Raw genomic sequence first — 57,671 nt, 5'->3', positions numbered from 1 at the left:
TGATTACGATAAGGCCATACAAAAATGGCAAGTGTTATACCAAAAACAAGCAACCAACGATACTATAAATTACTTTTTGGGTCTTGCCTATATGAGCCATGACAAAATAGAAGCAGCTAAGCCTTTTTTACAAAAAGTAACAGAAACCAAAAAGCCCTTTCCCTTTTTAAGTGAAGCCTATTATTATTTAGGATTGGCCTATTTAAAAGAAGGGCAAATAGAATTAGCAAAAGAAAACCTTGGTTTAAGTAATACAGAGCAAAGCCAAAAGTTGTTAAATGAATTAAAAAATTAATACTTTGATAAAATGCTCAGATCCCAGTTGTTTTACAATTGTATTATTAGCATCCTTTTATTTTGCTCCCTAAAAACAACTGCCCAAACAGAAAAACAATTCTCCATAGATGCCATTAATAATCTAATAGCAAAAGATTCTACTAGCAAAGCTTTAGGTGCTATTAACACAGCCATCAATCAATTAAAAAAGAATAAAAATTTTGATAGCTTACCCTTCTACATATATCCTTTAGGAAAAACATTCATTCTTAAGAATGATCTAGAAAAGGCGAAAACTACTAGTAGAGATTTGCTGACTTTTGTTGAAAATTCTAATCCCATTTCTAAAACTCGTTATCTTGCCAATATAGAATACTCAAAACTATGTTTAGATTTAGGCAATCTCCCAGAAGCTCTAAAACATGCCTCATTAGCAAAAACACTTGCCTACAAATTAAATGATGAAACCTTAAAATTAGAAAGTGAGTATTATATAGCCGATTATGGTATGAAAATGGGACAAATTGACGTCCTGGATAACCATATAAGAAAAGCCAAAAACATATTAAAAAACAACCCAAAAACCTCATTTAAAATATCGGCTAGAGTATATAACCTGCTGGGCTCTTTAATGTATTATCATTCTAAACAAGACAGTGCTGTTTACTATTTTGAAAAAGCCTTGAAAAATATTCCTTCTTTAGATGATAATGCTGAAAACAAAATGTACCTACCTGCCATACTAAAAGGCAATTTGGCTTTAATAAAAGTAAATCAGGCAAAGCTTCAAGAAGCTAAAACGCTTTTAGAAGCCTCTATAAAATTCAACAAAGCATTTCTAGATAAAGAAAAAAACCATCCATTAACAGCTCGTGTGAAACGAAATTTCCTAATAGGATATTCCACCTTAAATGGGATTTACTTCGATTTAGGAGACTTTAAAAAATCGGATGTTATTACAAATATGGCCCTAGATTATGCCTCCAAAAACTTTCCTGAAAATACACAAGAATATTTCATAGCAGCTCTAGGTGTTGCGCAGGTTAAGGCCGAAAAAAAAGAATTTGACAACGCACTTTTTTACTTAGACAAAGCGAAAAAAAGTTTAGAAGGTATTGAGGGAGAAAACTATCAGCTAAACGCTTTTTTATTTGACAATTATGCTAATGTTTACTATAACCTGAACAAACAAAAAGAAGCTATTAGCTATTGGGAAAAAAGTCATGAAAACTATAAAAAATCTAATCCAAATGCTTTCGATGTTAACAGCCTTTATTCTGATATGAATTTGGCCATCGCTTATTCTAAAGCTGATGAAGCAAATAAAGCCATTAGTACCATTGAAGCCCCTTATGAATATTTTTCAAAAACTGAAGGAGAGAAAAGCTTCCTAACAAAAGCTATCATGCTCACTTACTCCAACGTTTTTCTAAACTTAAAACGGTATGAAGAAAGCCTTGAGTGGAGCAATAAATGTTTAAATCTTTATTTTGAAAATGATACTATAAATGGGCTAAATAAAATTTACTTTGATGATAATAAAGCCGATATATATATTGTAAACGCCAAAGCCAAATACTACAATCAAAAAACAAAAGATAGTACTTTTTTAAAAAGCCTGCTACCTAACATCAATAAAGCCATACGTGCCATTGAACAGAGAAAAACGTCTTTATCTTCTGTAAAAGACATCAACACACTTATTGAAAACAACAATCAAATTTTTGAATTTGCAAAAAAAATAAACCTAGAACTCTACAATAAAACCAAAAACCCTAGTTATCTCGAAAAAACAATTAGCCTTCACGAGTCTGCACTTTATAACAGAATTAGAGCTCGCCTAAATTCAAAACCCATTTCTTTTTCAAACATCCCAACGGAAATAACCAATAGAGAAAACCAGTTAAAAAATGCGTTAAACGAAGAAGATAATATTGAATTGATCATAGCAAACAACAAAGCTTGGAATACCTTTTTAGACACACTAAAAAACAATTATCCTAAGTATTACAAAATGCGTTATGCTACCATTGAGCAGCCTTTAAAAAACATGTACAATAAAATACCCAGCAAAACTTCTGTTGTAAGATATTTATATATAGACGATGGTTTGTATGCTTTTATTAGTTCAAAAAGTAAAAAAAACATATATAAACTAGACTCTAAAAATATTTTAAATTATATCAACCAATTAGGAGATAACCGTTTGGGTTTAGAGGATACTTCATTAGGACTCTATCAATTATACACAAATCTTTGGAAACCTTTTGAAAGTGAAATAGCTACGGAAAATGTTATTATCATTCCAGATAGAGAATTATTCAATTTAAGTTTTGAAAGCTTAACACCAAAAAAAATAAAATCATTTAAAGAGCTTGCCACAAATAGCCTTCTTGCAAAATATAATATAGCATACAACTACAGTTTATTTCTAATAGATAACAATAAGAATAACATCCATTTTAAAAGCGATTTCATTGCTTTTGCACCAGAGTTTAACGACAAAATGAAAAAAGATTATAAGATTGCTTTTACAGACTCGCTTTCCGTTGATAAAACCTATCTCAATCTTTTGCCACAACCATTTAGCGTAGATTTGGCAAAAAAATATTCAAAACTTTTTAATGGTTCATCATTTATCAATGAAAAAGCCTCAAAACAAATTTTTGAAAAAGAGGCCAAAGAACATAAAATTATACATATTGGTACACATGCTGAATCTAATAATATTACTCCAGAATTATCACGCCTAATTTTCGCAAAAGACAGTTCAACCAAAGATAATTCACTATATACTTTTGAAATATATAATGAAAACCTAAACTCTAACTTGGCTATTTTAACAGCCTGTGAAACGGGGAAACCAACCTATCAAGCAGGAGAAGGCATGATATCTCTAGCCCATGCATTTAATTATGCTGGCAGCGAAAGTATTTTAACAAGCTTATGGAAAATTGATGAAAAATCGAGTGCAAAACTTATAGAGCTGTTTTATGAGAACATTAAAAAAGGATTACCCAAGGACAAAGCGCTGAAAGAGGCCAAATTACAATATATCTTAGAAGCACAAGACAGAACTGTGTCACCACAATATTGGGCTGGCTTAGTGCTTATTGGAAATACAAATCCTATTGTATTCACAGATTCTTCTTACACTTTAACATATATCATAATCTCTGGAATAATACTGATTCTTGTTTTGATTTATGTATTCAAAATTAAAAATATCAAATTTTGAAAAATTACATATCTAACAAAATTGGTTCGACTTACTTAATAATGTTAAAAATGTTTAACTTTAAAATCGTTAAATAACTTAATAAGTACATGCCAAAACATCCTGCTTCCAAAAAAATAAGCCTTTTCTTAGGACCTCTTTTATTTATTCTTTTTCAATGTTTACCTTTTGAAATGCTTTCTGAAAAAGCAGATACTGTCATTTCCATTGGGATATGGATGGTTATTTGGTGGATTACAGAGGCGGTTTCTATTTCTGTAACATCTTTGTTGCCCTTATTACTATTTCCATTATTTAAAGTTATGAATATGGATGCGGTTGGTGCTAATTATGGTAGCCCAATTGTCTTCTTGTTTTTTGGAGGTTTTGTACTTGCTTTAGCCATCGAAAAAGTGAATTTACATAGACGCATCGCCTTAACCATTATAAAAAAAACGGGAACAACACCAAATAAAGTCATTCTTGGTTTTATGATGGCTACTGGATTTATGAGCATGTGGATTAGTAATACAGCTTGCACGGTCGTTATGTTGCCCATAGCCCTTTCGGTCATATCATTATTAACGAATGATTCTGATGGACTTACAAAGCAGGATCAAAATTTTGCGCTTAGCGTTATGTTAGGCATTGCATTTTCTGCAAATGCAGGTGGTATTGCAACCGTCATTGGAACGCCACCAAATTCTGTATTAATAGGTTTATTGGAAAATCAATACCACATTGAAGTATCCTTCTTTAAATGGATGCTAGTAGGCTTACCTGTTTCAATCATCCTAATTACTATTATTTATGTTGTCATGGTAAAATGGATGTTTCCAAATAAAGGTCTTGTTTTTAATGCATCAAAAGATGTTATTAATAAAGAGTTACTAAAACTGGGAAACACATCGCCCAAAGAAAAACAAGTACTTGTTATCTTTAGTATTATGGTTTTTTTATGGATTTTTAGGGTTCCTATTAATTCTTTGATTCCAGGATTGGGACTTTCTGACACCATGATAAGTATATTTGGTGCCCTAGCATTATTCACGATCCCATTCAACTTAAAAAAAGGAGATTTTATTTTACATTGGAACGATACACAAAAACTATCTTGGGGCATTTTAATATTATTTGGAGGTGGTTTGGCTTTGGCAAATGGGATGTCTGAAAGTGGCATCATAGAAATAATTGCTGTATCAATTTCTAAAAGCCATATCAGTATACTGTTAATGGCTGCACTACTTATAACATTAATGTTATTCATGACCGAATTGATGAGTAATGTCGCTTTAACTGCTGTATTAGCCCCAGTAATAGCAGGTATAGCTATTGGTTTAAATATGCCGTTGCTTTATTTATTAATCCCTGTAACCATTGCCAGCAGTTGTGCTTTTATGCTGCCCATGGCAACACCACCCAATGCCATCGTTTTTGCTAGTGGTTATATAAAAGTGAGTCAAATGGCAAGCGTAGGGTTGGTTCTTAATTTAATTTCGGTTCTATTATTAGTATTAGTGTTTAAATTCTTAGTGCCATTGGTGTTCTAATAAATTATAGTTTTTGGATTAATCATTTTTTTTTTCTAATTTAGAAAATACAAACTTCCAAATTATGAAAACTCCAGTCCGTTTAGAACAAGCCATCCAAAAACTATATGTAGCATTTCATAATAATACATTACACCCTGAATGCTGTAAACAATGTGCTGTAGGCAATATTTTAGATAATAGAGAAGATTGGAAGCATCTTACAGACAGTCATGGTTCCATAGAGTTAAATTATATTGGTAAAGTTCATGAAGTTCTTGGCCGTAAATTTAATGGTTATTCCCCTTTAGAATTACTAAAAATTGAAGCTATATTTTTAGAAGCTTGTGGGTATAGATTGCCACTTCATCACAAAAATAAAAATCCTGAAAACCCAACAGATAAGGACGTTTTATTTAATGGCTTATGCGCTGTCGTAACTTTTCTTTGTGGGATAGACAATGTGCCGAATGTTATGGATTATTCTAAATTATTTGAATATGAAAATGATAAGCCAAAACATAAACTAGGAATTTTAATTTAAGTTAACACCTTATAAAAAGTAAAAACCCAGCTTAATAATTAAGTTGGGTTTTTATTCTTTATAGGTTTAGAGATTATCCTCCAAAATCGTCAAATCTGATGTGCTCATCTGGGATTCCAAAATCTTCTCCCATTTTTTGAACTGCTTTGTTCATTAATGGTGGTCCACAGAAATACAATTCAATATCTTCTGGTGCTTCGTGTTTACTTAGATAATTATCAATCACACAATTGTGGATAAATCCAACAAAACCATCTCCAGGCGAATTAATATCTTCTTTTACTTTCCAGTTATCTTCAGGTAAAGGTTCAGAAAGTGCTAAGTAGAATTTAAAATTAGGAAAATCTTTTTCCAATGCTCTAAAATGTTCTAAATAAAATAACTCACGTTTAGAACGTCCACCATACCAATAGGTTACTTTTCTATTTGTTTTTAAGGTTTTGAATAAGTGATATAAGTGAGAACGCATAGGAGCCATACCAGCACCACCACCAACATACAACATTTCAGAATCAGAATCATTGATAAAGAACTCCCCGTAAGGCCCAGAAATAACTACTTTATCGCCTTTTTTCTGATTGAAAATATATGAGGATGCTATTCCTGGATTGACATCCATCCAGCCATTCTTATTTCTATCCCATGGTGGTGTAGCAATACGAACGTTTAACATAATTTCACGTCCTTCTGCTGGATAAGACGCCATAGAATAGGCTCTTTCAACAGTTTCGTTATTTTTCATAACCAAGGACCATAGACCAAATTTATCCCACTCCGCTTGAAATTTATCAGGAGTTTCATGCTCTTCAGGATGTGCTGTAATATCTATATCAGAATACTTTACTTCACATTGTGGAATTTCAATTTGAATATACCCACCTGCTTTGTAGCCCATATCTTCTGGAATTTCAACTACAAATTCCTTAATAAAAGATGCTACATTATAATTACGCACCACGGTTGCTTCCCATTTTTTAATACCAAACACCTCTTCTGGAATGGTAATATTCATATCCTGTTTTACTTTAACCTGACATGCTAAACGAGCACCGTGTTGTAATTCTTTACGGGTGAAATGAGGTGTTTCTGTTGGAAGTGCTTCACCGCCTCCTGAATTCACATGGCATTCACATTGAATACAGGTTCCACCACCACCACAAGCTGATGGCAAAAATATTTTTTGATTGCCTAACGTTGAAAGCAATGAACCTCCAGAACTTACTTCAATCTCTCTCTCTCCATTAATGGTGATTTTTACGGGTCCTGATGGAGACAATTTTTGTTTAACGACTAATAATAAGGTTACTAATAATATAGTAATTATCAAAAATACAGTTACCGTCGCTATAACTGTTCCTAATGTGCCTACTGCTAAAATCGTCATATTACTTAATTATTTCAGTGTTATTAGCTAACTGCTTTTTTACTTTGTCTTTATTAGCTGGTTCTTCAACCTTTACTGTTTTGGTTTCTTTCTTTGCATCATCTCCTCCAGTTAACATACCTCCAAAACTCATAAACCCAATAGCCATTAACCCTGTAATGATAAATGTAATACCAAGACCTCTTAAAGCTGGTGGTACATTAGAATATCTGATTTTTTCCCGGATAGCTGCAATAGCTAGAATAGCCAAAAACCAACCAATACCTGAAGAAACTCCATACACTGTAGCAAGTCCTAATGTAGGTATTTCACGCGATTGCATGAATAAAGAACCACCTAAAATAGCACAGTTAACAGCTATAAGCGGTAAAAAAATTCCTAGTGAATTATATAATGATGGTGAAAATTTTTCAACTACGATTTCTACCAATTGTACCATGGTCGCAATGGTTGCAATAAACATGATGAATGATAAAAAACTTAAATCATAATCGGCATAATCTTGACCCAACCAAACTAAGGCTCCTGGTTGTAAAAGATAATGATCTAATAACCAGTTTAACGGCACCGTAATAAGCATTACAAAAATAACGGCAGCTCCTAAACCTACTGCTGTAGCTACTTTTTTAGATACGGCTAAGAAAGAACACATCCCTAAGAACGTGGCAAAAACCATGTTATCTATAAATATTGATTTGAAAAATAATTCGATATATTCCATAATTTTTTAATATTAAGTGTTTAGTCACTCTTACTGCGACTGTCAACTGAATTACTAATTAATGATCTTCAATTAAAGCTTTATTTCTACTACGTTGGATCCAAATAATAATTCCTAAAACAATTAATGCCATGGGCGACAATAACATAAATCCATTATTCTCGTATCCAATGGCATAAAGTCCTGTTTTTTCAATAGGATCTCCTAAAACTTTGAAACCCAATAAAGTTCCTGAGCCTAAAAGTTCTCTAAAAAACCCAACTATTATAAGTATTAAACCATATCCAGCACCGTTACCAATTCCATCTAAAAAAGAACGCCATGGCCCATTTGCTAATGCAAACGCCTCAAAACGCCCCATAATAATACAGTTTGTAATAATCAACCCCACAAAAACCGATAATGTTTTACTTAATTCATAAGAAAACGCTTTTAAAACCAAATCTACTACAATAACCAAGGCTGCAACCACAACTAATTGGACAATAATCCTAATTTTAGAAGGAATGATGTTTCTCATTAATGAGATGATTAAATTCCCAATAGCTACAACAGCTGTTACAGAAATTGCCATTACAATAGATGCTTTCAACTGAGCTGTAATCGCTAACGCTGAACAAATACCAAGTACTTGAATCGTAATTGGATTATTATCTGTTAGTGGATCTAATATTAATTTGCCGTCTTTTTTTGATAAAAGTCCCATAAATTAATTGTTTTTTAAATTTTTAAAATAAGATTCGTATAGCTTTAAATCACTTTTTAGCATGGCTGTTACACCATTGCCTGTAATCGTTGCACCAGCTATAGCATCAACCTCATTATCCGTTTTGTCTTCATTTTTAGGATCTGCATTGCCTTTTGCCACCGTAATTCCTTTAAAATCTCCTGATCCATCTAACAAATGTTCACCTGTAAAATCATCCATAAAGAAACGTTCTTTGATATTAGCACCAAGTCCCGGTGTTTCTCCTTTATGATCAAAATAAACACCTTGCACAACCATATTTTCATCTAAGGCAACATAGCCCCAAATAGCATCCCAAAGTCCTTTACCATAAACAGGGATAACATAAAATGTTTTTCCATCTTTTTCCCCTATAAATAATGGTAATTTTCTAACACCACCAGCTCTAGCTTTTGCTTGTTCCTTTTTAACATCAATCAAATAAGCTTCATGATCTTCTGTGACTTTATCACCTTCTATTACTATTTGATTTTTAATATATTTTTCAAATTCTGAAGCTACTTTATCCGTAGATATGAAAACAGCACTACCTTCTACATTTTGGTTAACTCCCATAGCATACAAAATATTTTGCTGCTTCTCTAAACGTTTATTTTCATCAATCTTTGGTTTTAGTGATTGGGCGGCGTATGCTAACACTGCTCCCACCACAAATACCATAATGATGGCAAAAATAATAGTATATGAATTTTTATCTGTTCTATTTTCCATCGTTATGCAACTTTAGCTTTTAAACGTTTCATTCTTTTCTTAACATTACCTTGTATCACGTAATGATCGATTGTAGGCGCAAATACATTCATCAATAAAATGGCTAACATAACTCCTTCAGGGTAAGCTGGGTTAAAAACTCTAATAAGTATGGAAACAAATCCTATTAAAAATCCGTAAATCCACTTTCCTTTATTGGTTTGTGATGCCGTAACAGGGTCGGTAGCCATAAACACCGTTCCAAAAGCAAAGCCTCCAATAATTAAATGTTCCCAAAATGGTGTACTCATTAAACCATAGAATTTACTGCCTTCTACTATAATACCAGCATCCACAATTTGATTGAAAATTAAACCCATGGCTATGGCTCCTAATACAGATGATAGCATAATCCTCCAACTACCTATTTTAGTGAATATTAAGAATAAACCTCCTAAAATAATAAGTAATGTTGATGTTTCTCCTACGGATCCTGGTATAAAACCTAAAAACATATCTGCTACAGAATGTGTCATTTCTTTACCTTGAGCCAAGCTCCCTAAAATAGTTTCACCAGAAATAGCATCTAAATTAGCCCCTGCAGCAATATCTTTAGTTCTTTGAACAGCACCCTCAACCCAAACTTTATCCCCACTCATCCAAGTAGGATACGCAAAGAATAAAAAGGCTCTAATAGTTAATGCTGGATTTAAAATATTCATTCCTGTACCACCAAAAACTTCCTTTCCAATAATAACACCAAACACAACAGCTACTGCAAGCATCCATAAAGGAATATCTATAGGTACAATAAGAGGCACTAACATTCCTGTTACCAAATAGCCTTCTTCTACTTCATGCTTTTTAATAATGGCGAATATGAATTCAATTCCTAAACCAACACCATAAGACACGATAATTAATGGAATGATTTTCCAGAAACCAATCATAAAATTATCTAAAGTCCAGAATTCTGAACTAAAAAAACCAGAAGTTACTGCTTGAACATCTCCAACTTGTAAATTATGTTGGTATCCTGCATTGAACATTCCAAATATTAAACACGGTATCATAGCCATGATAACCGTATTCATGGTACGCTTTAAGTCATCAGCGGCCTTAATATGGGTACCATTATGTGTGGTATCGTTTGGCGTATATAAAAAAGTATGTAATGCGTTAAACGCTGGCGCCATTTTAGTGCCTTTATACTTTTCTTTTAAATTATTTAAATTACTTTTTAAACCCATTATCCTATCTCTTTAAGCATTAAGTCTAAGCCTTTTCTTATAATATCTTGATGTGGTTGTTTAGACACACAAACAAATTCTGTTAATGCAAAATCTTCAGGAGCTACTTCATACATTCCTAAAGCTTCCATTTCATCCAAATCTTTATACATACATGACTTTAAGATTTGCATGGGGTAAATATCCAAAGGAAATACTTCTTCATAATTACCTGTAGTAACAAAAGCTCGGTGTTCACCATTTGTATTGGTATCCAATTCGTATTCTTTCTTAGGATTTAACCAAGAAAACGTTAAGGCTCTTGATGTTGAAATTTTATTAAAAACTGGCTTATTCCAACCAAACAATTCATAATCATCACCTTCAGGAATGACAGTAATCACATTGCTGTAATAATCTAAATAACCATCTGGTTTTATTTGTTTTCCACTTAATATATTGCCAGAAATAATTCTTACATGCGCATCTTGCGAAATGCCTTTATCATAAATAATGGTAGCCACTTCGCAACCAAGTTTGGCCACAAAATATCTCGGTTTTTCTATAGAAGAACCCACTAAAGCGACAATACGCTCTGCATTAAATTTACCTGTTAAAAGCAATTCGCCAATAATAACTAAATCTTGAGCCGCAATTGTCCAAACCACTTCCCCTTTATTAACTGGGTCAATTTTATTGATTAATGTACCAACATTTCCTGATGGGTGAGGTCCAGAAACTTTATGTATGGTTATACCTTTTAAACCTGCTAACGGCGAGTTCGAAGATTTACCAACAGATACATGCACTTGACCTTCGGTAAGTTTCCCTAAGGCAGTCACCGCTGCTTGCAATTCTGCCTCTTTACCTTGTAGGGTAAAATCTAAGTCAGCTGCTAATGGCGCCGATGCATATCCGGAAATGAATATGGCTTTTGGTGATTTGTCAGGATTTGCAATCACATCATAAGGCCGTTGCTTAATAAATGCCCAACATCCAGACGCCAACAAATGCGCTTTAATAGCATCTGCACTTGCAGCTTCTGGGTTCATTACACCATTATCTTTATAAGTTTGTGTTTTATCTGCTTGAATTTTTATAGATAAAATTTTTCGTTTTTCACCACGATCAATTTCTATAATTTCACCAGAAACTGGGGAAACAAACTTTACGCTTTCATTAGATTTATCATAAAAAACAGGGTCTCCCGCATTTACTTTCGATCCAACTTTAGAAATTAACTTAGGTATTAGTCCGTGGAAATCTTCAGGCCTTAAAGTATAAAAGTTGCTTAAAATAGCCTTTTCGGAGGTTTTCTCAGCTGCACCTTTAAGTTTAATGTCTAGACCTTTTTTAATGAGAATGTCTTTTGACATATTTTTTTTATTGAAATTGTTGTCTAAAAATCGGGGCAAATTTACGAATTAAAAATACAGTTTTCATAATAAATTAACAGATTTTTATTCGGGCTGGAATATGTTTATTTTTGGGCATAAAATTTGTTTATATTTACAAAAAAACCGCTTTTAAAATGTTGTCTAAGTATCTTACGCTTATCTTCTTTATATCTATATCTCACATGGTTTTTGGTCAAGTTAACGAGATAAACCCACCTGATTACATAAAAACTATAGCTTTTAGAGGAAACACCAATCAAAGCCAATTGCCTGTTTTAAAACTCGGTGAACATCTTGTTTTAGAGTTTGATGCTTTAAATGGCTATGAAGACAATTATTATTATAAAATACAACATTATAATTATGATTGGACACCTTCTATTTTAGTAAAATCCGAATACATGGATGGTTTTGACAATCAAAGAATTAGAGACTATGAAAATTCATTTAACACCTACCAAATTTATTCCCATTACACACTCACGATTCCTAATGAACAAACCAAACGTTTAAAAATATCTGGAAACTACATGATTCAAGTTTTTAACAATAGTGACGAACTGGTTTTTTCAAGAAAATTTATGATATATGAAGATACCACCGATGTGGGTGTTAGCATCAAACGTTCCAGAAGTATTGAGTTTATTGAAACCAAACAACGTGTGGATATTGTTATTACTTCAAACACATCACAACTTACCAACCCTAAAGAAAATGTACATGTAGTTATTGTACAAAATAATAATTTAAACACAGCTATTTCAAACTTAAAACCCTTATATACCATTGGTAATCAATTGATTTATAAATATGATAATGAAACTAGTTTTTGGGGCGGTAATGAATATTTATATTTTGAAAATAAAGATGTAAGAGCTGCCAACACCGGCATACAATATATTGATTTAAAGGAATTGTATCACAATTACTTATATACTAATTTCTCAAGAGCAAAAAAACCATATACTTATAATCCAGATATTAACGGCAATTATTTAATTAATAATATTGATGCAGACAATTCAAACATTGAAGCCGACTATGTTTGGGTGCATTTTTCGTTATTACCAGATGATTCGTTTAAAAATAAAACCATATATGTATATGGTAATTATAACAATTACACCTTAGATGAAAGCAATAAAATGGTATATGACGAAGGAGACCATCTATACAAAATCGATATGCTGTTAAAACAAGGTTTTTATAATTACAAATATGTTGCCGTAAACAATAATAATACATTAGATGAAGGTGCCGTTAGCGGAAATTTTTATCAAACGGAAAACAACTATAAAGTTCTTGTTTATTACAGAGATTTAGGTGCGAGATATGACAAAATTATTGGTTTGGGCGAAGGTAGTTCAGTAAATATATCGAACTAATCAACCTAATTTTACTGTAATTCAACTTAAACATGTTTAAAAATGATGCTAACATATTAATATTTATTAATTTAGCAACATAAAACACATTGTACATCATTAGTTAATATGGTTCAACAAGTAACAAAAGGCATTAAAATTTCGGTGGAAACAACCTTCGAAGGATCATTTTATAAAAATTATAAAATACAATATGCTTTTGGCTACACCGTCACTATTGAAAACCAAAGTAAAGACTCTGTTCAACTTAATGCTCGCCATTGGGAAATTCTTGATGCTTTAAATAAAGTTGAAATTGTTTCTGGTGAAGGTGTTATAGGCAAAAAACCGGTTTTGAAGCCTGGCGAATCACATACTTATACTTCTGGCTGTTTATTAACATCTCCTTTTGGTGCCATGTCTGGACATTATAGTATGATTAACTTTACTACTGCCAAAAATTTTAAAGTTAATATCCCTTCATTTAAGTTAAGTGCACCTTTTGCAATTAATTAAAATACTCTCTGGTTCTCTCCAATTCTATCAAACCTAAAAACGGTTTCATTCTGCTTGACATGAAAAAATTTGCAATTTGAATACTGTACAAATTCAAAAGGTTTATGGTAATTAAATAAATTATTATCCACCACATATTCAGCATCCACATCAATATGCCCATGAGGGGAAAGACGTCTAAATCTGTAATGAAAGTCATTCGTGGTTTTATGAAGTTCAAACCAAGCACCAGCCGCAATTCCTGACAGCCACTGTGCTTTTTCATGTAAATCATCAATGGGTTTTGGCATGAGTGTTCCAATAAAGTTGGGTTGATGATTTTCTAACTTATCTAAAAAACAACGTATATTTTCACTTTTTTGAGAACCTGTATATTTAGAAATGACTCCAGTTTCCGAAACTTCAAAAACATGATTATCTGTATTAGCCAATAATACATTGCCAACAGTACTCGGTGTAAACCAATTCGCTTTTTTAAGTTTTTTTTTAATCTTATTATCAGTTACCGAAGCCATTAATGTATCGGTTACAAATCGTGCGCAATTGCAAGCCTCTTTTATAAAGGCAGCATATCTGATAAAATGTTTTTCTTGCATTGTTGTGATATGGGCTCTCGCTTTTTTATAATCTATTACGTTACAAACAGACGCCACTAATTTCCCATCACCATGTGTTAATTCAGGATGCGTTCCTAGAAATTCTAACATTTCGTTTAAGTTCTCTATTCTTCCTTCTTTGATTTTAGCTTTTAAAGGAAAATCCAATTCGTTATCAGTATCTTTTCCTCTAACTCTTCCATGGGGTTCGGGTGTTATATATCTTCCAAAATCATGATATTCCAAAACACCAGTTTCTTTATTAATTAAGACTAAAGCAGCATGACCCGCTCTTAAATAATTCTTTTTCCCAACACCGAAAAATCTTAGAAAAGGCGAAAACCATTCTTTGGAAACCATAACAATGGTCTCTGGATATGCCAGTGTTAAAATAATGCCGGTATTAGTCATTTACAGTGTCCCAAAGATAAAGATTGTTTCTGTAACCATCTTATTTTGAATATTTTCGTAATGCATTTTAAGAATATCTACTGTCTTATCAACTTGTGTGATACTAGTGGTTTTCACAAAACCTCGATTCATAACTACACCATAATCCTCATTTCCTGCACCGGCCGTTTTATGAAATAGCAAAAGTGACTCAGCGTTTAATTTATAGTCACTTTTAAAATATTGAAACCATTGTAAACGTTCATGCCGCATAGCCTCAGAATATAATGTTGATGAGGACCAAATTTTAGGTTCTAAAGGCAATTCTTTAAAATGCTTTTGTTCACCATCCCACACCAATTCAAAAAAACGAAGTAGGTTGTTCCAATCGGCGATAACCATTGTAAATGGTTCAATATTCTCAAGACTATAATTTTCAATTGTACTTTCTATAGCGTCAGAAATTAAAAAATCTTTTGCCACAATGCCTCTACTTAATCTATAACTCGACTGTCTTTCATGACAAACAAAAGCACCATTCAACACACAAACCAATCTATTTTTTTCGCTAACGCCAATCCAGGTCCCTCCAGACATGTTATCTTTGGGATATAATAATTTAACGTCTTCCTCAAAATAAAAGTCTGGCGACAAAGATGTTCTATTTGGCGCTTCATCCCTATTGGATGTTAAAACAAAATCATTTGTGCCTTTCGGAATAATAGTAACTGTACACATAAAGTAACTAGTCTGGAAATACTTAGGCAACTTACAAAAAATAAATAAGTTTTAACTAGGTTTTAGGAAGCTCAAGCTGAAAAATCGTTAGATAATTCGTAAATTTGCAACTCATTTACTGAAAATTCAATAACAAAAAATCAAATATCATGGGAAAAGGCTTTTTTAATGTGCCAATCGCTTACAACGAACCGGTAAAAACGTATGCTCCTGGCACTCCAGAGCGCGATACTGTTCTGAAAGCATATAAAGATATGTTTAATAGCAAAATCGATGTGCCACTATACATCAACGGGAAACATATAAGTACTGGAAAAACCAAAACCATGTCACCTCCACATGACCATAAACATAGTGTAGGAAGTTATCATCTTGCTGAAAAATCACATGTTGAAGAAGCTATTTCAACAGCTTTAGAAGCAAGAAAAACATGGTCGAAAATGCCTTGGGAACAACGGGCTGCCATTTTTTTAAAAGCGGCGGAACTGATCGCTGGTCCCTATAGAGCCAAGATAAATGCTGCTACTATGATAGCACAGTCTAAAACCATTCACCAAGCAGAAATAGATGCCGCTTGCGAATTGATTGATTTCTTAAGATACAATGTACAATTTATGGCAGACATTTATTCGGAGCAGCCAGAAAGTACCAACGACAATTGGAATCGATTGGAATATCGCCCGCTTGAAGGTTTCACCTATGCGGTAACGCCTTTTAATTTTACAGCTATTGCGGGTAATTTACCGTCTTGTATGGCTTTAATGGGGAATGTGGTTGTTTGGAAACCTAGTGATAGTCAAATTTATTCAGCTAAAGTAATCATGGACGTTTTTGAAGAAGCAGGGGTACCTCCAGGAGTTATTAACGTTGTTTTTGGGGATCCTGTTATGATAACCAATACGGTATTATCAAGTCCAGATTTTTCTGGTTTACATTTCACTGGATCTACATTTGTTTTTAAAGAACTTTGGAAACAAATAGGAAATAACATCCATAATTATAAAACATACCCAAGAATTGTTGGTGAAACAGGGGGGAAAGATTTTATTTTAGCTCACAAAACTGCTGATGTAAAACAAGTAACTACGGCTATTGTTAGAGGTGCTTTTGAATTTCAAGGACAAAAATGTAGCGCAGCCTCTCGAGCCTATATCCCTAAAAGCTTATGGCCAGAAGTAAAGAAACTTGTCATTGAGGATGTAAAATCTTTTAAAATGGGTTCCCCAGATGATATGAGCAATTTTATTACCGCGGTTATTCATGAAGGTTCTTTTGACAAACTAGCTAAATATATTGACCAAGCGAAAAAGGATGATGATGCAGACATTATAGTTGGTGGCAATTATGATAAAAGTAAAGGTTATTTTATTGAACCAACCGTTATTGTGACTACCAATCCAAACTACGAAACCATGCATACTGAACTTTTTGGGCCGGTCATTACCATTTACGTCTATGAAGACGAAGCGTTTTCAGATACTTTAAAATTAGTTGATGAAACTAGTGAATATGCCCTAACAGGAGCCATACTAGCAACAGACAGGTATGCTATTACCGAGGCAACAACTGCTTTACAAAACAGTGCAGGTAATTTTTATATCAATGATAAACCAACAGGAGCTGTAGTGGGGCAACAACCATTTGGTGGTGCTCGTGCTTCTGGAACTAATGATAAAGCTGGTAGTGCCCAAAACTTATTACGTTGGGTTTCTACCAGATTGATTAAAGAAACATTTGTAACCCCTACAGATTATAGATATCCGTTTTTAGGAGAATAAAATTAAAGGGAAGTTCAATTTGAACTTCCCTTTAAACTATTTACTTTTAAATTTAAGACTTTCCTAAAATCCTGAACATCCCTGTTCCACACGTAGGGCATTTGCCTTTCATTGCTTTTCTACCATTTTTCATGGTTACTTCTTCAGCAGCCTTGATTTCTTTTTTGTCTTTACATTTTACACAATATCCTTCCATAATGCACTTAATATTTTATAATTAATTAACTTAAACTTTTAAATATAGGTTTTATTTTGGATGAGAGCAAATAAAAGTTAAAAACATAATTATTTCTTAAGAAATTTAGCTTCTTGACCCCCGAAAACAAAAAAGCATCCCAATCTTCTAAAAGAAAAAAGGAAAGCTTTCCATTGGCATGTGCCGAATTTAATTCAGCATCTCAACCACTTTTTGATAAACACGAGGTGCTTATCAAACAACACAACTTCTTTAAAGTGCCAAAAAAAGCCCTAATCTCTTAGAGCTTTTAGCAATTTGGCGGTCTGGACGGGACTCGAACCTTTTTATTTTATTTTACACTATTTATACATAAAGACTAATAAAATTAAGCCATGCCGCATTAAAACCTTTATTATAAAGCATTTCAAGAATCACCAAAAATCAAATGAATTAAAAAGAAATAAAAATTAATCGTACAAGTACCGTACAAATATATTAAATTTGTATTGCTCAAAATCTAATCCGTATGGCAACAGTTAATTTTTTATACCGTTCAACAAAACAAAAAGCCCCTTTAACTCTAAGGCTATTATACAGACATAAGAATAAAGATTATGTATTTAGCACTAAAATTAAATATGAAGTTGAACAGGAATATTGGAAAAAGCATTATAAGAATACTAAGGATGCAGAAATAAAAAACAAACAAATTGAAGTTAACACCGAATTACAGAAAATAGAAAACTTCGTTTTAGATGCTTTTAAAGAAACCAATGTAAATGATATTTCAAAGTACTGGTTAAATGAACAGGTACATATATATTACAACCCTCCTACTGAAAACAAGCTAAGTGAATATGTTACTGATGTTGTACAGCAAATTATTGATGAAGCACATATTAGAGGAAACGCCAAAGGCGGAATTGGATTAGGTGAATGTAGAATTAACGCATATAAGAGGCTAAAACAACTAATTATTGAATTTCAAGGAAAGAAGAAATTAAAAATTAAAGACCTCAACAACAACAAATTTGACGAAATAAAAAACTGGCTACTAAAAGACAAAAAATACTCATCAACTTATTCAGCCAAAAAACTATCTGATTTTAATGGTGTATGTAAGTATGCAAGGTCTAAGGGAGTTGAAGTTTCAATAGAGTTAGACAGTATAAAGACTAAACAAGTATCTGCTTATGATGATGACATGGACGTTATCACATTAACGGAAGATGAAATTGAAAAGATAGAGAATGCTGATTTAAATTCGGAAGCTTTAGTAAATGCTCGTAAGTGGTTAATTCTTGCGTGCTTTACTGGACAAAGAGGGAAATCATTAACAACAAGGATTAAAAAAGAGAATTTCCATATATACGGAAAAGATTTAATCATTAAGATAATTCAAAAAAAGGGCAACAAACCAATCATAATACCAGTATTACCTAAAGTAAGGAAAATTTACGAAGAAGGGCTACCTTACGAAGTATCAATTCAAAAACTTAACAAACATTTCAAAGAAATAGGAAGAATTGCTAAATTAGATGAAATGGTAATGGGACGAATTCAAGAGAAAGGACGTAGAGGAGTGAAAAAATTAAGACCAAAACATACATACATAAGCACCCACATAGGCAGAAGAACATTTGCGTCCATCCATTACGGAAAAATGCCTACACCAATAATAATGAGAGTAACAGGACACAGCAAAGAATCAACATTCTTAGGCTATATAAACCAAACAGATGACAGCCACATTGCTACATTTCTTGATTATTACAAAACAAAAGAGCTAAAAGCACAAAAGAAATCACAGCTAACCATTGTAAAAGAAGCCCAATAAATTATGATACCAAAAGAATTTAAAAATACTAAACAACTAAAAGAAGAATATAACAATCACATGGCTCAATTTGAGTATCAAGAAATCCCAGAAGAATTTGCTCATTTGCCACCGATTGAAATACAACAAAAAGAATTTGAACAATCCCAAGAATATAAAATGCAGGTACTAATTGAAAAAACATTTAGTAAGGAATATAAGAAACTAACAGATGATTTAACATACTTTTTAGGATGCCCCTATAGTATTTACGCATCAACTTATGAAACTCGCTTAAAATCGTTCAAAGACAACTACATGGATGCCGAAGAACATAACTTCATTATCGATGAGTTAAATTTAATTAGCAGTTATCAATTTCCAGAGTTTATTGAAACTGGCTTAAAAAAGAGTATAAAATATTCTTTAGAAAAAACAAACAATTACCTTAAAGAAAAGTTACAATCTTTGGGATATAAAATTGAAAACACAATAACCAAAGAGGGCAAAATCAATAGTATTGCGGTGAAAAATGCTTCTGTTATTAAATTAGACACAGAGCCAATAATTGATTTAAGTGATAGTAAAGCTAAAGATAAAATTAGATTTCTTGGTTTAATAGGCTTTTTTGATTTCATAAAAGAAAAAGAACCATATCTTAATATAAATCAAATAGCTTCATTGCTTAGTGCTATTACAAGTATTAAACAACAGACAATTCAGCCATACATTAACCCGATACTAAGTAAAGAAGTATCACAAAATAATAATCCTTTTAATGACAAACCAAAGGTTAACATAGCAAGAAAACAACTTATCAATATAGGTCTAACAAATATTAAAACCTTTTAGGTAATTTTTAGATAGTACTTTTTAAGTTACAGATTTTAAACTTTTTTTAAAAAAATAAAAGCCCAAAGCGTTAATGTTTATGGGCTTTTTCTATTTACCGCTCCAAAATATTTCAAAATATTCCACAAGAAATAAAACCTAAAAATCATCTATCGGGTCTTTGCATGAAAATAATTTTAAATCCAATTTTTATGAATGAAAGCACTCAAAATGTAATTACTCAATTACACCAATTAAAAGCCCAACAAATTCTTAGCCCTTTAGCAGAATTAAAAAAGGAAGTCGAAAGTTTAAAGCAATTATTATTAGCTAAACAACCCATCGAATTTATGTCACGCAAAGAGCTTGCCGAATTATTAGACACCAATTCTCAAACTATTAGTAACTGGACTCGTGAAGGTAAACTAAAAATGTATGGTATTGGAGCTAGACGATACTATAAACGTAACGAAGTAGAACAAGCCCTAATAGAATTAAACTAATAAGACTATGAAAACGGTAATAATCCAAAAAGGAATTTTAAACGATTTAAAGCCTTTAATTGACAAATACAACAAAATACACATGCCTAAGTTAAAGATTGATGTAGCAGTCTTTTTTATTGGTTTAATTAATGAATTAAATAGCCATTATAGGGATGATGAAATGGAAAATAACAATCATTTTATACCATTATATTCTAACATTCTAAAAAACTATCATTCGGGTTACAATAGGTACTTCGTATTTTTAGTTTGCGCAGGTCTTCTTGATAAAGATAACTATGGGGCAGATATAGCTAAAAGCAATTCATACAAAATAACTGATACATATATAAATGATGAGTTAGTGTCTTATCCAATTACATACAATAAACTAATTGAAAAGTTTAACGAAAAAGGGTTAGATAAATATCAACAAGAGAAAATTAAGGATTGCATTAAAAAGAGACCTCAACTTATGACAATTTTTAATGATAGCTTAACTATTGATGCTAACGCAGCATACAATGAAGTAAAACATTTAAAAGATGTTGAACCAAAAAAACACAATAATGCAATAGTATTGATTAAAGAGTTTAATAATCAAGAGTGGAAAGCAAGTATTAAGCCTTACACGGACAATAGGCTACACACCAATCTTACAAGGTCTCCCAAGGTGCTTAGAAAGCATATCTTAGTGAACAATGAAAACATTGCAGGTTGTGATATTAAAACCTCACAACCCTATTTCTTTTGTGTTGTTTTAAAAGCAATAATAAGGAAAGATAAAGAACTGTTAGAAAAGGTTAAAGCTACCAAAGTATTAAACGGCAATGCTATTGAGCAGTTATTTAATTTAGAAATTGATAAAAATGAAGTCATAGATTTTGTCCTTTCTGTAGTTGACGAGAAAACCGATTTTTACAATTATTTTCAAACCAAGCTAGATATAAAAATTGACGAAAACGGACAACCTTTTAGAATTGTATCTAATTTTAAAAGTAAGGACAAAGGGAAGAGAAAAAGAAAGCCTAATGAGGATTTTGAATCACATACAAAGAAATTCTACCCAACAAAAAGAGATTTAGCAAAAGAAGTCGTTATGGAGATATTCTACAGCAGTCCAATGTCAAAAATGTCAGAAGCTGTAATCTTTAGAGAAAAATACCCTAGCATCCATAAAATCATTAAATGTATAAATGACAATGGTATCAAATTTTCTCAACTACTTACTTCTATTGAAGCATATATCTTGTTGGATGTTGTAGCAAAGCAGATTAATGACAAACACCCTAAAATGCCTTTAGGAAGCATACATGATTGTCTTGTTACAACTAGAAAACAACAAGGCTTTTTACATGAAGAAATGCTACGACTTATAGAACAAGCAACAACATTGAAAGTTAAGATAGATAAAGAACAATGGAATAATTAAACAACAATTCTTTACCCTAATGATGCAGGTTTTTATAATACAAATAAAAAAGCTGCTAGATATTGATTTTCAGTATTTAGCAGCTTTTAATTGTTTCAAAAAATCAATAATTAATTAAACCAATATCAAAACCTAAATTAGCTAACCTAAATGTCATCGCTTGTTCGCTAACACCAAATGTTTTCGCTAAATGAGATACTGGATTTTTTATTTTTTTTGGAGTTTTATTGATTTCTTCTATAATAAACTTTCTCGGCATCAATAAAGAAGCAGCAAAACTATTTGCTTCTCTTTCTCTTTGGATTTCACCAGTTGAAGATTCAAGGTTTCGATACATGATTTTATCGTTCTTTGAAATAAATAGTGGTGTGTCTTTGTGCAGAACGAAATGCCCGAATTCATGAGCTATTGTGAATTTTTGTCTAAGAGGGGCTTCATTGTTATTGTATCTAATATAAGCTCCTTTTTGCTTGATAACAAATAAGCCTGAAACATCTACATCTAAATTTTCTGGTTTTACATCAACACCACAAGATTTACAGATTTTCTTTACATCGATTTTCTTTGCGGATGTAATATTGAGTTCTTTAAGAATACCTTCGGTAATACTTTCAATTCTTCTATTTATCATGGCTAAATATTTTTGATTACTTCGTCAATGCTCTTAATCGCATTCTTGTTGAGATTATTGCTATTTAAGTATTCAGAATAATTTGATATTTCTGAAGTTGCAAATTGTACTATTTCTTCATAGGAAGGAAGTAAATCTTTTATTTCCAATTTCAATAATTGACAGATGGCATATAGTACATGAAGTGGTATTTGATGACGACCAACTTCCATATTGGAGATTGAAGACCTACTAAGTTCAATGTTTTTTGATATTTGTTTTAAATCTTCTGACAGTTTAAGTTGACTAATTTTTAAATATTGGCGTCTTGACTTGATTTTCTCACCAATAACTTTATAAAGAGAATCCTTATAATCAATCATTGAAAAACGATGGTTTTAATTCATACAAATATAAAAAATGTTTATGAAACTAACAAATGTATTTTATAGTGGTAGTGTAACAAAATATAATATTTTGATTTTAAAATAAAAATGTTTATGTTTGTGTCATTATTTAATTTAATATGATAGATATATAAACATAATAAAATTTTAAAAGATGACAAAATGGGCTGATTATTTAATTTCTCATGTAAAAAAGGACTCGAATCAAAGGGTAGTACATGTTTTGCTTCACGAAGATAAAGGAGAAACAGTTAGTATGGGTGTTATAAAGACTAAAGATGAGGTGATAACACTCCTTAAAAAAGGAAAAACTGTCAATACAATCTTATGGGGCTATCCAAATTGGCTTAATGGTGCTTCTGTGGATTTTATAAAATATCAAAATGGGGAATATTTAAGAACTGATAGAAATATAACTGAAAAAGATAATTTGGACAACTTAATATCTCTCTATGTATAAAAGCCTAAAATCCGTTCAATCCTTTCCGATGAATGAAAGGGGCATTAATAAACAAAATAATAATTTATGAAAAATATTACTTTAAAAAGTGATAAAGTGAGTTTATGCCATAAAAACAATTGCATACATGCAACTGGACTAAATGCTAAAATAATAGCCTTTGGTGCATTTGCAATGCTTGTTCTTATCGGTATATCTGCATTATCTAAAAATTCTTAAATAACTGGGGCTTAAAGCCCCTATTTTTTTCAATTGATTGATAGCAAAAAATGAGTGAAATAATAATTGCGTTGTTGAAAAAACTCTTGACAAAAGGAGTAACTGTATTATGGGAAAATAAAAACAGCTTATCTCTATACTTAAAAACTTTGTTTTGGAAGTATCGCAACAAAGACATTAGATTTTCTATCAGTTATCTGTTTAGGATTAAGATTCCTGAATCAAATAATTATTTACTTGTTCCAAATAGGCGAATAAGTAATCAATTACAACCAGTAGGCGGAGTCTATAAAAGGTATGGTGATGACAAACTCTTTGAAAAATGGGGCTACATACCTGACAATAAGAAAAACGGTCTTGATGTTGACAAAGATAGCGATGGAGACTTGAGGTTTAGAGTTAAAGGCAAAAACTGTATTAAAGTTATAAAATGGTTTGAAGAAGCGAAAGAAAGAGAGGTAAGCGCAGAAAGAGAATTCTATGAGGAACTAGTCAATACAAATATTCTTCCTTTAGATTTATTTCATCACATAAAATATAAGCATCTTAAACGATTTTCTAAACATTTAAAATGGAGCAATCATCATAGTTGTTATGAAATACTTATTTACGACATATTTGAACTTATTCCAAGTCCAGAACAAATTAAATCGCTTAAAAATCTTAGTAATAAAGATAACAACTTAAAAAAGGGGTTTGCTATTGTTAGTTGTGATGATATTGAGCAATTAAGATTAATGAAAAATGATAAACAAATTGCCCGTATAGGTGAACATACAAAATTAATTATAAACAAAACGTTTTAATAATGATAGACATATTTAGAAACTATAAGCTTCAACGAGAGGAGCTATTAGCAAGAATAGCACAAGAACTGCAATTAGACAAGACAAGATTAGAACGAATGGAACAAGCTTATAACGCAGTTTCTGAAGTTTTAAAAAAAGATGACACTTTCTTCAAAGACTTTGACATAGAAATATATGCTCAAGGGTCTAAAAGAATAGGAGCATCAATCAAACCTATAAATGGCGATGATTTTGATTTAGATACTGTTTTACATATTTATGATGTATATGTAAATCACTCACCAGAAAAAGTATATAATGAACTCGTTCGTGTTATTGAGAACGATGCATATTATAAAACAATATGTGAAAGAAAGAGTAGATGCGTACGCTTAAATTACAAAGGTGATTTCCACATGGATATTTTGCCTGCATGTATGCCTGATTACTTTGATAAGGAGAAGATTGCAATTCCTGAAAAGAAACTTTTAAATTGGTCTTCAGGGAATCCTAAAGGTTTTGCAAATTGGTTTTTAAGCATAGCAAACTCAGTTAAGCAATCTTTATTAAAGATGTATTCAGAAGCTCTATTTGAGGCAAAAGTAGAAACAGAGCCATTACCAGAAGAACTTTACAACAAAACTCCTTTGCAAAGGGCTGTACAACTTATTAAAAGATGTAGAGACATTTATTATCAAGATAAGGACTTTCCTGTCTCAAGCATTGTACTTACAACATTAATTGCTAAGTTTTATAATGGTGAAGATTCAATTTATGATACTATTGATAATACAGTTTTTAAAATTAAAAGCAGTTATTTAAATTCAATAACAACACATCAAAGATTTAAAGTTTTTAACCCTGTTAACCCAGAAGAAGATTTTACAGATTCTTGGACAAATAAACATTATGATAGCTTTTATAGTTTTATAAACAACTTCTATACAAAATGGCAAGAACTAAAAGAGTCTTTTGAAATAAGTGGAAAAGAATATATTGAATTATTTGGCGAAGGTGTTTATAAAAAATCATTGTCTGAACAAATTATGATGTTTTCAAAAAACACTGATGACATAGTAACTAAAACAAGTGGAATTATTCTTCAAGGAAATGCACTAACAAATTCCAAAGGAAATATTAACACTAGAGAAGGAATAAAAAATGAACCTTATCACGACTTTGGAGAATAAAAGAATTAATGATAATAAAGCTAATTGCTATACCTTCCTTAATGTAGAAAAGTATCTTGTTGAGAATTACTTCGATTGGATAAAACTTGAAATATCACATAATAAAAAATACCTAGTTGGGAAAGGTTCAATTTTAATTGGTGTAAAAACTTATAGAATAGAAATTTTATATTCTCCCCATTTAGAAAATAGGTATGACAGAATATATATAAAAGATAAATCTATTAGTCATAATCATGCTATACATCTTTATGGTGATTTGAGCTTATGCCTTTATCATCCAATTATTGATAAACCAATATATGGGTCTATACCTTTGTATAAAATAGTTCCAAGAATCACTGAATGGATTATAAATTACGAGCAATGGAAAAAATACGGAATTTGGCTAGGGAAAGAGATAAAACATTCTTTTTAAAAGAACTTTTAATCTGTAACTATACTCAGGCTTATAACTAATTGAAATATTTAATCCCAATAAAAAAATCTCTTTCTAAACAAATCAATTATATAGATTTTTGGGTCTTCATGTTTTTGCATTTCATTTATATCTATGTTAATATTGAGTCTACTATCAAACATTTGCTTTATTATTGATAAAGAGCCTGATTGAAAAAATAATTGTAAATGACCATAGGTTATGCCAGTGAGAAGAAACTCTAGGTCTTTCATGAAAAACTTTTCTACAATATCAATTTTAGCAATTTCATGCACAGCTTTGTACGGGTCTTTTAATTTTAAAATTCTATCATACAAAGAGGTATAATAACTTATTATTTCGTGTGGGTATATTTCATACTTAGAACCAATAAACGAACGAAAAGGAGCAGTCTTTGTTAAGTCAATTAATTGACTAATATAATTTCCAAAACAACTTACATTGAATAAGTGTAAGTTGTTCTTTAGTTTACTGTTAATAGGTGTCAATATTTCAGTTAATTCCTGCCAAGAAATTATATCATCATTACTTAGAACAAGTTTCTTTTTATCACTACTACCATGAGCCTCAATATGTAGTATAATTTTATCATTTGAATTTACACTTTCATAAATAGTGTTAACAGCATTTAAAAAATCTTCTTTATTTGTGACTTTTTTAAATTCAAGTTGAATTTTTGCATTATAATAATCGTTATAGGGTTTAATCGAATCTTTAAAGATTTCTTCCCCTGTTTGGGGTTCATTAATTGGTATACTTTCAATTAGAAATATTTTATTTAAAGCATATTTATTAATCATCTTTACAAGTAGTTTAAATTCTATTTAATCTTTCAATGGCTTTGTAGTATGTAAAGTCAAATTCCATAGAATTTTCACCGTTTTTAATATATTCTTCAACAAATTCTGTAAACTCATCTAAAAACAAAGAAGGATTGTCCGATTTTTTTGTTAATTCTGGTGATTTGAGGAAAATCAAAAAATCTTGATAAGACCCAAATATAGATTTACTTAATCCATCTAATACTACCTTGTTGTTTTTTTCATGTCTAAAAGATGATTGAGGTTGAATAAAAATAATTAATGTGTCATCCAAATGTTTTGTGATAAAACCCTTAAAGATAGACTTAGCTTCTTCAAGGTAACCTTGGTTTTTAGTCCAATATGTACCATTAGTACTTTCCCAATTAGATACATAGCAATTATATAAAAGATGCCAAAAATTAGCATCAATTTTATCAATCGATTCTGTATGCTTTTTTAAATAATATGTTAAATAATTTCTAACAGTTTCCTTTTCAATAATTTTGGAATTGTGTTCAATTCTATCATCAATATAATAGCAAAAAAGTGATTCGTATTCATAGGGAGTTTCGGCAGAATCTAAAATTGATTTAAGAAAATCGCTTAATTTTTTTTCATCATTATTATAAAACTTCTCAAGAATAGCATAGTTATCACTATTTAAGTTTGTCCATAATATATCATAGTCAAAGCCAAATTTATTCCTTTTTCCATAAATATCATTACTTTCAAAATTTGCCATATAAAACATAGCTTTAATATATTTCTCATATTCGCTTTTGTCTTGAAGTTCATAAACTTTGGTATCACTTAAATAATATTTGGCATTATCTAATTTACCATTGTTAAACCAATCTGTCATTTTTATTTTAATATCCTCAATATTCAATGACATTACATTATTAAATTCAACAATGGATAACTCATTTAAGCTTAATTCATCTTTAAAATACTTGTAATAATTTATTTCATAGGATATGGATAAGTTGTTTTTTGCGGAACTTAGTGTTGAAAATAAGCCATTAAGCAATGATGCTATGCTTTTTAGGTCATCATTATTGTATGAAAAATTGTTTTCTATATAATCTTGAATTTTTGAATTTTCAAAGAGATTGTCAAATGAACTATTTTTTGTTTTGTCTTTAGGCTTTAAAATGTATTTTGGGTTTTTGTAGCTAGAGAAATTGTAATCTTCCTTTGTGATAAAATCGTCTCTATGGCTGAATAGGAGTGCATAAACATTGTAAAACTTATATTTTATAAGTTTTAATATGAAATAATCTCTTAACAAAACCTCATTTTTGATTTCATCATAATCAACAATAAAAGAATTGATAAACCTTTTAACGTCTCTGAAATTTTTTAAAACTCTAGTTGATTTTTTAATTTCTCCTAAAGGAGAATATCTGCTAATATCTTTTTTCAGCAATTCATTTATGTCATCTTTCTTGTCTTCAAAACGTTTTAATAGTTCTTTAGATAAATATGTGTTTATCTGAATACTAGTTACAGGTAATAATTCTAACTCTTTTAGGAATATTTTTTCAGAGAACTTTTGAGGTTTAGGTATTTTGTGTTTTTTTAATGATTCAACTAGATATTCTCTATCATAAGCAACAACATAGGTAAATGTATCAAAACCACCCGTATTTCTAATTAGTTTCAATATTTCAAATATTTCATTGGCTTGTAATCTGTCAAAATCATCAATAAAAATAATTACTCTTTTGTTAAGGTTTTTTAGCAATTCGTTTAAGTACTTAAATTCATCAGTCAGGTTTTTTTCAAAAAGAAGATTAGTGCTTTTTAATAATGATTCAGTAATACTATTATTATGAAGATTCAATACTGAGTTGCCATATTTCTTTATGCTTTTAGAAATGTCAACACTATATTGTTTCAATTCTGATTCAAGAGTATTAAAATAGTCTTGAACAATTGAATCTAACGATATATTTAACCATGGATTGAAATCAATTATTATATTTTTATTATGTTGGTCATCTTTAAAATTTTCCTTTATTAAATTTAAAAAAGAAGTTTTTCCACTTCCCCAAGCACCCACAATTCCGATTGCGATAGATTCTTCTGATTTTAATTCTTGGATTTCTTTGTAAATTCTTTTTGCTTTAGATTTTCTTCCTAATGCATCATCAATACTACTTGAAATACTGGTATCTAAAAGAAGCCTACTTGAGTTTTTTGTAGGTTTGGTGTTCGGTTTTGAATATTGTATGATTTTTAAAATTATTGGGGCTAAAAAGAGCAAAAAAGGTATATCAAAATACTTTAACCAATTTATTGTAGAAAAGGAAAGAAATAACTCTATTTTGGAAATTCTGAAATAGAGATATATAGTTAAAATTATTATACAAAAAATGACTTGTGAAAGCTTTACATAATAGCCTTTTTTTATTTTCTTAAATGTTGAATGCAATATGCTAGCTAAAACAATCAAAAAGATTATGTCAGCTAATATACTACTCTTTGCATTACTTAAAATTGGAGAAATCACAAGCTTATTGTAATACTCAAAAACAAAATCAGAGAATAAAGTAAAAACACTTGTAAAGAAAAGTATGTATTTTAAATCATCAAAAACTTTTTTGAGTTTATCGTTTAGTTTGGTTGGGTTTTCATTGCTTGCCATAAATCAAATATATTTAAGAAAGATTACTTAAACTACTAAAATACCATCTCTTATCTATGTAATAATTTTTTTACTCAACAATACAAAGAATTAAATAAAAAAATAAATATTTTTACAACTCAATTTTTCAAAATTATATTTAGCGTGAATAAATTTATTACAGGTAAGGATTTAGAGGATTCAATTTATAACATCATTTGGTATGCTGAACGCACATTATTAATTGTTTCACCCTTTATTAAACTGGATGATTACTTCAAAAAGCTGTTTGACCATCATCAAAACAATCCAAATATTGAACTAATTATAGTTTTTGGTAAAAACGAAAAAGAAATAAAGAGAAGTATGAGTAAATCAGATTTCGATTACTTTAAAAAATTTCTCAATATTAGTATAATTTATGTTCCTAATCTTCATGCTAAATACTATGGCAATGAAAGTATGGGAGTAATTACTTCTATAAACCTTTATGATTATTCCTTTATAAACAATATTGAGTTTGGTGTCTATTCGGAACAAAGCATACTAAATAGATTTTCTAAATCAGCAGATAATGAAGCTTGGAATAAATGCTTATGTATTGCAGAAGAAAATGAAGTTGTTTTTATCAAAAGACCTATGTATGAGAAAAAGAAACTCATTATAAATTTAGGCAAGAACTTCATAAAGTCAGAAGTTTTATTGGATAATACCGAAAAATTTTATGGGTATTCAAAGAAAAATACAGAGACAACTAAACGACTGAACGACTTTCCTGATGAGCTAGAATTTGGAGCAGTTAAAACAGAAAGACCAGATAGAGAAGAAATACCCGAATTTGGTTATTGTATTAGAACAGGAGTAGAAATACCATTTAATACCAAACAACCAATGTCAAAGTCAGCTTGGAAAATTTGGAATGAATATGGAAATTCTGATTTTTCAGAAAATTATTGCCATAAAACAGGCGAGAAGTCTCATGGTAAAACTTCAATGAATAATCCCATATTAAAGTCATTATAATTTAATATCAAAAACATCTTTTAAAGGTATTTCTAATGCGATAGCTATTTCAGAGATAGTTACAACATTTGGAGTAACTACTGCTTTTTCAATTTTATACAAATATTGCCTGTCTTTACCTATTAATTGAGCCAATTGAGTTTGAGTTAATCCTTTTGATTTTCTTAAATAACGAACCCTTTCTCCAATTTTTATTGGAATAGATATCTTTAATTCATTAATCTGTTTTTCAGATAATTCAATCATATTGTAAAAATCCAATATGATTAATACTTACTTGTAACCTTAAATAACTACATTTTTAATTATATTTGAATCTATGTTAACTCAAATCAAGTATAATGTTCAACAAACCTCTTTCTTTTAATGGTCGTATTGGTAAAGTAGAATATTTAATTAGCTTCTTAATTTTTTGGATATTGGCTATTGGATTAACTGTTTTAGCTAACCAAGAAAACTCAAATATCTTATCACTTATTAAACTTATAATATCGTATTTTTTCATAGCCCAAGGAGCAAAAAGATGCCACGATATTGGTCGTAGCGGATGGTTTCAATTAATCCCTTTTTATTTTATCTGGATGCTTTTAGCCAAAGGAAAACAGCCTATACAAATATGACAAATAAACATTTTAACATCATTGCCAATGTCATTATGATTGTATTAATATTTTACATGATTTTTATTGAAAAATCTTGGCAAACATTTTTGATAATCGGTTGTTTTTGTATTACTCAAATTACCAAGGATAAAAATATTTTATGAGACTACTAATAATAATTTTGTTTATTACAACACAAATAAACTATGCTCAATCTAATGAAGTGCTAAAAAAGAATATTGAGAATGATTCAACAACCGCAATATTTTATTATGATAAGGGTGTTGAAAAAATTGAATCCGAAGATTATAATGGAGCATTACTAGACTTTGATGAAGCTATTAAGTTTAACCCTAAGTGTGCTGATTGCTATCATAACAAAGCTTATGTTAAAGACCAATTAGAAGACTTTATAGGAGCAATTGAAGATTATACCATAGCCATTATGCTTAACCCAAATGATGATACTGTATACAACAATAGAGCGATTTTGAAATCTTTATTTGAAGCCTATGAAGGAGCATTACATGACCTTGATAGAGCTATTAATATTAACCCTAATGATGCTGAATATTATAATAATAGAGGAGTTGTTAAACAAGACATGGGGAATATTAAAGGTGCAATTGAAGATTATACTAAGGCTATCGGGCTTAATTCTAATAATGGATTGGCTTATCATAACAGAGGATTGTGTAAGCAAAAATTAAAAGATTTTGATGCAGCTTGCATTGATGCTGAAAAAGCAAAACAACTTGGTTATGATGCGGAAGAACTTATTGAGGCTGTTTGTAATTAAAGTCCGTATCTAGTTAACCAAAAAATTTATAAAAAAATTTTTTCAGTTCGGGGCAAATTAGGGTCTATCCATAAATACGCCCTCTTGTTGTCAAGGGAAAAATCAACTTCTTTTGATAGGTGGCATTCGTTGTTTTTATAATCCAAACTGAATTTTTGAAATTTTCCTATCTCAAAGCCTCTTAATGCTACCTACGGACACTATTTATACTTATATAGTATTTATGCCTATGAAATATTTTTAAGTAATCTGTAAAGTAATAAAGTACCTAGCTTTGCTTCATTTGCCATGCCTTTTGTCAGAGGTTATTTTATTAATTAAAGACCATAAGATAAATGTCATAACAAACTGACCGTACATAAACCGTACAAAAACAAAAAAGCATCCCAATCTTCTATAAAGAAAAAAGGAAAGCTTTCCATCGGTTCAACTACGTAAACCACCCCATTTTACTGGGACAACACAACTTCTTAAAAGTGCCAAAAAAAGCCCTAATCTCTTAGAGCTTTTTAGCAATTTTAGCGGTCTGGACGGGACTCGAACCCGCGACCTTCGCCGTGACAGGGCGACATTCTAACCAACTGAACTACCAGACCGTTGCTTTATTGCGGTTGCAAATATACATGCCTTTTTTTATATCACAAATGTTTTTTTATGTTTTTTAATTTTATTTTAACTCAAACGAATTTTTGACGCTCTATCAGGTATGTTGTTAGGATCGTATTAAAATCTTTATTGATGTCGGCTTCCACATAATTTATTTTGTACTGTCCACATTTTAAACGCAATGCATTAAAATAATCACGAACCGCTGTGGCATAATTTTCTTTAATGGTATCGGCATATACATTAATATACTCACCTGTTTCAACATCTACAAAACGTCTGGGCGTATTATCAAAATTAAAAGCATATTCTTTTTCTTTATCAAATACATGAAATAAAATAACTTCGTGCTTATTATATTTTAAATGCCGAAGTGCTTCAAAAAGCTTAGTATCTTCTTCAGTGGTTTGAAACATATCTGTAAACAAAAAAACCATGGACCGTTTATGAATATTTTCAGCTATTTCATGAAGATACTTATAAGTGGCAGTTTGTTTATTCACAGGTTTTGAAACTACTGTATGACTCAGCTGATTTAATAGCATCTGATGATGGCGTTCGCTTCCTTTTTCTGGCGCATAAAAATCATAGGCATCACTATAAATACTTAAACCAATGGCATCTCGTTGCTTTTTAAATAAATACATTAAAGATGCCGAGGCTAATGCTGAAAAGGCAATTTTGTTTAAATGTTGTATCGAGACATTTGATATTTCCGGATAATGCATCGAGCTACTATTATCAATAATGATGTGGCAACGTAAATTGGTTTCATCATCATACCGCTTGGTGTAAAGCTTATCTGTTTTGGCATATAATTTCCAATCTATATGGCGCGTGCTTTCTCCTTGGTTATAGATTTTATGCTCTGCAAATTCTGCCGAAAACCCATGAAACGGACTTTTATGCATGCCTGAAATAAATCCTTCCACCACTTGTTTGGCAAGTAATTCTAAGTTTTTAAATCCTTCAGCTTTATTAAGTTCGTGTTGTAAGTTCATAATCCCCAGCTAACCTCCCAAAAAGGAAGGAACTATTCTAATCGTAAATCCAAATTCGTAAATCGCAAATTACAATACTTTATCTACGATACCATAAGCAACTGATTCTTCGGCCCCCATCCAATGGTCTCTATTAAAATCTTTCATTATTTTATCAAAAGATTGACCACAGTTATCAGCCAATATATTAGCACTCAATTCTTTTGTGATTATAATTTCTTTCGCTGTAATCTCAATATCACTAGCCTGACCTCGTGCACCTCCACTAGGTTGGTGTATCATCACTCGTGCATGCGGTTGAATAAAACGTTTTCCTTTTGTGCCAGCTGATAATAAAATGGAACCCATAGAGGCTGCAAATCCGGTACAAATCGTAGAAACATCACTATTTAATGATTTAATACAATCATAAATTGAAAAACCTGAGGTTACATAACCTCCAGGACTATTGATGTACAAATGAATGTCTTTTGTTTCTAAAGTATCTAAATACATCAATCTGTCAATCACGTGCTTTGCCGACTTATCATCTACTTGACCCCAAAGGAATACTTTACGTTCTTCTAATAACTTACTATCTATAGCGTCTTGAACTTTTACTTTATTACTCATATTTATTAATTTTTAACTAAAATAAAAAAAAGGTTTGCCATAACGACAAACCTTTTTATTTTTCTTTTTCATTTATATTACAATAGCGAGTCAATAGCTTCTGTATAAGCTGTTTTAGGTGCAACACCTACTTGACGACCAACAACTTCTCCATTTTGAAAAACCAAAACTGTTGGAATGTTACGTACACCATATTTTGCAGCAAACTCTTGGTTTGCATCTACATCTACTTTTCCAACAACGGCTTTGCCTTCATACTCTTCACTAATTTGCTCAATGATTGGCCCAACCATTCTACATGGCCCACACCAAGCTGCCCAAAAATCTACCATTACAGGTTTACTACTTTTCAACACAGTTTCCTCAAACGTTGCATCTGTTATTTCTAATGCCATAATATTTATATTTTACGTGTTTAACTTTATTATTAAATATATTTTACGTGTTTAACTTTATTATTAAAACACAAATTTAGTCAAAAAAATCTCTAAAGCTTACAAGCTAACAATTTGTTTTCCTTATAACCTTATTGTTTAGGGTTATACTGATTGGGTACACCCTTTTTATAAAAATGTCAGACCGTGCACTATATCTTTTTGTTTTTGTAAAAAACAAAAATGGTACCGTTCCCACCCTTTGTGCAAAAAACTATTTATCAACCTTCGAATTTACTTTTTTCTTTTCAATTGTTCTTTTCTCTTCTTTCTTAATATAATCTTTAATTTCATCACAATCTTCATCAGTAAGGACTCCAATCTGATTATTTCCAAATTCAATGTTTTCAATAAAAATTTCAGTTCCTTTCCCAACTCTATCTTTTAATCTTCTATCATAAAGCTGAGGATGTTTATTTATTTCATTATTTGTTCCCTTAAAATTAGAACTAGTAATAACATTATTAATGGTTACAGAATGAAAGCTTGAGGCTCTAAAATCACAACCTCCAAATAAATCTAACTTGGAAAAATCTATATTCTCTAAATGCGAGCATAAGAATTTTCCTGAAGTAAATGAACATTCTTCAATTGAGATTTTGTTGATATATGATGCTGAAAAATCAACCTGATAAAAAGTGTTATTGTCAAAGTTTACATTTTCTATTTCACATTCTAAAAAAGATGTACTTGAAATGTTACAAGATTTCATCGAAGAATCTTTTATAACACCAAAATGAAAAATTACACTACGTAAATCAGAATTAGATAAGTCAGAATCAAAAATCCTGGAAGTTCTAAATATTGACCCTGAAAGATTTGCATGAGTTAGATTAACTTTTTTTAAACTAGGCAAATAACAAAATACTAAATTAGCTTTATTTAAATTACATTCATCGAAATTAATTCCTAATAAATTTGTGTGTCCTAAATTCGCATTTAAATTGCTATAAATATCCTGATTAAAATCTCTCTTAAACAAATAGTTTATAATTGTTTGTATTGCCGTATGGTTAATGTCATCTGCAGTTTTGTTGTAAATGTCTGCATTCGATCTGATATAACTACAAAGAATATTAAATACGATTTCTGCATAATCCTTTTTATTTTCTTTTGCTATCTGATGTAATTCGGCAATACCCCCAAGAATAATTGGCTCTTTTTCACTACCTAGATGTTCAATTGCATTTTTGAATCTTTCATCAATTTGTGATTTTCTCGATAACTCAAGTTGCTTTGTTTGATTTTCAATAGATTCACCTTGTTTCTCCACTCCTCTTTCCATTGCCCTAGCTCTTCTAAGGGAAACATATAAACCATAAATAACAGCTAAAGCACCCAAAATACTAAGAATTATTTTAAATAATTCTCCTTTAGAATTCTTGTCATCAGGAAAAAGATAAATTGAAAAGAATTCAAAATTACTTTTCAAAAATTGGCAATAATAAAAATCATAAATTATTAACGCAATAAATAAAAATACAAGAAATGAATATTTTAAAGATTTTTTCATCTAATTCAATTTAAAAGGCACATCTTGATTCTCTAATTCCTTAAGCAATTCTTGGGATATTTTTACTTTTTGCCTTCTACTTGGCATACTCAATTTTATTTTTTCAACATTATCATAAACCACAAAATTAAGCATGTGATTCCCAGGATGCATATGCATTAACTCTTTTAATTGAGATATTTTTTCTTGTTTCAAATCTTCAATATTTACTTGTATAGACAACTTTTTAGCATAATTTTCCATAACATCATGCAATAATTGGAAACTGTTAAACTGTAAACGGGGCTCACTCATTTTACCAGTTTCTTTATTTGCCCAACCTTCACGTATTAAGGTTTTTACAAACACAAAATTATTTTTCATTAAAAAATGTCTGAATTTTAGATATTCTTCACCAAAAATTCGAAACTCAAAACTATCCGTATAATCTTCTACCGTAAAAGATGCCCAACCCTTGCCTTGTTTGCTTACGCGATGCTGTACATCGGTCACTACACCTCCAAAAACCAATTCTCTATTTACATATGCATTTAAATCCTTAAATAAGGCTAAACTGGCATTGCAAAATGTCGTCATTTCAATTTTAAAATCGTCCAGTGGATGTCCCGAAATGTATATCCCAACGACTTCTTTTTCTCGCGCTAATTTTTCCATAGTACCCCATTCTTCACAAGGAGGCACTTGCGGTTCGGCTATTTGCACGTCACTAGCATCACCAAACAAACTTACTTGAGCAGAGTTTTCATTTTCTTGGTGTTTATTACCATAACGAATGGCTTTTTCTAAAAAAGTAATACCATCGCCATCATCATGAAAATATTGTGCGCGATGCGTGGTTTTAAACCCATCAAAACCACCAGCTAATGCTAAGTTTTCAAAAGCTTTTTTGTTAGCCGCCCGTAAATCGATACGTTTTGCGAAATCGAAAATGGATTTATAATGCCCTTCTTTTTTTCTATTCTCAACAATGGTTACTACAGCTCCATGACCAACCCCTTTTATGGCGCCCATTCCAAAACGCACGGCATTATCTTTATTTACAGAAAATTTGTAATAAGATTCATTTACATCTGGCCCCAATACATTTAATTTCATGCGTTTACATTCTTCCATAAAGAATGTAACCTGCTTGATATCGTTCATATTATTGGACAACACTGCAGCCATATATTCTGCCGGGTAATGTGCTTTTAAATAAGCTGTTTGGTATGCAATCCATGCATAGCAAGTGGAGTGCGATTTATTAAAAGCATAACTCGCAAAGGCTTCCCAATCTTTCCAAACTTTTTCTAAGACTTTAGCATCATGTCCATTGGCACTTGCTTGTTCAACAAATTTTGGTTTCATTTTATCGAGTACCGCAATTTGCTTTTTCCCCATAGCTTTACGCAACACATCGGCTTCACCTTTGGTAAATCCAGCTAATTTTTGAGACAGCAACATCACCTGCTCTTGATATACCGTAATACCATAAGTTTCTTTAAGGTATTCTTCCATGGCTGGTAAATCATACTGAATCTCCTCATCCCCATGTTTTCTTCGGACGAAACTCGGTATGTATTCCATGGGCCCTGGGCGATACAAGGCATTCATGGCAATTAAATCTTCAAAAACAGTAGGTTTTAAATCTTTTAGATGTTTTTGCATACCAGGTGACTCATACTGAAAAACCCCTACGGTTTCACCTCGTTGGAATAACTCATATGTTTTTTCGTCGTCAAGTGGAAACGTGTCTGGGTCTAATAGGATATCGTGCTTAGCTTTTACAATTTTAACGGTATCTTTTATTAAGGTGAGTGTTTTTAACCCCAAGAAGTCCATTTTTAATAACCCAGCTTCTTCAACGACCGAGTTATCAAATTGAGTGACATATAAATCGGAATCTTTTGCCGTAGCAACGGGAACGAATTTGGTAATATCATCTGGCGTAATGATAACTCCACACGCGTGAATCCCTGTATTTCTAAGAGAGCCTTCAAGAATTCTAGCCAAATTAACCGTTTCGGCTTCTAGATTGTCGCCCTCCGAAATATTGAGCAATTGATTGACTTTTTCTAAATCTTCCGCTCTAAACTTACTGCTTAATTCCTTTTCCGTCAAACCGAATATTTTATCCAATTTGGACATGGTTGGAATTAATTTGGCAATCCTATCGGCATCAAACAACGGCAAATCTAACACCCGAGCGGTATCACGAATAGACGATTTAGCCGCCATAGTACCATAGGTAATAATTTGTGCTACCTGATTACTGCCATATTTATTGATAACATAGTCCATAACGCGCCCTCTACCTTCGTCATCAAAATCGATATCGATATCGGGCATACTAATACGGTCTGGGTTAAGGAAACGCTCAAAAAGCAAGTTGTATTTAAGAGGATCTATATTGGTAATCCAAAGACAATAAGCGACTACCGAACCTGCTGCCGAACCACGCCCTGGTCCAACGGATACATTCATTTTTCTAGCTTCGCGAATGAAATCTTCCACAATTAAAAAGTAACCCGGATAGCCTGTCTTTTCAATAACACTTAGCTCAAAATCAATACGCTCTTTAACTTCATCTGAAAAATTTTCTCCATAGCGTTTTTTGGCACCTTGAAAGCTAATATGCCGTAAATAGGCATTTTCCCCTCTTTTCCCTCCATCTTTTAAATCTTCTTCATTTTTAAAAGCTTCAGGAATATTAAAAGCTGGCAATAAAACTTCTCGCGCCAAGTCGTAAGCTTCAACCTTGTTTACAATCTCTTGAATATTAGAAATGGCCTCAGGAACATCTTTAAATAAGGCTTTCATGTCATCTGAAGACTTAAAATAATAATCCTGATTTGGCAATCCATAACGATACCCACGACCTCTACCTATAGGTGTCGCTTGCTTTTCTCCATCTTTTACACATAACAAAATATCATGGGCATTGGCATCTTCCTTTTTTCCATAATAGGTATTATTTGTAGCAACTAACTTGATATCATGCTTTTTTGAAAACTCAATTAACACGGAGTTGACACGATTTTCATCTTCTTGTTTATGTCGCATAACCTCAATATACAAGTCGTCACCAAACTGTTCTTTCCACCAAATCAAGGCTTCTTCGGCTTGATTTTCCCCAACATTTAAAATCTTGCTAGGGACTTCACCATATAAATTTCCGGTTAAAACAATCAGGTCTTCTTTATAGGTCTCAATAAGTTTTTTATCAATTCTTGGTAAATAATAAAATCCATCCACAAAGGCATGGGAAGATAGTTTTGCTAAATTATGATAGCCTTTTTTATTTTTGGCCAAAAACACAATTTGATATCCATTGTCTTTTCTGGTTTTATCGGTATGATCTTCACAAACAAAAAACTCACAACCCAAAATGGGTTTAATTTCTTTAGCTTTTGGCGTATCCCCTTTTTCTATAGCAGCTTCATTTTTTGCTTTTACAGATCTATTATGGTTAGTAACTGCTTTTACAAAATGAAACGCCCCCATCATATTAGCATGATCGGTTAAGGCAACAGCAGGCATGTTGTGTTCGGCAGCGGCAGCAACCAAATCTGTAACACTCATGGTCGATTGTAATACCGAAAATTGGGAATGGTTATGAAGGTGTACAAAATCAACGTCTTCTAAATCTGAAATATTTTGTTTAATTTCCTCCGAAGAAATCTGATTGACCTCTACTTTTTTAAGGCGCTCCCGTATTTTTGCACTTTCCTGCTTTAAGTTGATATGCTTTAAGCCAATAAGCTGAATCGGTTTAGGATTTGCTTCATTAAAATTTTGAAAATAATCTGGCTGAACATCTAATTGCTCTTTGGTATATTCCCCCAAACGAACCAATTCAAAAAAGCAACGCGTAGTTGCCTCTACATCGGCAGTCGCATTATGTGCTTCTGCAAAAGGCACATTAAATAAATATTCATGTAATTCTGTAAGTGTTGGCAATTTAAACTTACCATAACGACCTCCCGGAATTTGACATAATTCGGCGGTATGTTCTGTACACGTATCCAAAACAGGTAATTCTTGTAAAGGGTTTTCAATATGACCTCTTACAAATTCAGCGCCCATAATATTTAAGTCGAACTTCACATTTTGTCCAACTACAAATTTGGTTTTACTTAAAGCTTGATTAAATTTTTCTAAAACTTCATTTAAAGGTATGCCTTGTTCTTGAGCTAACTCCGTAGAAATACCATGAATTTTTTCTGCATCATACGGTATATTAAAACCATCGGGTTGCACCAAATAGTCCTGACTCTCAATACAATTACCCATAGCATCATGTAACTGCCATGCAATTTGAATACAGCGTGGCCAATTATCGGTATCGGTTATGGGTGCATCCCATCGTTTTGGTAAACCAGTAGTTTCGGTATCGAAAATTAAGTACATTCAGTAAGTTTATTTGTTGATTCGTTTAGAGCAAAACGAAGTGTATAAAATTACAGATAATTTCCCCTTCTTTAAAATGAAGTTTTGAAGAGTTTTGAACAAAAGGCAAATTTCAAACAGATTAAATGAAATTCATTTTAAAAGGTTATTTTTGAAACCATGGAACAAAACATCATGAAAATTAAACTTTTAGCTTTAGGTCTTGTCATATCCTTTTTAAACTGTCAAGCACAAAACATTCCCCTATATATAGGCACCTATACTGACGGTTACAGCGAAGGCATTTACAAATTACAATTTAACCCAAAAACGGGAGAACTTACTGATTTGCAATTAGCAGCAGCTACTCAAAGCCCATCATTTATAGCATATTCACCAAATAAAAAATACATATACGCTGTAAATGAAAGTCTTGACGGTTCTGTTTCTTCTTATAAAATTCAAGAAAATGGACTGTTGAAATTTTTAAATAAAGTAAATAGTCATGGCAACGGTCCTTGCCATATTTCATTAAACAAACAAGGTAACAAAGCGGTTGTATCAAATTATGGTGGTGGCACAGCATCTATATATAGCATTTCAAGAGATGGGAAACTCAATGAAGCATCACAAATTTTTGATTACAACACTGTAGACAGAAAATCTCACGCACATTCCGGTCAATTCTTTAGAGAGGAATTGTTTATTGCCGATTTGGGCATGAACGCCTTATACCGATACAAATTAAAAAATGATACCTACGAACTAACTGCTCCTTCCATTATTAAAATGTCTGGAAATCCAGGACCTAGACATTTTGCCATCACAAAAACTGGACAATTCATATATATCATCAATGAATATGGTAACTCTATAACCTCGGTTAAAAGAACAGAAAGTGGTTTTGAACAGATTGATTATGATTCTACTTTAGATGAAACCTATAAAGGTAAAAATTCTTGTGCAGATATTCATTTATCTAAAAATGAACTTTACATATATGGCTCTAATAGAGGTGAAAATTCCATTGTTGTTTTTAAACGAAATAAATTTGATGGCACTATTGAAAAAATCCAAACCATGCCAGTTCATGGAGATTGGCCAAGAAACTTTACACTAGATCCAACAGGGAAATTTTTACTGGTAGCCAACCAAAAAAGTCACAATATAAATGTTTTCAGTATTGATTTGCCCACAGGAAAACTGACTTTTTTAAATGAAGTCAAAGTGCCTTCTCCTGTTTGCTTATTATTTTAGGTAGCTATATAAAAAACGCAACCAAAAATGGTTGCGCTGATATTAACTAAATTCTACTATACTAATTACGACACGAGTTCTTCATGAACTTTTTCTGTATTAATTGCTGCCTGAATAGCAGATTTGTGCTTCAATAAAAGCGAGTCAATTGTTGGAGGCAAAGTTCTATCTTTTAAAATCTCTTTATACTCTTCCAAGCTTGCCTCTTCTCCTCTAATAGCTTCTTCTAAAATAGCCTGTTCATTATTGGAACTAAACAAGGATTTTAAGCTCATCCAATTTCTGTGGACTGTTCCTTTAAAACTTCCCGAGTCTTCTGGCAATTCACCATAACGTAAAATCTCTGTTCTTAACTCTTTAGCAAACTCACTTCTTTCATTGGCTCTGCGTTTAAAAAACATTTTTAATCTATCGTTTTCAACATTATCAATAGCATTTAAATAGCCTTTTTCAGCATCATAATTTTTAATTAACAATTCGTTTAACTTGTTCGAAATTTCTTCTGTGTACTTCATAATATTCATTTTCATTTTAAATTTCATGTGTTTGTTTTCATTGTTTTCAAAAGTCATATATAACCTTTGAGTATTAAACTAATTATTAAACACAAATAAATAATTTGCTTAATCATGTGGTGTCAATAAATCCTTTAGAAGTCTATTGTTTTCACATCACTCTTAATATAAGATAAAAAAGCCTTCAAGTCAAGCGATTTAACAGTGTTTATGATAATTTAAGAGTATTTAACATTATACAATTACTAGTATTTTAAAGACATTAAAATGTTGATAATTAAAAAAATATAGTATCTTTGCACCCTTATTAATAACCGAGGTCGAGAACCTCAAATAATTAATTATTATGCCAGTAAAAATTAGATTACAAAGACATGGTAAAAAAGGGAAACCTTTTTACTGGATCGTAGCAGCAGATGCACGTTCAAAAAGAGATGGTAAATACCTTGAAAAATTAGGTACTTACAATCCAAACACAAACCCAGCTAGTATAGATTTAAATGTTGATGGTGCCGTAACTTGGTTACAAAACGGTGCGCAGCCAACAGATACAGCTAAAGCCATTTTATCTTATAAAGGTGCTTTACTTAAAAATCATTTAGCCGGTGGTGTTAAAAAAGGAGCTTTAACTGAAGAGCAAGCTGAAGCTAAATTTACTGCTTGGTTAGATGAAAAAGCAGGTAAAGTTGGAGCAAAAACTGATGGTTTGGCTAAAGCACAAGCTGAGGCAAAAGCAAAAGCTTTAGAAGCTGAAAAAGCTGCTAATGAAGCTCGTATTGCTGCTGCAGTTGTTGCAGAAGAAGTAGCTGAAGAAGTTGAAACAGCTGCAGAAGAGGTGGTTGAAGAAACAGCTGAAGCTGCTACTGAAGAAGCTCCAGAAGCTAAAGAAGAATAAAAAAACAGTAATTTTTTATACTTTTAAACTCCGATAATTCATATCGGAGTTTTTTGTGCAAAATAGTTTTGTACATTCCCTTGTTGAAGGGGATCTTACGATTTAAAAATATTAAGATTTCCGTCTTCACGGAAATAAAAAAAACAACGACTCTCAATGAAAAAAGAAGATTGCTTTTATCTAGGAAAAATTGTTAGAAAATATAGTTTTAATGGCGAGCTGCTTATTAAACTAGATACAGACGAACCCGAACTTTACGAAAACCTAGACGCTATGTTTATTGATGTTCGAGGTAACTTTATCCCATTTTTTATTGAAAGTTCTCAACTCCATAAATCAGATTTATTACGTGTACAATTTGAGGATGTTACAAACGAGGCCGATGCCGATGCTTTAATAAAAAGCGAGGTGTATTTACCTTTAGAATTTTTACCAAAGTTAGAAGGTAATAAATTTTACTTCCATGAAGTTATTGGTTTTACTATTGAAGATAAAAACTACGGGGAAGTTGGTAAAATTGTTTCTATAAACGATACTACAGCCCAAGCACTTTTTGAAGTCGAACATGATGATAAACAAATTTTAATTCCTATGAATGATGAGTTTATTGTTAAGGTTGACAGAAAAAACAAAACCATTATCGTAGATACTCCTGAAGGGTTAATTGATTTATATTTGTAATTTGAAGCCCTTTAAATTTAAAGAATTCGAAGTAAACCAAGACAAATGTGCCATGAAGATTGGTACAGATGCGGTATTACTTGGTGCTTGGACATGTTTAGAAAACAATCCTTTTTCCATTTTAGATATTGGTGCCGGCACTGGTGTTTTATCCTTAATGTTAGCCCAAAGAAGTCAGGCCGAAATTATCGATGCCATTGAAATTGATGATGATGCTTACGAGCAGTGTGTAGATAATTTTGAGCAATCCCATTGGGGAAACCGATTGTTTTGCTACCATGCTTCTTTAGAAGAATTTGTAGAGGAGATTGAAGACACCTACGATCTTATTATATGTAATCCGCCCTTTTATAGCGAAGATTACAAAACAGAAAATACCCAACGTGATTTGGCGCGTTTTCAAGATGCCATGCCTTTTGAACATTTGTTGCAAAGCGTCTCTAAACTCCTTTCAGAAAACGGTGTTTTTTCGGTCATTATTCCTAATAGAGAAGAGGCTTTGTTTATAATGCTTGCTTCAAAATTCAATCTATTTCCAAATAGACTATTGCATGTTAAAGGCCATCCAAATTCTGAAATTAAACGAAGCTTAATAGAGTTTTCTTTCCGCAAAAGCGATATAAAAATAAACGAACTTGTTATTGAAACCGAAAGACATCAATACACACCAGACTATATCTCTCTTACCAAACATTTCTATTTAAAAATGTAATCAAATCAATATAGATTAATTAAATTTGAGAGACTCATATTAACGATTCCTTAAAAGAACAGGTGGTTTGTTAATTATTTTCTTTTTAAAAAAATGCCTTATTTAATCCTTATGAAATCAGATTTATTTGAAGCACCAGATTATTACCATGTAGATGATTTGCTTACTGACGAACATAAATTGGTGAGAAGTGCCGCCAGAGAATGGGTAAAACGTGAGGTCTCCCCCATTATTGAAGACTATGCTCATAAAGCTGAATTTCCAACGCAACTAATTAAAGGTTTGGCAAACATTGGGGCTTTTGGACCTTATATACCTATTGAATATGGAGGAGCCGGTTTAGATCAAATTTCTTATGGTTTGATCATGCAAGAGATAGAACGTGGCGATTCCGGTGTACGTTCCACAGCTTCTGTACAGTCCTCTTTAGTGATGTATCCCATTTGGAAATATGGGAATGAAGCACAGCGTGAAAAATATTTACCAAAATTGGCCAACGGTGAATGGATGGGTTGTTTTGGTTTAACCGAGCCTGACCATGGAAGTAACCCAGGAAACATGGTTACCAATTTTAAAGATAAAGGAGACCATTATCTATTAAATGGGGCAAAAATGTGGATTAGCAATGCGCCTTTTGCACAAGTTGCTGTTGTTTGGGCCAAAGATGAAAATGATAGAATACATGGATTGTTGGTGGAACGTGGCATGGAAGGATTTAGCACACCTGAAACACATAATAAATGGTCGTTAAGAGCAAGTGCAACCGGAGAACTTATTTTTGATAATGTAAAAATTCCAAAAGAAAATTTATTGCCTAATAAATCTGGCTTAGGAGCTCCTCTCGGTTGTTTAGACTCTGCCCGTTATGGGATTGCTTGGGGAGCCATTGGCGCCGCCATGGACTGCTATGATACGGCCCTTCGATATAGCAAAGAGCGCATGCAATTTGGAAAACCTATTGGACAATTTCAATTACAACAAAAAAAATTAGCTGAAATGATAACCGAAATCACCAAAGCCCAATTGCTTACTTGGCGATTAGGTGTTTTACGCAATGAAGATAAAGCTACCTCAGCACAAATCTCTATGGCAAAACGCAATAATGTAGATATGGCTATTAAAATTGCACGCGAAGCTAGGCAAATATTGGGCGCTATGGGTATTACTGGCGAGTATAGCATCATGCGCCACTCCATGAATTTGGAAAGCGTTATTACCTATGAAGGCACACACGATATTCATTTATTAATTACGGGGTTAGATATTACAGGCTTAAATGCTTTTAAATAATTAGCGTATTTAAAACTTCAATTATTATTCTATATCTTTCTTTACATTTGCCATAATGCTTTCATCCAAAAAAAGACTAGACCGCGCCTATAAGAATGCTAAAGTCATCAACTTTGATGATACTAGTAAGTTTATTCTATTTAGTGATTGCCATCGTGGTGACAATAGTTTTGCTGATGATTTTGCCAACAACAAAAATATTTATTTTCACGCCTTAAAGCATTATTATACCGAAGGCTTTCAATATTGTGAAATTGGCGATGGCGATGAACTTTGGGAAAATCTTTTTTTTAAATCTGTTTTTGAAGCGCACAAAAATGTGTATATGCTTTTGCAGTTATTCTACAAAGAAAACAGACTGTACAATATATGGGGCAATCATGATATGGTTTATAGAGACCCTAATTATGTAAAAAAATATTTATATACTTTTTTTGATGAAAAAACGGGTGAAGATGTGGCATTGTTTCCGGGTATAGAATTCCATGAAGGCATTATATTAAAACATAGTAAAACCAATCAAGAAGTATTTTTAACACATGGACATCAAGCAGATTCGTGGAATTATTTATTTTGGAAATGGAGCCGATTTATGGTAAGGGTTTTATGGAAACCCTTAAATGTTATGGGTATTGCTGATCCGACAAGCCCTGCAAAAAACTATACAGAACTCATTAAAATAGAACGCCGCACGAAAAAATGGATTATTGAAAACAATAATTTAATAACCATTACTGGACATACACACAGACCACGATTTCCTGAACCTGGAGATATCGCTTATTTTAATGATGGTAGTTGTGTACACCCTAGATGCATCACTGGTATAGAAATTGAAAAAGGGGAAATATCACTTATAAAATGGGAAATAGATACCAATGACGATGGCGTCCTTCAAATTGTTAGGTCCGTATTGGAAGGTTCTAGAAAATTATTGGACTATAAAACTAATTAACTCTAGGTTGCATTTGTCACCAATCTAATAATTTCAAATCATTCTCAAAATCAGATTCCCTATTTCATAGATAAAAACTTCTAACTCTCTGGTGCTAATTCAACCACCAACCCCTCCATATCGGGTGTCATTTGTATTTGGCAACCTAATCTGCTATTCTCTTTTACATTAAAAGCCTCTGATAGCATTGCTTCTTCATCATCACTCATTTCAGGTAATTCTGTGTCACTTAAAACATAACATTGACAAGAAGCACACATAGCCATACCTCCACAAACTCCAATGGTACCCTCTGGAGCTAATTCGTAAGACCTGACTACTTCCATAAGATTCATTGCCATATCTGTTGGAGCCACTACGTTGTGTTCAACACCGTCTCTGTCTTTAATTTTAATATGTATATCCTGTTCCATTTCGCTGATATTTATAATGGCAAAACCAGTATATCATTTTAATGATGAATACTTGTTTTTATTGAATTTTAAAATATTTTTCTGAATTGATAATTTGGCAAGAAAAACGGATTAAACTTGAATATTTATAACCTGCTCAATTTGTGGCGCATATTTTTTAATTGTCATTTCCACACCTGATTTCAAGGTCATCTGATTGACACTACATCCTACACAGGCACCTTGTAATTGTACTTTTACCAGCTTATCATCTTCAATAGATAAAAGCGAAATATCTCCACCATCACTCTGTAAAAACGGACGAATTTCGTCCAATGCTTTTTCTACATTAATTTTAAGCTCTTCTGTAGTCATATACTATTTTTTTACTGCTGAACATCCAGCCATTGTTGTAATTTTTATTGCCTCAGTTGGTGGTAAATCATCATGACGCCTTACCACTTCCTGTACCACATTTTGAGTTAACTTTTCAAAAGCGCTCTCCAAAGGGGTAGCGGTTTGTAATGCTGCTGGCCTACCAACGTCTCCTGCCTCACGGATACTCTGCACTAAAGGTATCTCTCCTAAGAATGGTACGTTTAAGTCTTCAGCTAAATTTTTAGCACCTTCTTTTCCAAAGATATAGTATTTATTATCAGGAAGTTCTTCAGGAGTAAAATAAGCCATATTTTCAATGATTCCCAAAACAGGTACATTAATACTTTCTTGCTGAAACATGGCAACACCTTTTTTAGCATCAGCCAACGCAACATTTTGAGGAGTACTTACAACCACAGCCCCTGTTATCGGAAGTGATTGCATGATGCTTAAGTGAATATCTCCAGTTCCCGGTGGCAAATCAATCAGCATAAAATCTAATTCCCCCCAATGTGCATCAAAAATCATTTGGTTTAAAGCCTTAGCTGCCATAGGGCCACGCCAAACAACGGCTTGGTTAGGTTGGGTAAAGAATCCTATAGACAAAACTTTAACTCCATAATTTTCGACCGGCTTCATTTTAGATTTACCATCAACATTAACAGCTAAAGGTCTTGCTGACTCTACATCAAACATAATTGGTATCGATGGTCCATAAATATCGGCATCTAAAACACCTACTTTAAAACCCATTTTTGCTAAGGTCACTGCTAAATTAGCCGTGACAGTAGATTTACCAACACCACCTTTTCCAGAAGCCACTGCCACAATATTTTGGATACCTGGAATAGGATTTCCTTTTATAACATTCACTTTGGGTTTTTCAGGCGCATCTACTTTTACATTCACAGTAATTTTGGCTTTTTCATACACCAAATCATGAATAGCTTTTAAAATATCAACTTCTGTACGCTTTTTAGCTTGTAAACTTGGGTTTTTAATTGTGATATCTACAATAACCTCATCTCCAAAAGTGACAACATTTTTTACAGCACCACTTTCAACCATGTTTTGACCCTCGCCTACAACAGTAATTGATTCTAATGCTTTTAATATATCTTGTTTATGTAACTTCATTTCTTTTATTAAGAATCATTCTAATATGCAAATATACTGCTTAATGTTTAGAATTTATAACGGTTTAATTGAAATGATTTATGTGATGATTAAGTTTTGTTATGAATATCGAAAATATATAATTATTTGTAAAAGTTTAAAAAATCAGGAAATAATTATAATTCTTTCACGGGATCCCAAAACACCTTATCAAAATCTTGTATTTGATTATCCATTATCTGAATACCTTCACTTTCCAAAAGCTGTTGCATGAGATTAGTGCCATCAAAATGATGTTTCCCTGTTAGCAATCCTTTTCTATTGACAACTCTATGCGCTGGCACATTTTTTTCTACAGAACCATTCATGGCATAACCGACCATGCGTGCACTTCTAGAAGCTCCAAGATAATTAGCTATGGCACCATAACTGGTTACTCTACCATAAGGAATCAAGAGAGCTACTTGATAAACTTTCTCAAAAAAATTAAGAGTTTCTTGTTGCATAAACTACATTTCTTTAATAATGTTTATCAACGTGATGATTGAAATGACACCTGTAACGCCACCAATAATATAATTCATATTTTTTTGAGACGTAAAGGATCTCCCTTTTATTTTATCAAAAAAGAAAATATACATATAAAGCATAACGAATGTTCCCATAACAGCTCCAGAGACATAACTTAGAATACTGATTTTGTCAAACTCCAACCAACCAAAAGACGCTAAAGTAATGGTTGTATAGGCTTGATAAGGAATAGGAAGTACATTAATAGCAGAAAGCAACATCCCTTGAAAAAACCGACTGTGTTTACTCCTTATTTTTAATTCTACGGATGGTTTTGTTGATTTTTTTGCTATAAATAAAAAATAGATAGTGATGAGAATAAAAATGATGAATGCCACTCTTTGAAGCACTTCAACAACTTCTAAATGATTGCTCATGTATCTAGCGAAAATTGCCGCAATAAATGTTTGTACAAATACAATAACACAAGTGCCTACCGAGAACATAATACCTCTGGCATACCCTTCTCTTAAACTAATATTTGCAGCAGTCATATTCAACAAGCCAGGAGGAACAACACCTATTAATGCAGCTAAAAAACCTAGAAAAAAGACAATGGTTATACTCACTAACTATTTAATTTTAAATCGAATATACGTAATTGGTTTGTTTTTTTCCAAATATTGAGATTCGTAAAAAGTTTGAATACTTGTCACCTCATCGGGGCTACCTTCTTGTTTGTAGATATTATGGTTGGCATAAAGCACTTCATGTCCTTCACCATGCAATAAACCTAAAGTGTAACCATGCATAAATTCACTATCGGTTTTTAAATTGACTATACCATCTGGCTTCAGAATTTTTTTATAACGATTTAAAAACTCAGAATTAGTCATTCTATGTTTTGTACGCTTGTATTTTATTTGTGGATCCGGAAAAGTAATCCAAATCTCATCCACTTCATTGTTGCCAAAAGCATACTCTATCAATTCTATTTGTGTCCGCAAAAAAGCAACATTAGGAATTTTTTCTTCCACTGCTGTTTTTGCTCCACGCCAAAACCGAGCACCTTTAATGTCTATACCAATAAAGTTTTTGTTAGGATATCTTTTTGCTAAAGCTATGGAATACTCTCCTTTACCACAGCCTAATTCTAAAATCAGAGGATGGTCATTTTTAAAAAAAGTGGTATTCCAATGACTCTTTAATCCAAATTCCTCATTAATAAGTTCATCTCTGTTTGGTTGAAACACATTCGAGAATGTTTCGTTTTCCTTGAATCTTCTAAGTTTATTTTTACTTCCCAATCTATTAAATTCTTATTTTTTGGTAAAATTAAGGAAATATGTAAGAGTATAATATTACCATCTTTGAATTTAGTAGAATTTAGCTAAAGTTCAACCGGATGAAAATGAATTCATTATTTTATACATCCAGTTCCACTACCATGATGGAAAGGATTTGAAGCGTTAAATTTTACATATTATAATGGTTATTTAGCCTTTTCGAGCGTGAATGAAAATTCACTACCAACCCCATACTCGCTTTCTACATAAATTTTCTCGTCGTGTGCCTCTATGATATGCTTGACTATAGATAACCCCAAGCCTGAGCCACCTTCTTTACGTGAACCACTTTTATCTACCCTATAAAAACGTTCGAACAAACGTGGTAAATGCACTTTTTCAATACCTTCTCCATTATCGGTAACACGAACTATGACTTTATTTTTAATGAGATTTTCAACACTAATTTCTGTCGTTCCTTTTTCCCTTCCGTATTTTACAGAATTTATTATAAGATTTGCCAATACCTGCTGGATACGCTCTTTATCAGCTCTTACCATTATTGGATTAGGATAATCAATATCAAAAGTGAGCGTGATTTTCTTTTTGGCAGCTCTCATTTCCATCATGGCAAATACGTTTTTTGCCAATTCTATAATATCAAAATGCTCTACATTCAATCTTAAATCGCCAACTTCCAATTTGGTAATCATATCCAAATCGGTAACGATATAACTTAGCCTTTCCACAGCTTCACTGGCGCGCTGCAAATATTTTTCTCTAATATTTTTATCATTCATCGCCCCATCGAGCAAAGTTAAAATATAACCTTGAATGGTAAAGAGAGGTGTTTTTAATTCGTGCGACACGTTGCCTAAAAATTCTTTTCTATATTGTTCTCTAACCTTAAGGGTTTCTATTTCTAATTTTTTATCGCGGGCAAACTTGTCTATTTCTTGGGTTAATGTAGCCATATCTGTATTGATAGGACCTCTAGCAAAATTGGTGGATTCAAGAAGTGTCAAATCATCATATATTTTTTTAACACGCTTATATATAAATTTTTCAACCCTGAACTGAATGACAATAAATGAAAACATATAGCAACTTATCGCAAAAGCAATGATAATGTGCCATTTGGGTTCAAAATAATAATATAAAAAAACACTCATTAAGAGCGTTATAAATAAAGTTATGTAAAACGATGTTCTTATCGCAAACCTGTATGTTTTTTTAAGTTTTACCTGCATTAATTAATCTACAAACTTATAGCCAACTCCTTTAATGGTTTTAAAACAATCATCTCCAATTTTTTCACGTAATTTTCTAATATGCACGTCAATCGTTCTACCTCCCACAACTACTTCATTTCCCCAAACTTTATCGAGAATTTCATCGCGTTTGAACACTTTTCCTGGTTTAGAGGCTAGTAAAGATAATAATTCAAACTCTTTTCTTGGCAAAATTATCTCTTTTCCTTTTAAAACTATTTTATATTCATCTCTATTGATAACTAAGTTTCCGATTTTTACCGTGTCTTTAACCTCTTCGTCTTTAAATCGTCTTAGTAACGCCTTCACTTTGCTTACCAACACTTTTGGTTTGATTGGTTTTGTAATATAATCGTCTGCTCCAGCATCAAAACCAGCCAGTTGAGAATAATCTTCCCCTCTTGCTGTTAAAAAAGTAATAACAACATCTTTTAGATTCGGATCCTTCCTAATTATTTCACAGGCTTCAATACCATCCATTTCCGGCATCATCACATCAAGAATAACCAATTGAGGAAGTTCTTTTTTAGCCTTTTTTACAGCTTCTACGCCATTTTCAGCAGTAATGACTTGATATCCTTCATTAGACAAATTATAACTTACAATTTCTAATATATCTGGCTCGTCATCTACCAAAAGTATTTTAATATCTCTTTTATTCATTTATAGAAAATAAGTTTAAAGCTTATTGCAATTGTAAAGATAAAACTAATAACATAAATTTATTAATATTCTTAAATAAATAACAATATGGTAACTCACAACTTACACAACAATAACTTTCGATGAATTCTTTAAATCTTTAACATTTTTTTGGTATATCTTTTGTGGTAATTTATTACTTTTACAATAGATAGACAACTATGAAAAAAAACTACGTTTTAACTACATTACTTTTTTTAGCTTTTTTGATAACCCAACAAGGGTTTTCTCAGAGCAGTTTTAGTAATGCCCCTACCCAACAAAACATAGAAGGGTTATCTATTTATCCGAATCCAGTTACAGAAGGTAGAACCTATATAAACATTACCACAAAGAAAAATTTTTCTAAAAATATTGAAATATATAATGTTTTAGGCAAACAAGTGTATTCAACTGTTTTAACTGGGAAAGAGCTAAATATTTCTTCTCTTAATACCGGAGTTTATATTTTAAAGATTACTGAAAACAATATTAGCGAAACAAGAAAACTGGTTATTAAATAAGTAACAAAACATATTATTTTAAGAGCGTTGCAAGTAGCAACGCTTTTTTATTTTATATACTTTTGTTTTATTCAATAGGTATGATAGACTTTAATTCCATTTTTAACATAACCAATCAACAGGAATTCGATGACTTTGCTTTAAAGGTTTTCAAATTTCAGTTTGACAACAATAAAGTGTATCGTTCTTTTTGCGATTTACTTTATATACACCCTAGCGATGTAAAAAACATACAACAAATACCATTTTTGCCTATTCAGTTTTTTAAAACCCATAATATCGTTAGTAATACGAATGCTATTGAAACAACGTTTACAAGTTCCGGAACAACTGGAAGTATTACAAGTAAACATCCTGTCACCGATTTAGACATATATAGAAGCAGTTTTATAAAAGGTTTTGAATCGTTTTATGGTTCCATTAAAGATTATACCATTCTGGCTTTACTCCCCTCATATTTAGAGCGTGAAGGCTCCTCATTAATTTATATGGTTGAAGCTATGATTTTGCTATCCGGTTACAAGGAAAGTGGTTTTTATCTCAATAATATTTCAGAATTAAAAAACACCTTAATAGACTTAGAGTCCAAAGGCAGAAAAGTGCTTCTTATTGGTGTTTCTTTTGCCTTATTAGATTTAGTAGAAACCTTTCATTTTCAATTAAAAAACACCATAATTATGGAAACTGGAGGTATGAAAGGTCGTAGGAAAGAATTAATTAGAAAAGAGTTGCACGATACATTAAAGCAAGGTTTTGGTGTTGAAACCATCCATAGCGAATATGGCATGACCGAATTGTTAAGTCAGGCTTACTCTAAAGGACATGGTCTTTTTAATTGCCCAAGTTGGATGCGGATTTTAACCAGAGATACTGAAGATGCATTAAGTATACATCCTGCGGAAAAAACCGGAGGCATCAACATTATTGATTTAGCCAATATAAACTCTTGCTCTTTCATTGCTACTCAAGATTTAGGAAAAGTTTATAAAAATGGTTCTTTTGAAGTGATTGGCCGCTTTGATAATTCCGATATTCGCGGTTGCAACCTTATGGTTATTTAAGTACCAATGTAAGTTATCTGATGTATTTCGGACTTGCAGCAAAAATTAATACCATGAGATGTTCAATCGGTTTATTCTTTCTAGTTACTGCATCTACTTTTTCACAATCTATAGACTAGAACACAAAAAAAGGTTTTGTAGCAGAAGGTTATGATGTGGTTGCTTATTTTGAAAACAAAGCCATAGAAGGCGACAAGAAATTCACCTCCAAACATGATGGGGTAAACGATAAATTTGCTTCTAAAGAAAACATGATATTATTCAATAAAAATGCGAAAAAACACATCCCTCTGTATGGTGGTTATGGTGCTTATGCTACAGGCACAAAAAATGATAAAGCATCTATAAATAACGATAAACTTTACTTGTTTTATAATGTCCAGGGAACAAATATGTGAGAATTGCAGCAAAAAGAAAATCCTAAAATGCTAAAGGAAAAAGCGGAGAAAAATTAGGAGAAACTAAAATCTAAAAAATAAATTAATTTTCGTGTAAGTTTTATAAAAAATAATCGTCCAAATTAATGCTATGAAAAAGAAAGATTTTCATAAATTTATAGTTTAGTTGGTTAGTTTGAAAAGCCTGATTTAAAATCAGGCTTTTTTTATTTTAAACAATTCTTAAAACAAAATAATTTTTCTTACCACGTTGAAGCAATATAAACTTATTGTTTATCAAATCTTTTGAAGTGATGATATACTCTTCATCTACTTTTTCTTTATTTACAGAAATTGAATTTTCTTTTAAGGCTCTTCTGGCTTCACCATTAGACTTTAAAAACCCACCTTTTTCAGACAAAGCTGCAATGATACTCAATCCGTTTTCAGTATCTACTTTTGAAATTTCCGTTTGAGGCACACCATCAAATACATCTAAAAAGGTTTGCTCATTAAGTTGCTTCAAATCATGGCTTGTAGAATTTCCGAACAGAATCTCACTAGCTTTTATAGCATTTTCCAAATCATCTTTAGAATGCACCATGGTGGTGATTTCTTCAGCTAAACGCTTCTGTAACACTCTTAAATGTGGTGCTCCTTTGTGTTCTTCAACCAAACTATTAATTTCTGATTCAGTTAGAAACGTAAATATTTTAATGTATTTTTCAGCATCTTCATCACTAGAATTTACCCAATATTGATAAAATTTATAGGGTGATGTTCTGTTAGCATCTAACCAAACATTGCCACCCTCAGACTTCCCAAATTTAGAACCATCAGATTTTGTAATTAATGGACATGTAATGGCAAAACCTTTCCCGCCAGAAACTCTTCTTATTAATTCTGTTCCAGTCGTTATATTTCCCCACTGGTCACTGCCCCCCATTTGAATGGAACAATCTTTTTCTTTATATAGATGAAGAAAATCGTACCCTTGAACCAACTGATAAGTAAACTCTGTGAAACTCAAGCCTTCTGAAGCATCAGATGAAACTCTGTTTTTAACAGAATCTTTAGCCATCATATAATTTACAGTAATATGCTTCCCTATATCGCGAATAAATTCTAGGAATGAAAAATTTTTCATCCAATCGTAATTATTCACTAACGCCGCTGCATTTTCTGCATCACTTTCAAAATCCAAAAAATGGGATAATTGTTTTTTAATAGATTCTTGATTGTGTCTTAACGTTTTTTCATCCAGCAAATTACGTTCGTTAGATTTACCTGATGGGTCGCCAATCATACCTGTTGCACCACCAACTAAAGCTACTGGTCTATGTCCACAACGCTGATAATGTGCCAACAACATAATAGGCACTAAATTCCCTATGTGTAAAGAATCAGCTGTAGGATCAAAACCAACATAAGCGCTTCGCATGCCTTCCATTAAATGTTCTTCTGCTCCTGGCATAACAGTATGTATCATGCCTCTCCATGTTAATTCTTCAACAAAATTCTTCATCATTAATTTTAATTTTTAGTAAATCAGGGCAAAGATAAAAATCAATGCACAATTACTTCAGAATTATGAATAATTCTTTAATTTAGTTGCATGATTTTAGTAACAGGAGGTACAGGTTTAGTTGGTTCACATTTACTTTACAAGCTTGCAAGTAGCCATGAAAAAATTAAAGCCATCTATAGGGATGGCAATTCATTAAAACAGGTCCAAAATGTTTTTTCTACGTATACAGACAACTATAAACCTCTTTTTGAAGCGATTGAGTGGATTCAGGCTGACATTTTAAATATTCCATCATTGACCGAAGCTTTCAAGGATGTGTCTTATGTATATCACTGTGCTGCTTTGGTATCTTTTGAGCCCAACAAATATCATTTATTAAGAAAAGTCAATATTGAAGGCACTGCCAATATTGTGAATTTTTGCATTTCAAATGAGATTAAGAAACTTTGTTATGTGAGTTCTGTTGCAACATTAGGACAAGCTATTAATAAAGAAGCCATTACTGAAGAAACTATTTGGAATCCAGAAACGGATAATAATGTATACGCCATTACAAAATACGGTGCTGAGATGGAAGTTTGGCGAGCTTCCCAAGAAGGATTAGATGTCGTGATTGTTAATCCAAGCGTTATCTTAGGTGCAGGTATGTGGGACAACGGAAGTGGGAGTTTATTTAAAAAAGCCCATACAGGTTTAAAATATTACACTAGCGGAACCATTTCTTTGGTTTCTGTAGAAGATGTGGTGTGTTGTATGATAGCTCTGTTAAAAAGTGATATTGTAAACGAACGTTTTATACTAGTTTCAGAAAATTGGACTTTAAAAAAGTTTTTACAGACCATGGCAAGATCTGTTAACAAAACACCTCCTAAAAAATTAGCTACTGCTTGGCTTTTAGAAATTATTTGGAGATTGGATTGGTTAAAACACATTGTAACGGGCAAGCCTAGAGAATTAACAAAAAAATTAAGCCAATCTTTATCTACAGAAACGTTTTATAGCAACAATAAAATAAAAACAGCTTTGAATTTTGAATTTGAATCTGTTGAAAAAACAATTACTCAAGTTGGGAATCTATTTTTGAAAGAGGTTTAACCAATTCCTTTTTTAAATTGGTTTTTGTGCTAATATTTTTAATTGAATCTTTATTTACCACCAATTTTAAAGAATCTTTTATTCTTTGTTCCTTTAATTCTGTCTGCTCCAATGCTTCATAAAAAGCACTAAGAGCTTCTAAGCTATCTTTTACTTTTTTATAAATATCATCATACTCTTCAAGATGGAATGCATAATAATTATTACTTAAGGCAAATTGAGTGCTATCTATATGATATTTTTTATAAATATAATTTTCTGATTTAATATTAGCACTGTCAAGAACTTTTATATCATTTGGTGCAGTAACAGATACTATTAGCTTTAAATCAATTAAAATATTAACCATATCTGCCTTAGAAATTAAATTTTTAGGTTTTTCCGGTTCCTTAAATTTATAGCAAGACACTACACACAATAAAACAAAAATATATGGAAAAAATTTCTTTAACATTATCTATTAAAAGTTAATCGCTTAGCTGCTTTTATATCAATAATTTTAGAATTATTATAAACCAAAGTTCCATTTACAAAAGTTTGGGTAATTCTAGATTTAAATGTAGTTCCTTCAAACGGAGACCAGCCACATTTGTACAATATATTCTCTTTTTTAACCGTCCACGGATTGTTTAAGTCTACAACGACCAAATCCGCAAAATACCCTTCCTTAATAAACCCTCTATTCTCAATTTGAAATAATATGGCGGGATTATGGCACATTTTCTCCACTACTTTTTCAATAGAAATCTTTCCTTTATGGTACATTTCTAACATAGCAGGAAGTG

At 31.8% G+C, this 57,671-nt stretch carries 59 protein-coding genes, 1 tRNA gene and 1 pseudogene (2 of these 61 cut by a window edge); 29 read left to right on the top strand and 32 right to left on the bottom strand.

Going from position 1 to position 57,671, the window contains the following annotated elements; all coding sequences use genetic code 11:
* The 4 genes from DKT72_RS09940 to DKT72_RS09925 all read left to right on the top strand — a co-directional run.
* Window positions 1-295, top strand: partial view of a tetratricopeptide repeat protein gene (locus tag DKT72_RS09940; RefSeq protein ID WP_111308582.1) — the 3' end only. Its footprint begins 428 nt before the window's first position; the window shows 295 of its 723 coding nt (coding positions 429-723); the start codon falls outside the window, past its left edge; the stop codon is at window positions 293-295.
* 12 nt (window positions 296-307) lie between these two features.
* A complete protein-coding gene (locus DKT72_RS09935) occupies window positions 308-3,514 on the top strand; it encodes a CHAT domain-containing protein (RefSeq protein ID WP_111308581.1) in 3,207 nt (1,068 codons plus the stop codon).
* Window positions 3,515-3,603: 89 nt separating this feature from the next.
* Window positions 3,604-5,043, top strand: coding sequence for an SLC13 family permease (locus tag DKT72_RS09930; protein ID WP_111308580.1), 1,440 nt, complete (start codon window positions 3,604-3,606; stop codon window positions 5,041-5,043).
* 64 nt (window positions 5,044-5,107) lie between these two features.
* Window positions 5,108-5,566 (top strand): Na(+)-translocating NADH-quinone reductase subunit F, encoded by a 459-nt coding sequence (locus DKT72_RS09925; RefSeq protein WP_111308579.1) that lies wholly within the window; start codon window positions 5,108-5,110, stop codon window positions 5,564-5,566.
* A gap of 73 nt (window positions 5,567-5,639) precedes the next feature.
* Here the strand turns inward: DKT72_RS09925 and nqrF are convergent, their stop codons facing one another.
* From nqrF to DKT72_RS09895, 6 genes are read right to left on the bottom strand one after another with little or no spacing between them, the layout of a single operon-like run.
* Window positions 5,640-6,950, bottom strand: a complete 1,311-nt coding sequence (nqrF, locus tag DKT72_RS09920; RefSeq protein ID WP_111308578.1) for an NADH:ubiquinone reductase (Na(+)-transporting) subunit F — start codon at window positions 6,948-6,950, stop codon at window positions 5,640-5,642.
* A 1-nt stretch (window position 6,951) separates the two neighbouring features.
* The gene (gene nqrE / locus DKT72_RS09915; protein WP_111308577.1) at window positions 6,952-7,671 is read right to left on the bottom strand and encodes an NADH:ubiquinone reductase (Na(+)-transporting) subunit E; all 720 of its coding nucleotides are present in this window, start codon (window positions 7,669-7,671) and stop codon (window positions 6,952-6,954) included.
* A 58-nt stretch (window positions 7,672-7,729) separates the two neighbouring features.
* Window positions 7,730-8,377 carry an NADH:ubiquinone reductase (Na(+)-transporting) subunit D gene (locus tag DKT72_RS09910; RefSeq protein WP_111308576.1) on the bottom strand — a complete coding sequence of 216 codons (648 nt, stop codon included), beginning with the start codon at window positions 8,375-8,377 and terminating at the stop codon, window positions 7,730-7,732.
* 3 nt (window positions 8,378-8,380) lie between these two features.
* Window positions 8,381-9,130, bottom strand: a complete 750-nt coding sequence (locus DKT72_RS09905; protein ID WP_111308575.1) for a Na(+)-translocating NADH-quinone reductase subunit C — start codon at window positions 9,128-9,130, stop codon at window positions 8,381-8,383.
* Between the two features lie 2 nt (window positions 9,131-9,132).
* The gene (locus DKT72_RS09900; protein WP_111308574.1) at window positions 9,133-10,359 is read right to left on the bottom strand and encodes an NADH:ubiquinone reductase (Na(+)-transporting) subunit B; all 1,227 of its coding nucleotides are present in this window, start codon (window positions 10,357-10,359) and stop codon (window positions 9,133-9,135) included.
* On the bottom strand, window positions 10,359-11,714 hold the full coding sequence (locus tag DKT72_RS09895) for a Na(+)-translocating NADH-quinone reductase subunit A (protein WP_111308573.1): 1,356 nt from the start codon (window positions 11,712-11,714) through the stop codon (window positions 10,359-10,361). The genes DKT72_RS09900 and DKT72_RS09895 overlap by 1 nt, the downstream gene beginning before the upstream one ends.
* A gap of 155 nt (window positions 11,715-11,869) precedes the next feature.
* Between DKT72_RS09895 and DKT72_RS09890 the strand changes: the two genes are divergently transcribed.
* Together DKT72_RS09890 and apaG are read left to right on the top strand one after the other, a co-directional pair.
* Window positions 11,870-13,120, top strand: coding sequence for a type IX secretion system plug protein (locus DKT72_RS09890; protein WP_111308641.1), 1,251 nt, complete (start codon window positions 11,870-11,872; stop codon window positions 13,118-13,120).
* A gap of 108 nt (window positions 13,121-13,228) precedes the next feature.
* Window positions 13,229-13,615 (top strand): Co2+/Mg2+ efflux facilitator ApaG/CorD, encoded by a 387-nt coding sequence (gene apaG / locus DKT72_RS09885; protein ID WP_111308572.1) that lies wholly within the window; start codon window positions 13,229-13,231, stop codon window positions 13,613-13,615.
* On the opposite strand, the gene DKT72_RS09880 is transcribed toward apaG, so the two are convergent.
* Window positions 13,612-14,622, bottom strand: a complete 1,011-nt coding sequence (locus tag DKT72_RS09880; RefSeq protein WP_111308571.1) for a DUF6695 family protein — start codon at window positions 14,620-14,622, stop codon at window positions 13,612-13,614. The genes apaG and DKT72_RS09880 overlap by 4 nt on opposite strands.
* A complete protein-coding gene (locus DKT72_RS09875) occupies window positions 14,623-15,339 on the bottom strand; it encodes an NRDE family protein (protein WP_111308570.1) in 717 nt (238 codons plus the stop codon).
* 149 nt (window positions 15,340-15,488) lie between these two features.
* On the opposite strand from DKT72_RS09875, the gene pruA reads away from it, so the two are divergent.
* The gene (pruA, locus tag DKT72_RS09870) at window positions 15,489-17,117 is read left to right on the top strand and encodes an L-glutamate gamma-semialdehyde dehydrogenase (RefSeq protein WP_111308569.1); all 1,629 of its coding nucleotides are present in this window, start codon (window positions 15,489-15,491) and stop codon (window positions 17,115-17,117) included.
* 52 nt (window positions 17,118-17,169) lie between these two features.
* Here the strand turns inward: pruA and DKT72_RS18225 are convergent, their stop codons facing one another.
* Window positions 17,170-17,313, bottom strand: a complete 144-nt coding sequence (locus DKT72_RS18225; protein ID WP_162623287.1) for a DUF5679 domain-containing protein — start codon at window positions 17,311-17,313, stop codon at window positions 17,170-17,172.
* Between the two features lie 508 nt (window positions 17,314-17,821).
* On the opposite strand from DKT72_RS18225, the gene DKT72_RS09865 reads away from it, so the two are divergent.
* The 4 genes from DKT72_RS09865 to DKT72_RS09850 all read left to right on the top strand — a co-directional run bounded on the left by DKT72_RS09865 (window position 17,822) and on the right by DKT72_RS09850 (window position 21,859).
* Window positions 17,822-19,132 (top strand): site-specific integrase, encoded by a 1,311-nt coding sequence (locus DKT72_RS09865; protein ID WP_111308568.1) that lies wholly within the window; start codon window positions 17,822-17,824, stop codon window positions 19,130-19,132.
* A gap of 3 nt (window positions 19,133-19,135) precedes the next feature.
* Window positions 19,136-19,963, top strand: a complete 828-nt coding sequence (locus DKT72_RS09860; RefSeq protein ID WP_111308567.1) for a hypothetical protein — start codon at window positions 19,136-19,138, stop codon at window positions 19,961-19,963.
* 191 nt (window positions 19,964-20,154) lie between these two features.
* Complete coding sequence (locus tag DKT72_RS09855) at window positions 20,155-20,445, top strand: helix-turn-helix domain-containing protein (RefSeq protein ID WP_111308566.1); 291 nt, start codon at window positions 20,155-20,157, stop codon at window positions 20,443-20,445.
* Between the two features lie 7 nt (window positions 20,446-20,452).
* The gene (locus tag DKT72_RS09850) at window positions 20,453-21,859 is read left to right on the top strand and encodes a hypothetical protein (protein ID WP_111308565.1); all 1,407 of its coding nucleotides are present in this window, start codon (window positions 20,453-20,455) and stop codon (window positions 21,857-21,859) included.
* 103 nt (window positions 21,860-21,962) lie between these two features.
* Here DKT72_RS09850 and DKT72_RS09845 read toward each other — a convergent pair whose 3' ends face one another.
* The gene (locus DKT72_RS09845) at window positions 21,963-22,490 is read right to left on the bottom strand and encodes an ImmA/IrrE family metallo-endopeptidase (RefSeq protein WP_111308564.1); all 528 of its coding nucleotides are present in this window, start codon (window positions 22,488-22,490) and stop codon (window positions 21,963-21,965) included.
* A 2-nt stretch (window positions 22,491-22,492) separates the two neighbouring features.
* Window positions 22,493-22,852 (bottom strand): helix-turn-helix domain-containing protein, encoded by a 360-nt coding sequence (locus DKT72_RS09840; protein WP_111308563.1) that lies wholly within the window; start codon window positions 22,850-22,852, stop codon window positions 22,493-22,495.
* A gap of 178 nt (window positions 22,853-23,030) precedes the next feature.
* Between DKT72_RS09840 and DKT72_RS09835 the strand changes: the two genes are divergently transcribed.
* The 5 genes from DKT72_RS09835 to DKT72_RS09820 all read left to right on the top strand — a co-directional run bounded on the left by DKT72_RS09835 (window position 23,031) and on the right by DKT72_RS09820 (window position 25,951).
* Entirely contained in the window at window positions 23,031-23,336 is a 306-nt protein-coding gene (locus DKT72_RS09835; protein WP_111308562.1) for a DUF3892 domain-containing protein, read from the top strand.
* Between the two features lie 66 nt (window positions 23,337-23,402).
* A complete protein-coding gene (locus tag DKT72_RS18220) occupies window positions 23,403-23,555 on the top strand; it encodes a hypothetical protein (RefSeq protein ID WP_162623286.1) in 153 nt (50 codons plus the stop codon).
* Between the two features lie 50 nt (window positions 23,556-23,605).
* Window positions 23,606-24,361, top strand: coding sequence for an SMODS-associated NUDIX domain-containing protein (locus DKT72_RS09830; protein WP_111308561.1), 756 nt, complete (start codon window positions 23,606-23,608; stop codon window positions 24,359-24,361).
* A gap of 2 nt (window positions 24,362-24,363) precedes the next feature.
* Window positions 24,364-25,533, top strand: coding sequence for a nucleotidyltransferase domain-containing protein (locus DKT72_RS09825; RefSeq protein ID WP_111308560.1), 1,170 nt, complete (start codon window positions 24,364-24,366; stop codon window positions 25,531-25,533).
* Window positions 25,505-25,951 carry a type II CBASS E2 protein gene (locus DKT72_RS09820; RefSeq protein ID WP_111308559.1) on the top strand — a complete coding sequence of 149 codons (447 nt, stop codon included), beginning with the start codon at window positions 25,505-25,507 and terminating at the stop codon, window positions 25,949-25,951. Before DKT72_RS09825 ends, DKT72_RS09820 begins: the two co-directional genes overlap by 29 nt.
* Before the next feature lie 50 nt (window positions 25,952-26,001).
* Here DKT72_RS09820 and DKT72_RS09815 read toward each other — a convergent pair whose 3' ends face one another.
* Together DKT72_RS09815 and DKT72_RS09810 are read right to left on the bottom strand one after the other, a co-directional pair.
* Window positions 26,002-26,772: a hypothetical protein gene (locus tag DKT72_RS09815; RefSeq protein WP_111308558.1), complete on the bottom strand. Its 771-nt coding sequence runs from the start codon at window positions 26,770-26,772 to the stop codon at window positions 26,002-26,004.
* A 13-nt stretch (window positions 26,773-26,785) separates the two neighbouring features.
* Entirely contained in the window at window positions 26,786-29,425 is a 2,640-nt protein-coding gene (locus DKT72_RS09810; RefSeq protein ID WP_111308557.1) for a KAP family P-loop NTPase fold protein, read from the bottom strand.
* Between the two features lie 144 nt (window positions 29,426-29,569).
* On the opposite strand from DKT72_RS09810, the gene DKT72_RS09805 reads away from it, so the two are divergent.
* A complete protein-coding gene (locus DKT72_RS09805; protein WP_111308556.1) occupies window positions 29,570-30,427 on the top strand; it encodes a phospholipase D family protein in 858 nt (285 codons plus the stop codon).
* On the opposite strand, the gene DKT72_RS09800 is transcribed toward DKT72_RS09805, so the two are convergent.
* Window positions 30,422-30,673: a helix-turn-helix domain-containing protein gene (locus DKT72_RS09800; RefSeq protein ID WP_111308555.1), complete on the bottom strand. Its 252-nt coding sequence runs from the start codon at window positions 30,671-30,673 to the stop codon at window positions 30,422-30,424. The two genes, DKT72_RS09805 and DKT72_RS09800, sit on opposite strands and share 6 nt — an antisense overlap.
* A 95-nt stretch (window positions 30,674-30,768) precedes the next feature.
* Between DKT72_RS09800 and DKT72_RS09795 the strand changes: the two genes are divergently transcribed.
* Together DKT72_RS09795 and DKT72_RS09790 are read left to right on the top strand one after the other, a co-directional pair.
* On the top strand, window positions 30,769-31,047 hold the full coding sequence (locus DKT72_RS09795; protein ID WP_111308554.1) for a DUF805 domain-containing protein: 279 nt from the start codon (window positions 30,769-30,771) through the stop codon (window positions 31,045-31,047).
* 142 nt (window positions 31,048-31,189) lie between these two features.
* Window positions 31,190-31,828 (top strand): tetratricopeptide repeat protein, encoded by a 639-nt coding sequence (locus DKT72_RS09790; RefSeq protein WP_111308553.1) that lies wholly within the window; start codon window positions 31,190-31,192, stop codon window positions 31,826-31,828.
* A 522-nt stretch (window positions 31,829-32,350) separates the two neighbouring features.
* On the opposite strand, the gene DKT72_RS09785 is transcribed toward DKT72_RS09790, so the two are convergent.
* The 6 genes from DKT72_RS09785 to dnaE form a co-directional block, all read right to left on the bottom strand.
* Window positions 32,351-32,424 (bottom strand) — tRNA-Asp (locus tag DKT72_RS09785).
* 81 nt (window positions 32,425-32,505) lie between these two features.
* Window positions 32,506-33,435, bottom strand: coding sequence for a DUF58 domain-containing protein (locus DKT72_RS09780; RefSeq protein ID WP_111308552.1), 930 nt, complete (start codon window positions 33,433-33,435; stop codon window positions 32,506-32,508).
* Window positions 33,436-33,504: 69 nt separating this feature from the next.
* A complete protein-coding gene (locus DKT72_RS09775; protein WP_111308551.1) occupies window positions 33,505-34,047 on the bottom strand; it encodes a ClpP family protease in 543 nt (180 codons plus the stop codon).
* A gap of 77 nt (window positions 34,048-34,124) precedes the next feature.
* Window positions 34,125-34,442 (bottom strand): thioredoxin, encoded by a 318-nt coding sequence (gene trxA, locus DKT72_RS09770; RefSeq protein ID WP_111308550.1) that lies wholly within the window; start codon window positions 34,440-34,442, stop codon window positions 34,125-34,127.
* Between the two features lie 253 nt (window positions 34,443-34,695).
* Window positions 34,696-35,994 carry a pentapeptide repeat-containing protein gene (locus DKT72_RS09765; protein ID WP_111308549.1) on the bottom strand — a complete coding sequence of 433 codons (1,299 nt, stop codon included), beginning with the start codon at window positions 35,992-35,994 and terminating at the stop codon, window positions 34,696-34,698.
* Complete coding sequence (dnaE, locus tag DKT72_RS09760) at window positions 35,995-40,383, bottom strand: DNA polymerase III subunit alpha (RefSeq protein ID WP_111308548.1); 4,389 nt, start codon at window positions 40,381-40,383, stop codon at window positions 35,995-35,997.
* Window positions 40,384-40,557: 174 nt separating this feature from the next.
* Between dnaE and DKT72_RS09755 the strand changes: the two genes are divergently transcribed.
* The gene (locus DKT72_RS09755) at window positions 40,558-41,619 is read left to right on the top strand and encodes a lactonase family protein (protein ID WP_162623285.1); all 1,062 of its coding nucleotides are present in this window, start codon (window positions 40,558-40,560) and stop codon (window positions 41,617-41,619) included.
* Window positions 41,620-41,684: 65 nt separating this feature from the next.
* On the opposite strand, the gene DKT72_RS09750 is transcribed toward DKT72_RS09755, so the two are convergent.
* Window positions 41,685-42,134 carry a ferritin-like domain-containing protein gene (locus DKT72_RS09750; protein WP_111308640.1) on the bottom strand — a complete coding sequence of 150 codons (450 nt, stop codon included), beginning with the start codon at window positions 42,132-42,134 and terminating at the stop codon, window positions 41,685-41,687.
* 346 nt (window positions 42,135-42,480) lie between these two features.
* On the opposite strand from DKT72_RS09750, the gene DKT72_RS09745 reads away from it, so the two are divergent.
* The 5 genes from DKT72_RS09745 to DKT72_RS09725 all read left to right on the top strand — a co-directional run bounded on the left by DKT72_RS09745 (window position 42,481) and on the right by DKT72_RS09725 (window position 46,667).
* Window positions 42,481-43,029 carry a 30S ribosomal protein S16 gene (locus DKT72_RS09745; RefSeq protein WP_111308546.1) on the top strand — a complete coding sequence of 183 codons (549 nt, stop codon included), beginning with the start codon at window positions 42,481-42,483 and terminating at the stop codon, window positions 43,027-43,029.
* A gap of 156 nt (window positions 43,030-43,185) precedes the next feature.
* Window positions 43,186-43,710 (top strand): ribosome maturation factor RimM, encoded by a 525-nt coding sequence (gene rimM, locus DKT72_RS09740; protein WP_111308545.1) that lies wholly within the window; start codon window positions 43,186-43,188, stop codon window positions 43,708-43,710.
* A 52-nt stretch (window positions 43,711-43,762) separates the two neighbouring features.
* Window positions 43,763-44,422: a tRNA1(Val) (adenine(37)-N6)-methyltransferase gene (locus DKT72_RS09735; protein ID WP_111308639.1), complete on the top strand. Its 660-nt coding sequence runs from the start codon at window positions 43,763-43,765 to the stop codon at window positions 44,420-44,422.
* A gap of 111 nt (window positions 44,423-44,533) precedes the next feature.
* The gene (locus DKT72_RS09730; RefSeq protein WP_111308638.1) at window positions 44,534-45,712 is read left to right on the top strand and encodes an acyl-CoA dehydrogenase family protein; all 1,179 of its coding nucleotides are present in this window, start codon (window positions 44,534-44,536) and stop codon (window positions 45,710-45,712) included.
* 55 nt (window positions 45,713-45,767) lie between these two features.
* Window positions 45,768-46,667, top strand: a complete 900-nt coding sequence (locus DKT72_RS09725; protein ID WP_111308544.1) for a metallophosphoesterase family protein — start codon at window positions 45,768-45,770, stop codon at window positions 46,665-46,667.
* A gap of 80 nt (window positions 46,668-46,747) precedes the next feature.
* Here DKT72_RS09725 and DKT72_RS09720 read toward each other — a convergent pair whose 3' ends face one another.
* The 8 genes from DKT72_RS09720 to DKT72_RS09685 form a co-directional block, all read right to left on the bottom strand.
* Window positions 46,748-47,080 carry a 2Fe-2S iron-sulfur cluster-binding family protein gene (locus tag DKT72_RS09720; protein ID WP_111308543.1) on the bottom strand — a complete coding sequence of 111 codons (333 nt, stop codon included), beginning with the start codon at window positions 47,078-47,080 and terminating at the stop codon, window positions 46,748-46,750.
* Between the two features lie 111 nt (window positions 47,081-47,191).
* Window positions 47,192-47,434: a NifU family protein gene (locus tag DKT72_RS09715; RefSeq protein ID WP_111308542.1), complete on the bottom strand. Its 243-nt coding sequence runs from the start codon at window positions 47,432-47,434 to the stop codon at window positions 47,192-47,194.
* 3 nt (window positions 47,435-47,437) lie between these two features.
* Entirely contained in the window at window positions 47,438-48,574 is a 1,137-nt protein-coding gene (locus DKT72_RS09710; protein ID WP_111308541.1) for an Mrp/NBP35 family ATP-binding protein, read from the bottom strand.
* 155 nt (window positions 48,575-48,729) lie between these two features.
* Window positions 48,730-49,059, bottom strand: coding sequence for an MGMT family protein (locus tag DKT72_RS09705; RefSeq protein WP_111308540.1), 330 nt, complete (start codon window positions 49,057-49,059; stop codon window positions 48,730-48,732).
* Window positions 49,060-49,062: 3 nt separating this feature from the next.
* Window positions 49,063-49,692, bottom strand: coding sequence for a lysine transporter LysE (locus DKT72_RS09700; RefSeq protein ID WP_111308539.1), 630 nt, complete (start codon window positions 49,690-49,692; stop codon window positions 49,063-49,065).
* Window positions 49,693-49,695: 3 nt separating this feature from the next.
* Entirely contained in the window at window positions 49,696-50,370 is a 675-nt protein-coding gene (trmB, locus tag DKT72_RS09695; RefSeq protein ID WP_111308538.1) for a tRNA (guanosine(46)-N7)-methyltransferase TrmB, read from the bottom strand.
* Window positions 50,371-50,555: 185 nt separating this feature from the next.
* Entirely contained in the window at window positions 50,556-51,599 is a 1,044-nt protein-coding gene (locus DKT72_RS09690; RefSeq protein ID WP_111308537.1) for a sensor histidine kinase, read from the bottom strand.
* Window positions 51,600-51,602: 3 nt separating this feature from the next.
* Complete coding sequence (locus DKT72_RS09685; RefSeq protein ID WP_111308536.1) at window positions 51,603-52,283, bottom strand: response regulator transcription factor; 681 nt, start codon at window positions 52,281-52,283, stop codon at window positions 51,603-51,605.
* A gap of 200 nt (window positions 52,284-52,483) precedes the next feature.
* Here DKT72_RS09685 and DKT72_RS09680 point away from each other — a divergent pair, with 200 nt between their 5' ends.
* The 3 genes and pseudogenes from DKT72_RS09680 to DKT72_RS18545 form a co-directional block, all read left to right on the top strand.
* Entirely contained in the window at window positions 52,484-52,825 is a 342-nt protein-coding gene (locus tag DKT72_RS09680; RefSeq protein ID WP_111308535.1) for a T9SS type A sorting domain-containing protein, read from the top strand.
* Window positions 52,826-52,905: 80 nt separating this feature from the next.
* Window positions 52,906-53,886 carry a LuxE/PaaK family acyltransferase gene (locus DKT72_RS09675; RefSeq protein ID WP_111308534.1) on the top strand — a complete coding sequence of 327 codons (981 nt, stop codon included), beginning with the start codon at window positions 52,906-52,908 and terminating at the stop codon, window positions 53,884-53,886.
* Window positions 53,887-54,038: 152 nt separating this feature from the next.
* Window positions 54,039-54,284, top strand: a pseudogene (locus DKT72_RS18545) (YHS domain-containing (seleno)protein); the annotation flags it as partial.
* A gap of 211 nt (window positions 54,285-54,495) precedes the next feature.
* Here the strand turns inward: DKT72_RS18545 and tyrS are convergent.
* Window positions 54,496-55,791: a tyrosine--tRNA ligase gene (gene tyrS, locus DKT72_RS09665; RefSeq protein ID WP_111308533.1), complete on the bottom strand. Its 1,296-nt coding sequence runs from the start codon at window positions 55,789-55,791 to the stop codon at window positions 54,496-54,498.
* Window positions 55,792-55,878: 87 nt separating this feature from the next.
* Between tyrS and DKT72_RS09660 the strand changes: the two genes are divergently transcribed.
* On the top strand, window positions 55,879-56,886 hold the full coding sequence (locus DKT72_RS09660; RefSeq protein WP_111308532.1) for an NAD-dependent epimerase/dehydratase family protein: 1,008 nt from the start codon (window positions 55,879-55,881) through the stop codon (window positions 56,884-56,886).
* Here DKT72_RS09660 and DKT72_RS09655 read toward each other — a convergent pair.
* Entirely contained in the window at window positions 56,849-57,340 is a 492-nt protein-coding gene (locus DKT72_RS09655) for a DUF4296 domain-containing protein (RefSeq protein WP_111308531.1), read from the bottom strand. The genes DKT72_RS09660 and DKT72_RS09655 overlap by 38 nt on opposite strands.
* Window positions 57,340-57,671, bottom strand: partial view of a dihydroorotase gene (locus DKT72_RS09650; RefSeq protein ID WP_111308530.1) — the end only. The gene runs 1,009 nt beyond the window's last position; the window shows 332 of its 1,341 coding nt (coding positions 1,010-1,341); its start codon lies off the right edge, out of view — the gene reads right to left on this strand; it ends in the stop codon at window positions 57,340-57,342. Before DKT72_RS09650 ends, DKT72_RS09655 begins: the two co-directional genes overlap by 1 nt.

The sequence above is a fragment of the Confluentibacter sediminis genome (genome assembly GCF_003258355.1).
Taxonomy (GTDB): Bacteria; Bacteroidota; Bacteroidia; order Flavobacteriales; family Flavobacteriaceae; genus Confluentibacter; species Confluentibacter sediminis.
This window is presented reverse-complemented; position numbering and strand designations above follow the sequence as displayed.

Bases quoted from the DNA above. Each gene is read 5' to 3' on its own strand.
- DKT72_RS09935 (WP_111308581.1), top strand. From the start codon at position 308: ATGCTCAGATCCCAGTTGTTTTACAATTGTATTATTAGCATCCTTTTA.
- DKT72_RS09930 (WP_111308580.1), top strand. From the start codon at position 3,604: ATGCCAAAACATCCTGCTTCCAAAAAAATAAGCCTTTTCTTAGGACCT.
- DKT72_RS09925 (WP_111308579.1), top strand. From the start codon at position 5,108: ATGAAAACTCCAGTCCGTTTAGAACAAGCCATCCAAAAACTATATGTA.
- nqrF (WP_111308578.1), bottom strand. From the start codon at position 6,950: ATGACGATTTTAGCAGTAGGCACATTAGGAACAGTTATAGCGACGGTA.
- nqrE (WP_111308577.1), bottom strand. From the start codon at position 7,671: ATGGAATATATCGAATTATTTTTCAAATCAATATTTATAGATAACATG.
- DKT72_RS09910 (WP_111308576.1), bottom strand. From the start codon at position 8,377: ATGGGACTTTTATCAAAAAAAGACGGCAAATTAATATTAGATCCACTA.
- DKT72_RS09905 (WP_111308575.1), bottom strand. From the start codon at position 9,130: ATGGAAAATAGAACAGATAAAAATTCATATACTATTATTTTTGCCATC.
- DKT72_RS09900 (WP_111308574.1), bottom strand. From the start codon at position 10,359: ATGGGTTTAAAAAGTAATTTAAATAATTTAAAAGAAAAGTATAAAGGC.
- DKT72_RS09895 (WP_111308573.1), bottom strand. From the start codon at position 11,714: ATGTCAAAAGACATTCTCATTAAAAAAGGTCTAGACATTAAACTTAAA.
- DKT72_RS09890 (WP_111308641.1), top strand. From the start codon at position 11,870: ATGTTGTCTAAGTATCTTACGCTTATCTTCTTTATATCTATATCTCAC.
- apaG (WP_111308572.1), top strand. From the start codon at position 13,229: ATGGTTCAACAAGTAACAAAAGGCATTAAAATTTCGGTGGAAACAACC.
- DKT72_RS09880 (WP_111308571.1), bottom strand. From the start codon at position 14,622: ATGACTAATACCGGCATTATTTTAACACTGGCATATCCAGAGACCATT.
- DKT72_RS09875 (WP_111308570.1), bottom strand. From the start codon at position 15,339: ATGTGTACAGTTACTATTATTCCGAAAGGCACAAATGATTTTGTTTTA.
- pruA (WP_111308569.1), top strand. From the start codon at position 15,489: ATGGGAAAAGGCTTTTTTAATGTGCCAATCGCTTACAACGAACCGGTA.
- DKT72_RS18225 (WP_162623287.1), bottom strand. From the start codon at position 17,313: ATGGAAGGATATTGTGTAAAATGTAAAGACAAAAAAGAAATCAAGGCT.
- DKT72_RS09865 (WP_111308568.1), top strand. From the start codon at position 17,822: ATGGCAACAGTTAATTTTTTATACCGTTCAACAAAACAAAAAGCCCCT.
- DKT72_RS09860 (WP_111308567.1), top strand. From the start codon at position 19,136: ATGATACCAAAAGAATTTAAAAATACTAAACAACTAAAAGAAGAATAT.
- DKT72_RS09855 (WP_111308566.1), top strand. From the start codon at position 20,155: ATGAATGAAAGCACTCAAAATGTAATTACTCAATTACACCAATTAAAA.
- DKT72_RS09850 (WP_111308565.1), top strand. From the start codon at position 20,453: ATGAAAACGGTAATAATCCAAAAAGGAATTTTAAACGATTTAAAGCCT.
- DKT72_RS09845 (WP_111308564.1), bottom strand. From the start codon at position 22,490: ATGATAAATAGAAGAATTGAAAGTATTACCGAAGGTATTCTTAAAGAA.
- DKT72_RS09840 (WP_111308563.1), bottom strand. From the start codon at position 22,852: ATGATTGATTATAAGGATTCTCTTTATAAAGTTATTGGTGAGAAAATC.
- DKT72_RS09835 (WP_111308562.1), top strand. From the start codon at position 23,031: ATGACAAAATGGGCTGATTATTTAATTTCTCATGTAAAAAAGGACTCG.
- DKT72_RS18220 (WP_162623286.1), top strand. From the start codon at position 23,403: ATGAAAAATATTACTTTAAAAAGTGATAAAGTGAGTTTATGCCATAAA.
- DKT72_RS09830 (WP_111308561.1), top strand. From the start codon at position 23,606: ATGAGTGAAATAATAATTGCGTTGTTGAAAAAACTCTTGACAAAAGGA.
- DKT72_RS09825 (WP_111308560.1), top strand. From the start codon at position 24,364: ATGATAGACATATTTAGAAACTATAAGCTTCAACGAGAGGAGCTATTA.
- DKT72_RS09820 (WP_111308559.1), top strand. From the start codon at position 25,505: ATGAACCTTATCACGACTTTGGAGAATAAAAGAATTAATGATAATAAA.
- DKT72_RS09815 (WP_111308558.1), bottom strand. From the start codon at position 26,772: ATGATTAATAAATATGCTTTAAATAAAATATTTCTAATTGAAAGTATA.
- DKT72_RS09810 (WP_111308557.1), bottom strand. From the start codon at position 29,425: ATGGCAAGCAATGAAAACCCAACCAAACTAAACGATAAACTCAAAAAA.
- DKT72_RS09800 (WP_111308555.1), bottom strand. From the start codon at position 30,673: ATGATTGAATTATCTGAAAAACAGATTAATGAATTAAAGATATCTATT.
- DKT72_RS09795 (WP_111308554.1), top strand. From the start codon at position 30,769: ATGTTCAACAAACCTCTTTCTTTTAATGGTCGTATTGGTAAAGTAGAA.
- DKT72_RS09790 (WP_111308553.1), top strand. From the start codon at position 31,190: ATGAGACTACTAATAATAATTTTGTTTATTACAACACAAATAAACTAT.
- DKT72_RS09780 (WP_111308552.1), bottom strand. From the start codon at position 33,435: ATGAACTTACAACACGAACTTAATAAAGCTGAAGGATTTAAAAACTTA.
- DKT72_RS09775 (WP_111308551.1), bottom strand. From the start codon at position 34,047: ATGAGTAATAAAGTAAAAGTTCAAGACGCTATAGATAGTAAGTTATTA.
- trxA (WP_111308550.1), bottom strand. From the start codon at position 34,442: ATGGCATTAGAAATAACAGATGCAACGTTTGAGGAAACTGTGTTGAAA.
- DKT72_RS09765 (WP_111308549.1), bottom strand. From the start codon at position 35,994: ATGAAAAAATCTTTAAAATATTCATTTCTTGTATTTTTATTTATTGCG.
- dnaE (WP_111308548.1), bottom strand. From the start codon at position 40,383: ATGTACTTAATTTTCGATACCGAAACTACTGGTTTACCAAAACGATGG.
- DKT72_RS09755 (WP_162623285.1), top strand. From the start codon at position 40,558: ATGAAAATTAAACTTTTAGCTTTAGGTCTTGTCATATCCTTTTTAAAC.
- DKT72_RS09750 (WP_111308640.1), bottom strand. From the start codon at position 42,134: ATGAAGTACACAGAAGAAATTTCGAACAAGTTAAACGAATTGTTAATT.
- DKT72_RS09745 (WP_111308546.1), top strand. From the start codon at position 42,481: ATGCCAGTAAAAATTAGATTACAAAGACATGGTAAAAAAGGGAAACCT.
- rimM (WP_111308545.1), top strand. From the start codon at position 43,186: ATGAAAAAAGAAGATTGCTTTTATCTAGGAAAAATTGTTAGAAAATAT.
- DKT72_RS09735 (WP_111308639.1), top strand. From the start codon at position 43,763: ATGAAGATTGGTACAGATGCGGTATTACTTGGTGCTTGGACATGTTTA.
- DKT72_RS09730 (WP_111308638.1), top strand. From the start codon at position 44,534: ATGAAATCAGATTTATTTGAAGCACCAGATTATTACCATGTAGATGAT.
- DKT72_RS09725 (WP_111308544.1), top strand. From the start codon at position 45,768: ATGCTTTCATCCAAAAAAAGACTAGACCGCGCCTATAAGAATGCTAAA.
- DKT72_RS09720 (WP_111308543.1), bottom strand. From the start codon at position 47,080: ATGGAACAGGATATACATATTAAAATTAAAGACAGAGACGGTGTTGAA.
- DKT72_RS09715 (WP_111308542.1), bottom strand. From the start codon at position 47,434: ATGACTACAGAAGAGCTTAAAATTAATGTAGAAAAAGCATTGGACGAA.
- DKT72_RS09710 (WP_111308541.1), bottom strand. From the start codon at position 48,574: ATGAAGTTACATAAACAAGATATATTAAAAGCATTAGAATCAATTACT.
- DKT72_RS09705 (WP_111308540.1), bottom strand. From the start codon at position 49,059: ATGCAACAAGAAACTCTTAATTTTTTTGAGAAAGTTTATCAAGTAGCT.
- DKT72_RS09690 (WP_111308537.1), bottom strand. From the start codon at position 51,599: ATGCAGGTAAAACTTAAAAAAACATACAGGTTTGCGATAAGAACATCG.
- DKT72_RS09685 (WP_111308536.1), bottom strand. From the start codon at position 52,283: ATGAATAAAAGAGATATTAAAATACTTTTGGTAGATGACGAGCCAGAT.
- DKT72_RS09680 (WP_111308535.1), top strand. From the start codon at position 52,484: ATGAAAAAAAACTACGTTTTAACTACATTACTTTTTTTAGCTTTTTTG.
- DKT72_RS09675 (WP_111308534.1), top strand. From the start codon at position 52,906: ATGATAGACTTTAATTCCATTTTTAACATAACCAATCAACAGGAATTC.
- tyrS (WP_111308533.1), bottom strand. From the start codon at position 55,791: ATGATGAAGAATTTTGTTGAAGAATTAACATGGAGAGGCATGATACAT.
- DKT72_RS09660 (WP_111308532.1), top strand. From the start codon at position 55,879: ATGATTTTAGTAACAGGAGGTACAGGTTTAGTTGGTTCACATTTACTT.
- DKT72_RS09655 (WP_111308531.1), bottom strand. From the start codon at position 57,340: ATGTTAAAGAAATTTTTTCCATATATTTTTGTTTTATTGTGTGTAGTG.